The 57,671-nt window shown below is 71.2% G+C and carries 42 protein-coding genes and 4 pseudogenes (2 of these 46 only partly in view); 13 read left to right on the top strand and 33 right to left on the bottom strand.

What is annotated here, in order from left to right; translation table 11 throughout:
* Positions 1-863, top strand: the 3' portion of a protein-coding gene (locus ACZOOI_RS26435) for an aldehyde dehydrogenase family protein (protein ID WP_465278183.1). It extends 631 nt beyond the left edge of the window; 863 of the gene's 1,494 nt are visible here — the last part of the coding sequence; the start codon falls outside the window, past its left edge; it ends in the stop codon at positions 861-863.
* A 91-nt stretch (positions 864-954) separates the two neighbouring features.
* Positions 955-1,401, top strand: a complete 447-nt coding sequence (locus ACZOOI_RS26430; RefSeq protein ID WP_465278182.1) for a DUF3598 family protein — start codon at positions 955-957, stop codon at positions 1,399-1,401.
* Positions 1,402-1,496: 95 nt separating this feature from the next.
* On the opposite strand, the gene ACZOOI_RS26425 is transcribed toward ACZOOI_RS26430, so the two are convergent.
* From ACZOOI_RS26425 to ACZOOI_RS26415, 3 genes are all read right to left on the bottom strand, one after another.
* On the bottom strand, positions 1,497-2,300 hold the full coding sequence (locus ACZOOI_RS26425) for an IclR family transcriptional regulator (RefSeq protein ID WP_465278181.1): 804 nt from the start codon (positions 2,298-2,300) through the stop codon (positions 1,497-1,499).
* Between the two features lie 83 nt (positions 2,301-2,383).
* Positions 2,384-3,757 carry an MFS transporter gene (locus ACZOOI_RS26420; RefSeq protein WP_465278180.1) on the bottom strand — a complete coding sequence of 458 codons (1,374 nt, stop codon included), beginning with the start codon at positions 3,755-3,757 and terminating at the stop codon, positions 2,384-2,386.
* A gap of 53 nt (positions 3,758-3,810) precedes the next feature.
* On the bottom strand, positions 3,811-4,788 hold the full coding sequence (locus ACZOOI_RS26415) for an alpha/beta hydrolase (protein ID WP_465278179.1): 978 nt from the start codon (positions 4,786-4,788) through the stop codon (positions 3,811-3,813).
* Positions 4,789-5,125: 337 nt separating this feature from the next.
* Between ACZOOI_RS26415 and ACZOOI_RS26410 the strand changes: the two genes are divergently transcribed.
* Together ACZOOI_RS26410 and ACZOOI_RS26405 are read left to right on the top strand one after the other, a co-directional pair.
* The gene (locus ACZOOI_RS26410) at positions 5,126-6,859 is read left to right on the top strand and encodes a neocarzinostatin apoprotein domain-containing protein (protein ID WP_465278178.1); all 1,734 of its coding nucleotides are present in this window, start codon (positions 5,126-5,128) and stop codon (positions 6,857-6,859) included.
* Between the two features lie 60 nt (positions 6,860-6,919).
* Entirely contained in the window at positions 6,920-7,612 is a 693-nt protein-coding gene (locus ACZOOI_RS26405) for a hypothetical protein (protein WP_465278177.1), read from the top strand.
* Between the two features lie 97 nt (positions 7,613-7,709).
* On the opposite strand, the gene ACZOOI_RS26400 is transcribed toward ACZOOI_RS26405, so the two are convergent.
* The 10 genes from ACZOOI_RS26400 to ACZOOI_RS26355 form a co-directional block, all read right to left on the bottom strand.
* The gene (locus ACZOOI_RS26400; RefSeq protein ID WP_465278176.1) at positions 7,710-8,519 is read right to left on the bottom strand and encodes an IclR family transcriptional regulator; all 810 of its coding nucleotides are present in this window, start codon (positions 8,517-8,519) and stop codon (positions 7,710-7,712) included.
* Positions 8,520-8,662: 143 nt separating this feature from the next.
* A complete protein-coding gene (locus ACZOOI_RS26395) occupies positions 8,663-9,322 on the bottom strand; it encodes a hypothetical protein (protein WP_465278175.1) in 660 nt (219 codons plus the stop codon).
* An 81-nt stretch (positions 9,323-9,403) separates the two neighbouring features.
* The gene (locus ACZOOI_RS26390) at positions 9,404-10,147 is read right to left on the bottom strand and encodes a maleate cis-trans isomerase family protein (protein ID WP_465278174.1); all 744 of its coding nucleotides are present in this window, start codon (positions 10,145-10,147) and stop codon (positions 9,404-9,406) included.
* Positions 10,144-10,866 carry a hypothetical protein gene (locus ACZOOI_RS26385; protein WP_465278173.1) on the bottom strand — a complete coding sequence of 241 codons (723 nt, stop codon included), beginning with the start codon at positions 10,864-10,866 and terminating at the stop codon, positions 10,144-10,146. Before ACZOOI_RS26385 ends, ACZOOI_RS26390 begins: the two co-directional genes overlap by 4 nt.
* Positions 10,863-11,708 (bottom strand): SDR family oxidoreductase, encoded by an 846-nt coding sequence (locus tag ACZOOI_RS26380; RefSeq protein WP_465278172.1) that lies wholly within the window; start codon positions 11,706-11,708, stop codon positions 10,863-10,865. Before ACZOOI_RS26380 ends, ACZOOI_RS26385 begins: the two co-directional genes overlap by 4 nt.
* The gene (locus tag ACZOOI_RS26375) at positions 11,705-12,694 is read right to left on the bottom strand and encodes a hypothetical protein (protein WP_465278171.1); all 990 of its coding nucleotides are present in this window, start codon (positions 12,692-12,694) and stop codon (positions 11,705-11,707) included. Before ACZOOI_RS26375 ends, ACZOOI_RS26380 begins: the two co-directional genes overlap by 4 nt.
* Positions 12,691-13,500 (bottom strand): hypothetical protein, encoded by an 810-nt coding sequence (locus ACZOOI_RS26370; RefSeq protein WP_465278170.1) that lies wholly within the window; start codon positions 13,498-13,500, stop codon positions 12,691-12,693. The genes ACZOOI_RS26375 and ACZOOI_RS26370 overlap by 4 nt, the downstream gene beginning before the upstream one ends.
* Positions 13,497-15,233 (bottom strand): aromatic ring-hydroxylating dioxygenase subunit alpha, encoded by a 1,737-nt coding sequence (locus ACZOOI_RS26365; protein WP_465278169.1) that lies wholly within the window; start codon positions 15,231-15,233, stop codon positions 13,497-13,499. The genes ACZOOI_RS26370 and ACZOOI_RS26365 overlap by 4 nt, the downstream gene beginning before the upstream one ends.
* A 193-nt stretch (positions 15,234-15,426) precedes the next feature.
* Positions 15,427-16,239 (bottom strand): hypothetical protein, encoded by an 813-nt coding sequence (locus ACZOOI_RS26360; RefSeq protein WP_465278168.1) that lies wholly within the window; start codon positions 16,237-16,239, stop codon positions 15,427-15,429.
* Positions 16,236-18,032 carry a carbon-nitrogen hydrolase family protein gene (locus ACZOOI_RS26355; protein ID WP_465278167.1) on the bottom strand — a complete coding sequence of 599 codons (1,797 nt, stop codon included), beginning with the start codon at positions 18,030-18,032 and terminating at the stop codon, positions 16,236-16,238. The genes ACZOOI_RS26360 and ACZOOI_RS26355 overlap by 4 nt, the downstream gene beginning before the upstream one ends.
* A 123-nt stretch (positions 18,033-18,155) precedes the next feature.
* On the opposite strand from ACZOOI_RS26355, the gene ACZOOI_RS26350 reads away from it, so the two are divergent.
* Positions 18,156-18,455, top strand: a complete 300-nt coding sequence (locus ACZOOI_RS26350; protein ID WP_465278166.1) for a Dabb family protein — start codon at positions 18,156-18,158, stop codon at positions 18,453-18,455.
* Between the two features lie 20 nt (positions 18,456-18,475).
* Here the strand turns inward: ACZOOI_RS26350 and ACZOOI_RS26345 are convergent, their stop codons facing one another.
* From ACZOOI_RS26345 to ACZOOI_RS26325, 5 genes are read right to left on the bottom strand one after another with little or no spacing between them, the layout of a single operon-like run.
* Complete coding sequence (locus tag ACZOOI_RS26345) at positions 18,476-19,942, bottom strand: aldehyde dehydrogenase family protein (protein ID WP_465278165.1); 1,467 nt, start codon at positions 19,940-19,942, stop codon at positions 18,476-18,478.
* A complete protein-coding gene (locus ACZOOI_RS26340) occupies positions 19,939-21,111 on the bottom strand; it encodes an FAD-dependent oxidoreductase (RefSeq protein WP_465278164.1) in 1,173 nt (390 codons plus the stop codon). The genes ACZOOI_RS26345 and ACZOOI_RS26340 overlap by 4 nt, the downstream gene beginning before the upstream one ends.
* On the bottom strand, positions 21,108-22,652 hold the full coding sequence (locus ACZOOI_RS26335) for an aldehyde dehydrogenase family protein (protein WP_465278163.1): 1,545 nt from the start codon (positions 22,650-22,652) through the stop codon (positions 21,108-21,110). Before ACZOOI_RS26335 ends, ACZOOI_RS26340 begins: the two co-directional genes overlap by 4 nt.
* Positions 22,649-23,965, bottom strand: a complete 1,317-nt coding sequence (locus ACZOOI_RS26330) for an acyl-CoA dehydrogenase family protein (RefSeq protein WP_465278162.1) — start codon at positions 23,963-23,965, stop codon at positions 22,649-22,651. The genes ACZOOI_RS26335 and ACZOOI_RS26330 overlap by 4 nt, the downstream gene beginning before the upstream one ends.
* Before the next feature lie 47 nt (positions 23,966-24,012).
* A complete protein-coding gene (locus ACZOOI_RS26325) occupies positions 24,013-25,287 on the bottom strand; it encodes a flavin reductase (protein WP_465278161.1) in 1,275 nt (424 codons plus the stop codon).
* Between the two features lie 301 nt (positions 25,288-25,588).
* Here ACZOOI_RS26325 and ACZOOI_RS26320 point away from each other — a divergent pair, with 301 nt between their 5' ends.
* The gene (locus ACZOOI_RS26320; RefSeq protein WP_465278160.1) at positions 25,589-26,584 is read left to right on the top strand and encodes an alpha/beta hydrolase; all 996 of its coding nucleotides are present in this window, start codon (positions 25,589-25,591) and stop codon (positions 26,582-26,584) included.
* Positions 26,585-27,503: 919 nt separating this feature from the next.
* Here ACZOOI_RS26320 and ACZOOI_RS26315 read toward each other — a convergent pair.
* A complete protein-coding gene (locus ACZOOI_RS26315) occupies positions 27,504-27,716 on the bottom strand; it encodes a hypothetical protein (RefSeq protein ID WP_465278159.1) in 213 nt (70 codons plus the stop codon).
* A 64-nt stretch (positions 27,717-27,780) separates the two neighbouring features.
* Between ACZOOI_RS26315 and ACZOOI_RS26310 the strand changes: the two are divergent.
* A pseudogene (locus tag ACZOOI_RS26310) lies at positions 27,781-28,461 on the top strand (helix-turn-helix domain-containing protein); the annotation flags it as partial.
* 322 nt (positions 28,462-28,783) lie between these two features.
* Here ACZOOI_RS26310 and ACZOOI_RS26305 read toward each other — a convergent pair.
* Together ACZOOI_RS26305 and ACZOOI_RS26300 are read right to left on the bottom strand one after the other, a co-directional pair.
* On the bottom strand, positions 28,784-29,227 hold the full coding sequence (locus ACZOOI_RS26305; RefSeq protein ID WP_465278158.1) for a tyrosine-type recombinase/integrase: 444 nt from the start codon (positions 29,225-29,227) through the stop codon (positions 28,784-28,786).
* 1,009 nt (positions 29,228-30,236) lie between these two features.
* Positions 30,237-30,791 carry an alpha/beta hydrolase gene (locus ACZOOI_RS26300; protein WP_465278157.1) on the bottom strand — a complete coding sequence of 185 codons (555 nt, stop codon included), beginning with the start codon at positions 30,789-30,791 and terminating at the stop codon, positions 30,237-30,239.
* A 373-nt stretch (positions 30,792-31,164) separates the two neighbouring features.
* Here ACZOOI_RS26300 and ACZOOI_RS26295 point away from each other — a divergent pair, with 373 nt between their 5' ends.
* Genes ACZOOI_RS26295 through ACZOOI_RS26285 form a run of 3 tightly spaced genes read left to right on the top strand, consistent with a single transcriptional unit; the run spans position 31,165 to position 32,980 of the window.
* Positions 31,165-32,133: a hypothetical protein gene (locus tag ACZOOI_RS26295; protein WP_465278156.1), complete on the top strand. Its 969-nt coding sequence runs from the start codon at positions 31,165-31,167 to the stop codon at positions 32,131-32,133.
* Positions 32,130-32,417 (top strand): hypothetical protein, encoded by a 288-nt coding sequence (locus ACZOOI_RS26290; protein ID WP_465278155.1) that lies wholly within the window; start codon positions 32,130-32,132, stop codon positions 32,415-32,417. Before ACZOOI_RS26295 ends, ACZOOI_RS26290 begins: the two co-directional genes overlap by 4 nt.
* Complete coding sequence (locus ACZOOI_RS26285; RefSeq protein WP_465281292.1) at positions 32,327-32,980, top strand: helix-turn-helix domain-containing protein; 654 nt, start codon at positions 32,327-32,329, stop codon at positions 32,978-32,980. Before ACZOOI_RS26290 ends, ACZOOI_RS26285 begins: the two co-directional genes overlap by 91 nt.
* A gap of 139 nt (positions 32,981-33,119) precedes the next feature.
* On the opposite strand, the pseudogene ACZOOI_RS26280 reads toward ACZOOI_RS26285, so the two are convergent.
* A pseudogene (locus ACZOOI_RS26280) lies at positions 33,120-33,497 on the bottom strand (ATP-binding protein); the annotation flags it as partial.
* Between the two features lie 905 nt (positions 33,498-34,402).
* Here ACZOOI_RS26280 and ACZOOI_RS26275 point away from each other — a divergent pair.
* A pseudogene (locus tag ACZOOI_RS26275) lies at positions 34,403-34,758 on the top strand (MerR family DNA-binding transcriptional regulator).
* 261 nt (positions 34,759-35,019) lie between these two features.
* On the opposite strand, the pseudogene ACZOOI_RS26270 reads toward ACZOOI_RS26275, so the two are convergent.
* The 6 genes and pseudogenes from ACZOOI_RS26270 to ACZOOI_RS26245 form a co-directional block, all read right to left on the bottom strand.
* Positions 35,020-35,475, bottom strand: a pseudogene (locus tag ACZOOI_RS26270) (DUF6879 family protein); the annotation flags it as partial.
* Positions 35,468-35,704: a hypothetical protein gene (locus ACZOOI_RS26265; RefSeq protein ID WP_465281291.1), complete on the bottom strand. Its 237-nt coding sequence runs from the start codon at positions 35,702-35,704 to the stop codon at positions 35,468-35,470. The pseudogene ACZOOI_RS26270 and the gene ACZOOI_RS26265, both read right to left, overlap by 8 nt.
* Before the next feature lie 1,124 nt (positions 35,705-36,828).
* Complete coding sequence (locus ACZOOI_RS26260; protein ID WP_465278154.1) at positions 36,829-37,395, bottom strand: ABC-three component system protein; 567 nt, start codon at positions 37,393-37,395, stop codon at positions 36,829-36,831.
* A 766-nt stretch (positions 37,396-38,161) separates the two neighbouring features.
* Positions 38,162-40,273, bottom strand: a complete 2,112-nt coding sequence (locus ACZOOI_RS26255) for a serine/threonine-protein kinase (protein ID WP_465278153.1) — start codon at positions 40,271-40,273, stop codon at positions 38,162-38,164.
* A gap of 375 nt (positions 40,274-40,648) precedes the next feature.
* Positions 40,649-41,290 carry a nucleotidyl transferase AbiEii/AbiGii toxin family protein gene (locus tag ACZOOI_RS26250; protein WP_465278152.1) on the bottom strand — a complete coding sequence of 214 codons (642 nt, stop codon included), beginning with the start codon at positions 41,288-41,290 and terminating at the stop codon, positions 40,649-40,651.
* A 10-nt stretch (positions 41,291-41,300) separates the two neighbouring features.
* Entirely contained in the window at positions 41,301-41,624 is a 324-nt protein-coding gene (locus ACZOOI_RS26245; protein ID WP_465278151.1) for a hypothetical protein, read from the bottom strand.
* Positions 41,625-42,179: 555 nt separating this feature from the next.
* Between ACZOOI_RS26245 and ACZOOI_RS26240 the strand changes: the two genes are divergently transcribed.
* Together ACZOOI_RS26240 and ACZOOI_RS26235 are read left to right on the top strand one after the other, a co-directional pair.
* A complete protein-coding gene (locus ACZOOI_RS26240; RefSeq protein WP_465278150.1) occupies positions 42,180-43,361 on the top strand; it encodes a serine hydrolase domain-containing protein in 1,182 nt (393 codons plus the stop codon).
* 353 nt (positions 43,362-43,714) lie between these two features.
* Complete coding sequence (locus ACZOOI_RS26235; protein ID WP_465278149.1) at positions 43,715-44,227, top strand: hypothetical protein; 513 nt, start codon at positions 43,715-43,717, stop codon at positions 44,225-44,227.
* Positions 44,228-44,518: 291 nt separating this feature from the next.
* Here ACZOOI_RS26235 and ACZOOI_RS26230 read toward each other — a convergent pair whose 3' ends face one another.
* The 5 genes from ACZOOI_RS26230 to ACZOOI_RS26210 all read right to left on the bottom strand — a co-directional run.
* Entirely contained in the window at positions 44,519-45,373 is an 855-nt protein-coding gene (locus tag ACZOOI_RS26230; protein ID WP_465278148.1) for a DUF4097 family beta strand repeat-containing protein, read from the bottom strand.
* A gap of 72 nt (positions 45,374-45,445) precedes the next feature.
* Complete coding sequence (locus ACZOOI_RS26225) at positions 45,446-45,988, bottom strand: hypothetical protein (RefSeq protein WP_465278147.1); 543 nt, start codon at positions 45,986-45,988, stop codon at positions 45,446-45,448.
* Between the two features lie 101 nt (positions 45,989-46,089).
* Positions 46,090-49,566, bottom strand: a complete 3,477-nt coding sequence (locus ACZOOI_RS26220; protein WP_465278146.1) for a non-ribosomal peptide synthetase — start codon at positions 49,564-49,566, stop codon at positions 46,090-46,092.
* 177 nt (positions 49,567-49,743) lie between these two features.
* Positions 49,744-52,911 carry a type I polyketide synthase gene (locus ACZOOI_RS26215; protein ID WP_465278145.1) on the bottom strand — a complete coding sequence of 1,056 codons (3,168 nt, stop codon included), beginning with the start codon at positions 52,909-52,911 and terminating at the stop codon, positions 49,744-49,746.
* 2 nt (positions 52,912-52,913) lie between these two features.
* On the bottom strand, positions 52,914-57,671 hold the 3' portion of the coding sequence (locus tag ACZOOI_RS26210) for an SDR family NAD(P)-dependent oxidoreductase (RefSeq protein ID WP_465278144.1). 1,866 nt of this gene lie beyond the right edge of the window; the window shows 4,758 of its 6,624 coding nt (coding positions 1,867-6,624); the start codon falls outside the window, past its right edge; the stop codon is at positions 52,914-52,916.

The raw sequence follows: 57,671 nt of genomic DNA, 5'->3' as shown, positions 1-57,671 counted from the left end.
TCGTCGAAGGCGGCGGCGGCACCGGGGAGGCCCTCGTCGGCGAAGTCGACATCGTAGCCTTCACCGGAAGTGTGCCCACCGGGCGGCGCGTGGCGCACCAGGCCGCCGAACGGCTGATTCCCGCGTGTCTGGAACTGGGCGGCAAGGATCCCGCGATCGTCTGCGCGGACGCGGACCTGGACCACGCGTCCTCGGCAATCCTGTGGGGCGCAACCGCCAACGCGGGCCAGTCGTGCCTGTCCATCGAGCGGGTGTACGTGCAACGGGACCGGCTCGCGGAATTCACCGCCCTGTTGGTCGCGAAGGCGGAACGCGTGGGACTTGCCCACCCCGATCCGTCCGCCGGGGGGCTCGGTCCGATCATCGACAGCGCCCAGGTGCGCGTGATCGCCGACCATCTGCGCGACGCCTACGCGCGCGGCGCGGCGGCGTTGACCGGCGGCGCCCTGGAACACCTCGACGGCGGCACGTACCTGCGGCCGACCGTGCTCACCGACGTGGATCACACGATGAAGGTCATGACCGAAGAAACGTTCGGTCCGGTCCTGCCGGTGATGGCGTTCGACACGCTCGACGAGGCCGTCGCCCTCGCCGAGGACAGCCCCTACGGCCTGTCCGCCGCAGTCTTCGCGGGCCGGGCGGACAGCGCGGCGGACGTGGGTCGACGCCTGTCCGCGGGCGCGATCAGCGTGAACGACGCGGCCCTGACCGCGGTGCTGCACGAGGGCGAGAAGAACGCTTTCAAGCAGTCCGGCCTGGGCGGCTCACGCATGGGGCCCGCCTCGATCCAACGCTTCCTGCGGCGCCAGTCCCTCCTGATCCATCGCGGGGCCGTCAAGGACCCGTGGTGGCACCCGGCCTGACCCGGCCCACGGCTGCGCCGGGCCGGGACTGCCGCGACGAGCCGCCCATCCAGAAAACCGCACGAGAGACGAACACCGAAGGGACCCCGCCATGGGCATCCGCGAGGACATGACGACGCTCGCCCGCCACGAAGGCGACTGGGAAGGCATATACACCTACATCGACGAGGACGGCACGGTCACAGACCGGCACCACGCGCACCTCTCGTGCGCCTTTCCCGACGATGGCGAATACCCCTACCTGCAGACCAATCGATACAGGTGGGAGGACGGCCGGTACGAGGAGTTCCGCTTCCCGGCCACCTACAAGGACGGCCGCATCTGGTTCGACACCGAGCGGATGACCGGCTACGCGTGGGACGTCGACGACAAGATCACCGTGCTGACCTGGACCTACAAGCACGATCCGTCCGGGTACTTCTACGAGATGATCCACCTCTCGCAGGACGGCAACACCCGCTGCCGCACCTGGCACTTCATCGAGAACGGACACTGCACCCGCCGAGTGGTGATCAACGAACGGCGCCGGGGACTGTAACGACCTCGGCTTCGGGGACGCCGGCGCGGCCGCGGACGATGGCCCGCCGACCGTGACCGGCGGCCCGCCCGCGCGGGTGGGCCGACGGATCGGTCCTATGCGGTTTCGTGGCCGAATTCCGCGGAAAGCCGCTCGGCGGCCGCGACGACCAGCGGCGCGCATTCCGTCAAGCGGGCCCGGAACCTGGTCTGCGGACCGGCGACGCTCACGGAAGCGATCATCACGCCGTCGTGGTCGAGGACCGGGGCCGCCACGGCCGCCGCGCCGTCCTGGCGCTCGCCCACGGAGGTGGCGTACCCGCGTTTGAGGATCGCCTGCAGTTCCTTGCGCAGCTTGAGGGGGTCGACGATGGTTCGCTGTGTGAGCGCCTCGAGCCGGTGGTGCCTGAGATAGTCGTCGATCTCGCTGTCCCTCATGTAGGCGAGCATCACCTTCGAGGAGGCTCCCGCGTGGAGCGGGTACGGCGTCCCCAGGACCACCTCGATGCGCAGTTCCTGAGCCGGCACGACCTGGTCGACATACAGGCGGGTGTCCCCCCGTCGGATGGACAACGTGGCCGTCTCGCCACATTCGTCCGTGAGTCGACGAAGCTCCGGAGCCGCGAGAAGCCGCATGTCGGTGCGCGCCAGGTAGGCCCGACCCAGGGCCACGGCGGCCGGTCCCAGCGCGTATCTGCGCGTGGTGGGGTCCGCGCTGATCAGACGCCTGCTGCGCAGGGCGGTCAGGATGCGATGCACCGCGGCTTTGGTGAGGTCGAGTTCGGTCGCGATCTCGGTGACGCCCAGATCAGGGCGCCCGCTGCGCCCGAACAGGAGCAGCACGTCCATCGCGCGCTCGACCGAGGCGACCGACCTGCTCCCGGTGTCGTCAACGTCCGTCGCCGCGCGCGACCCGCCCATGTCCCCTCCTCATCGACGAGCCCACTGTAACGGTTGACAGTACCGGGTTTCCTGTGACGGAACACGGCGGCCTGCGAGCCGGGCTACGTGTCGAGCGGCGGGGTGCGGTCGGCCGCGACGTCGATGGGGGTTTCCTCGCGCGGGGTGACGCGGCGGCGGATCGTCAGGCCGAAGAGGCAGGCGGCCAGTCCGAAGGCTCCGACGAGGGCGAACGGCGCGGCCGGGCGCCAGTGGTCGTAGAGGTATCCACCGGCGAGAGACACGACCAGGATTCCGGCGCTGCCGCAGAACGCGAAGACTCCGTACGCAGAGCCGCGCACGTCGCGGGGTGCTTGCTGGGCGAGGAGCGGCCCGCTGGAGGTGATGCCGGCGACCTCGCCGAGACCGATGGCGATCGCGACGGGGATCATGCCGGGGCCGAGCGGATCCGGAACCAGCAGGGCGCTCAGGTACGCCGCGCCGGAGATCCCCAGTGCCAGGATCACGGCGTCCTGCCTGCCGATCCGGTCGCTGACGCGGCCGAAGAGCGGGGCGCCGATCAGCGCCGCGGTCTGCGCGATCGCCACCACGAGACCGGCTCGCGCCACGGCGTCCGCGCTGCTCATTCCGCGAACCTGCTCGGCGTGGTCGCTCACCCACAGCGCCAGGAAGCTTCCGACGATCGCCAGGTCGGCGCGGGAGACGAACGCGGCAGCATAGGCGAGGGCGACTCCCGGATCCTTGGCCGCCTTCACTCCCTCGCGGACGAGGACCGCCAGGGGAACGTGTCTGCCCACACGGCTGACCCGCAGCGGCGACAGGCGCCGGCCGAGTACCGCCGCCAGGGCGAGGATGAGGATCGCGACCACAGCGAAGGCGAGCCGGGCGGCGGCGACGGGAGTGAGGCCGGCCCGTTCGAACGCACCCGGGAGACGGACCAGCAAAAGCACCGAGCACAGTGCGCCGATCCCGTTCATGATGCCGTTCAGCCCCCCTGCCCGGCCGCGATACGAGGGGGCGGCGTAGTCCGCGAGGATGGTGCCGAGCATCCCGGTCAGCCCCGCGGCGCCCAGTGCGAAGACGATGCGAAACACCGTGAGCACCCCGACGGAGCCGGCGAAAGGCATGAGTACCAGCCCGACGGCGCACACCACGAACCCCGCCACCAGGACGGGGCGCCTGCCCCTGCGATCGGCGAGCGCGCCGTAGAGGGCCATCGTGGCGAGCAGCACCACTTCGGCGGCCACGTTCAGCCGGCCCACGACCGAGCCCCGGTCGTCCTTCGAGTACCCCAGCAGTTCGGTGAGCAGGTGGGCAGTGATCGCGGGCACGAACGTCAAGGTCGCGACCACGGCGAACGAAGCGAGGAAACAGGCGGCCATGTTGGCGCGGGTGATGCCTTCGGCGAGGACCAGGCCCGCGTATCGCGGTGAGCGTGCGTCGTCCTGGGCGACGGGGGGCGCTTGTTCCGGGGACACGCTGCCTCCGATGGGTGTGCGGGCGCCGCGGGGCGGGCCCCGCGGCGTCCGGGTCAGCCGCCGTGCCGGATACGGACGTTGGGATCGACGAGGTCGCCGACGACGTATACGTAGAACCTGGCCGCGGGGTCGCCGAGTTGGGCGCGCAACCACATGGCGCTCCACTTGGCGGCCGTATCGACGGACAGTCCCTGGGGCAGGGTGGGCGCGTTGGGATCCGGCAGCGCACCGACCGGGTTCTGCGTGTCGGTCAGGCCGTAGTGATTCGCGCCGGCGAGCACGACCAGAGCCCGGGCGCTGCCGCTCATCGCGTCATAGGTGGCCTGCCCCGCCGAGAGCGTCGCGCGTCCGTCGACGGAGCCCTGGATCAGCGCAACCGGCACTCCCGCGGTGTCGATCGGGTCCGCACCGGGCACGCCCGGGGCGGTGGAATTGGTTCCGAACAACGCGGCCGCGCGCAGCTGCGGGGGCCGCGAGTAGACGGGGCCGACGCAGAACGGAGGCTTGCACGTGCCCTCCACGGCGTACAGTCCGGCGACGCCGCCCGCGGAGTGGCCCAGGAGGACCAGACTCGCGGTGTCGACCCCGCCCGCGACGGGCGAGCCGGGGCGCAGGTCTTCCGCCGCCATCCACGTGGCGGCGTCGTTCACCTGCTTTTGCTCGGCGAAGAGCATCGGCCGGCCGAAGATGGGGCGGTTGTGGTCGGGGACGACCACGATGAAGCCGTACGAGGCGACGGTTTGGGCGTAGCGGGCGTAGTTGGCGCGTGGGACGTCGGCGCCCTGCAGCAGGAGCGCGACCGGGTAGCGGCGGCCTTCGACGCGTTGGGGGTGGTGGACCGTGGCCGGGTCGCCGGCCAGCGTCGTCTCGTATGCGCCCGTGTATGGGCTGCTGCTCGACGCGGCGGCAGGCGAACTCGCCTCCGTGGCCGTGATGGTGCCGGCGGCGGCCGGACCGGCGGCGAGTACGCCTGCGGCGACGGTAACAACAAGGCGGACGAGCGCGCGTCTCGCGCGAAGGCTCGGTGCCATGGAATCCTCCCGGCGGATGGCGGAACCCGCCGCGAGAAGCGCGGCCGATAATGTTTCCCTTATGGAGACATTGTTCCGCTGTCGGTCACGAGTATTAAGCGCCCGCCGATCGCGGTCGTCAAGGGGCGCGGCCGGGAATCGGCAGCGCCGGCTCTTGTTTCGGCCCGTACCACACAGTAAAACTGTGTTTCCCTCACGAATACGCGAGGCGCGGCAGCCCCGGTGACGTCTGCCGATCCAGCAGTGCCGGAAGGGCGGTTGGTCAATGATCCACCCCGTCGAACCTCCGCACGTCGACCCGTCCGCCTCCCCACCCGCGGGGGCGACGAGGTCGGTCGTGTCGCCGTTGGTCGCCGCGTTCGGTGCGGGTTTGACCGTCGGCGCGCTGGTCCTGTCGGGCGACGCCCTCGGAGGTGTCGTCGGCATGCCCGTCAAGGCGGTGCGCTACATGCTGTCGGCCACGGTGGTGCTCACGGGGCTGGCCGCGGCGGCGTCCCGCCGTTGGCTGCGTGCGCAGGACTCCCGTCGTCTCTGCGGCGTGGGCGGTGTCCTCGCGTGCGCTGTGCTCCTGATCGCGGCCCTCGTCCCCGATGTGGCCGTCTTCGGCGGGGCGCTGCTTGCGGTGGGCCTGCCGGCGGGTTGCGCGGTGGACGGGGCGAGGCGGTCCGCCCCGTTCGGGCGGACGATCGCGCTGTGGTACGCCGCCGTTCTGTTCGGTCTCGCGGCGTCCGGCGTGGTGTGTGCCCTGTTGCCCGACGATCCCGAGGTCGCGCTCGCGGTCTGTGCCGCCGTGGCGGGCGGGCTCCACCTCCCGCTCGTCCTCACCCGCGGGCGGATGCGGACGGGACCGGCCGGCATTGCCGACGCCTCGTCCGCCCGACCCGGGAAGGTGCTTCCCCGGACGCTTCTGGCCGGTTACGCCGGTGCGGGATTCGTGTTCGTCGGCTCGACGGTGGTCCTGTCGGACCTGCTTTTGTTCCGTTGGACGGTCCTGGGGCCCGGGGTCGCGTGGAGGTATGCGGGCGCGATGGTCGCCGCCGCGCTCGTGGTGGCCGTCGAGGCGGCGCTGTCCCGCCGTACCCCCGTGGCGCAAGGCGCTCCCGTCCTCCTGGTTGCGGCCGCGACCGGTTCGGTTCTGGTGGCCACCGCCCCGGGCAGCCTCACGGCGGTGGCGGGCCTGGGGGTCGCCGCCGGCGCGAGCGCTCTCGCGGCGGTGCGCCTCGACGCGCGAGTCCGTGCCCTCGATCCGAACCTGCGTTGCGTCGGCCCCACTTCCTGGGCGTTCCTCGGCGCGGTCGTCGCCGTCGCGTGCCGCTGGGCGCTGGGGCGTGTGCTGTCTGCGGAAGACGCCTCCGTCGTGCTGGCCGCGCCGGTCGGGCTGTTGGCGGTGGCGACCGCGTACGGCGTTCGGGCCCCTCGCGGGCGGGTGTTCGTCCCGGTGCGCACGCGCGCGACGGGTGTGGCGGTCGTGGGGGCCGCCACGGTCGTCGCCGCCCTCCTGGGTGGCGGGGGCGTCCCGGTCGCGTACGCCGGCGAAGTGCCCACCGTCGAGGTCACCGCGACCAACGCCCTGACCGCCGGTCGGAAGGTGACCGTCACCGGGCACGGATTCCGTCCCGGCCTGCGGGCGGTCGCGGTCGGGCAGTGCTCCGAGGGATACAGCGGCCCACACCAGTGCGACCTGACCGCCGGGGCCACCTTCGTCAACATCGACTCCCACGGCCGGCTCCCCAAGGTCGTGCTGACGATGGTGACTACCGTGCACGGCGTCGACTGCCTCACCCGACAGTGCGTGATCGGCGTCGGCCCCCTGCCCGGCTCGAACCCCAAGGCGCTGGTGGACGCCAACACGGTCGACGTCCGTCTGGGATTCACCGGCGGCAGCGTCCAGGGCGAGGCCCGGACAACCGTCGCCTCGGAGAAGGGCGCCACCACCGGCGCACCCACGGGCCCCGACGACACGTCGCCGCTGCTGTGGTCGCTCACCGTCGGATGCCTCCTCGTGTGCCTGGGCACCGCAGTGTGGATCGAACGCCGCCGCCCCGTCGAGAGATTGGCCGACACCGCGTGATCATCGTCCGTTCGCCGCACGACACCGCCGCCTGCGGGCGGCCGGAAGGGGACCGAGCACATGGGCTCACATGAGCACGGGTGGTGGATCCTGCTGCACGTGGTGCTGTTCGTCTTCTGGCTCGGCGGTGACCTGGGGGTGTTCTGGTCGAGCCGTTACGTCCTGCGGTCGGATCTGACGCCTGCGGCACGGCACACCGCGTTGCAGATCATGCTCGGCCTCGACCTCGGGCCACGCGTGTGCCTGGTGTTGTTCCTGCCGAGCGGGGTCACCCTCATGGCTCTGGAACCGCACGGAGCCGACGTGTTCACCTGGTGGAACGTCACCCTGGTCTGGTTGTTCGCACTCGGTTGGCTCGGACTCACCGTGCACGAACACGTGCGCCACGGCAGTCGGCCCCTCGTTGCGCGGACCGATCGCTGGATCCGTTTCGCCGTCGTGGGCGCCATGTTCGCCGTCGGGCTGTACACCGTCGCCGCGCACGAGCCCTTCGGCGTGGGCACCAATCCCCGCTGGCTCGGCGCCAAGGTCATGCTGTACGCGATCGCCATCGCCTGTGGTCTGGGCATCCGGGTCCGCCTGCGCCTTTTCGGTCCCGCGTTCGCCACCCTGATGTCCACCGGTTCGAACGCCGATGTCGAGCGTCGCCTCAAGCGGTCGATCGACGGGTGCCTGCCGTTCGTGTTCGGCATCTGGGCCTCGATCCTGGCCGCCGCGGCCCTGGGGATCCTCAAACCGGGCGCGCATCTGTAGGCCGTCGTCCCGGACCGGCCCACAGGACGATCCGCCCACCCGGCGGCGCGCGAGGCCGGGCGGCGGAACGCACCCGCCGCCCGACCTGAACGTCGGTTCACCCGCCGTCGCTGCGGTGGCCGAACTCGGACGACAATCGTCGGGCGGCGGCCACCACCGCAGGGGCGCGGTCGACGAGTCTGCCGCGGAAGCGGGTCTGCGGGCCGGCCACGCTGAGGGAGGCGATCATCACGCCGTCGTGGTCGAGCACGGGCGCGGCCACGGCCACGGCACCGTCCTGGCGTTCGCCCACCGACATCGCGTATCCGCGCCTGCGAATCACGGCGAGTTCCCTGCGGAGCTTGTCCGCCTGCGTGATGGTCTTGGCGGTGAGCGCCTCGAGGTCGCGGTGCTCGAGGTACGCGTCGATCTCGCCGGCGCTCAGGAACGCGAGCATCGCCTTGGAGGAGGCTCCGGCATGCAGCGGGTAGGGCGTGCCCAGGATCACCTCGATCCGCAACTCCTGCACCGGCACCACCTGATCGACATACAACCGGGCGTTGCCCCGGCGCACCGACAGCGTCGCGGTCTCCCCGCATTCGTCCGCCAGGGTGCGCAGTTCGGGCGCGGCGAGCAGACGCAGGTCCGTGCGCGCCAGGTAGGCGCGGCCCAGGGCCACCGCCGCGGGGCCGAGGGCGTATCGCCGCGTGGTGGGGTCGGCGCTGATCAGGCGACGGGTTCGCAGGGCCGTGAGGATGCGGTGGACGGCGGCCTTGGTCAAACCGAGTTCCGCGGCGATCTCGGTGATGCCGAGGTCGGGTCTGCCGCTGCGCCCGAACAGGAGCAGGACGTCCATCGCGCGCTCGACGGCGGCGATGGACCTGCTGCCGGCCTCCTCGACTTCCATGGTCGACGAACGCCCGTTCACGTCTTCCTCCTTCGAACCGGGTGTCGAGTGTACCCCGGGACATCCGATTGTTTCCCCCTGCGGAACGCCGTATGTGATCAGGACACGAGGCAGAGATGGGCGAAGGCCCCGCTCCGGTGCGGGAGCGGGGCCGAAGGTGCGCTTCAGGGCGCGGCGTGTGTGCGGCGCCGACGCAGCACGAGTGCCGTCGCGCCTGCGACGAGGATCACGGCGCCCGTCGCACCGAGGGCGATCGCCGTCGTGTGATCCGAGCCGTCGCCCTCGGCCACGGCCTTTTCCTTCCCGAGCGTGAGAACTGTGGTGGGGTTCTGTGGTTCGCACGGGACCTGGATGGTGCGCCCCTTGTAGGCGACGTCGAGGACGAAGCGGCCGGGGGTGACGGTGGTGTGCCCGGTGCCGGTGACGGTGGTCTTGCCGGTCATCTCTCCGATCGGCAGCGGATTGCCGGGCTGCACGGCGGGGTTCTTGCGGGGGCTGGACATGGTGACCGCACCGTTGTGGGCACCCGACAGGGCGAGAGTGCCGGTCGTCTGCATGGAGTCGGTGTCGTAGGGCGCCGGTCCGGCGAGTTGCGCTACCGGTTCGGACTTCCAGGTGAAGGTCACCTCCTGTCCGGCGGCGGGCGCGTCGGGCGTCGCGGTGAGGGAAAGGGTCACGGGTGCGGACGTGGCACCGGCGAACGGGACTTGGCATGTGTACTGGACGGTGGCCTGGGCCGCGTGCGCGGCCGGTGCCGTCGCGAGTGCGGTTCCGGCTCCGACGAGCGCGCACAGGGTCGTGAGGGTTGCGTGCCGAGGTCTCATGGCGGGCTCCCGGGGATCGGCCGGCCGGCCGGCGGCCGGGACGAATGGACGAGGGCGAAGGCGCCGACGGGAGTGTCGGGTTCAGTGCTCGCGCAGCAGGCGCCCGGCACCGTGAACGGCGTCGGTGATGCCGTTGCTGCGCAGTGCCAGCCACCAGGTGGCGGCGTTGATGGCGATGACGGGTTTGCCGAGCCATCGTTCGGCCTCGTCGGCGAGGCGGATCATCGACAGGTTGGTGCCGCATTGGACGATGGCGTCCACGTCCGGGCCGTCCACCTTCCTCAGCGCCGCACGCAGGGTGTCCTCGTCGACGTGGGCGATGGACACGGCGGTGGGGCAACGCAGGCCGTGGACGGTCGCCACGTCGAAGCCGAGTTCGGTGAAGAACTGGTAGACGTTCGCGTCGCCGACCGGCTGGTAGGGGGTGACGACGGCGATGCGTTTCGCCCCGAACAACTCGAGTGCCCGCCGGCATGCCTCGGCGCCGGTGGTGACGGGCAGGCCGGTGATGCGATGGATGTGGTCGACGAAGGCGCGGTTGCCTTCCACGCCGCCCCAGAACGTTTCGGCGGACATGCCCATCACCACGGCCTCGGGCTCGCAGGTCAGGACGCGTTCGCAGGCCGCGCCGATACCGGCGCGGATCTGCTCGAGCAGGTGGTTCATGCCCTCGTCGCCGTTCATGTCCTGGTCGCGGATGTGGATGCGGCTGAAGTGGGCGGTGACGCCGGGGACGGACATCGCGTAGAAGTCCGGTTCCACGATGGTGTTGGTGCTCGGGGCGATCACCGCGAGCTTGCGGCGCCAGCCGAGCGCGTCGGTCATGTCGTCGGCTCCGTCTCGGTTCGGGTCTTGGTGGTTGCGGGGGCTGCGGGGCCACCGGGGGGATGCCGTGGGCGGCTCAGGCGTCTGCACGCCCATGCGAACGCCGCCTGCGTGACGGTGTTGCAGGACTGCTCGATCCATTGCAGGGCCACCGACTGGTCCGGGCGGGAGGCGAGCGGGCCGAGGGCGTACATGCCCAGGAGCCAGGTCCCCAGCAGCGCCGCCGAAGGGGCGTCGTCGTCCGCCCTCGCCAGGATGATCAGCCGAACGGCGGTGAGGCTGCTCATCACGATCGTCAACAGCAGGACCGGCCAGGTGCTGCGCAGGGCGGCGGCGGCCACGCTCGCGGCCGCGCACACGGCGAGGAACGCCCACAGCGGCGGTGGGCGCGAGGTGCCCTCCCCGGGCCGCGCAAAGGACGCCGTCCCGCTCGGCCGGGCCGACAGGGCCGCGTGAGCGAGCAGGGCGAACCCGACACCCAGGCAGGGGAACAGCGCGCTCTCCAGCCATCGCAGGTCCGGCCCGTCCAGCGCGACGATCAGCTTCCAGGTCGCCTTGGCCGAGCCGCCCGCGAGAACCAGGCACACCCCGGCCGCGGCGCGCCCGGCGCCTTCGGGAGCACGGCGGGCGAGGTAGGGCACCAGAAGTGCCGCTCCGCCCGCCGTCAGCAGCACCGGGACGAAGTCCTCCAGGGCGAGCGGGAGGGGGTAGTGGGTCATGCACCACCTCCGCGGCCGTCGACGGTCGTGGGTGAAGGGGCGAAGGGGTCGCGGCGGCGGACGGGTGCCAGCGCGAATCGCGTGAACGCCTTGCGTCTGGTCAGCCAGGCGACGCGGCCGCCATAGGGCGCGCCGGCGAGCACGCGGTCGGCGAGCCAGGGGGCGACGGTTTCCACGCGGTCGGCGAGCAGGGACAAGACCTTGCGCGAGCGCTCGAGCTCCCGGTCGGTGTAGCCGTGGGTGAGGAGATCGGTGACCACCATGCCGGGCGAGAGGTGGGCCACGCGGACGTCGCCGAGGTCGGCGGCGGCCACCTCCTTCGCGAGGGCGTCGGTCAGGTAGGTGACGGCGCGTTTGGTGGCGCCGTAACCGGTCAGGCCGGGCATGAGGCGGCCGTCGGAGCCGAATCCCTCCATGTTCCACAGCCGGCCCGATCGCTGCTCGGCGAAGCCCGCCAGGGCGACGGCGGATCCGTGCGCGACGGCGAGGACGTTGACCGAGACGACCGTGTCGATGTCGGCGGCGGGCAGATCCCACAGGGGTCGTCGGGGTGTGGTCGCGCCCGCGTTGTTGATCCAGATGTCGACCGCGCCGAAGGTCCCCACCGTCCGGTCCCACAGTTCGCGGAGCCGAGACCGGTCGGTGACGTCGGCGGCGACGCCGAGGAGTCGCCCGGGTGGCGCGCACAGGGTCCGCACCGCGTTGTCGGTCGACGCTGCGCTGCGGCCGCACAACGCGACGCGGCAGCCCCGGTCGAGGAAGGCGCGGGCGAGTCCGAGGCCGATGCCGCGGGTGCCGCCGGTGACGACGACGGTGGGGCGGCCTTCGGGGCCTGGTGTCACGGGGTGTCCTGCCGGGTGAGGGTGCCGTGCAGGACACCGGTGAGTCGGTTGCCGTCGAAGAGTTCGTAGGCGACGGCGAGGACGCGGCCGGCGTTCATCCCGGGGCGGGTGTCGATGGCGAACTCGCGGCCCTTGACCTCCGTGGCGCTGTGCGTGAAGTGCCAGTGGGGAAAGCTCGCCCGGCCGAAGGCTTGGGCGTTGCCCCAGGCGTCGGGTCCTTCGATGAAGGAGCGTGTGCCGTCGCGGCGCCGTTCGACGGTGAAGCGCCGGTCCACCGCACCGGACCAGGTGGTGTGCAGCCGGGTGCGCAGCAGGTCCAGGGGTTCGACGTCGATGCTCATCTCCACGTCGCCGAGGAGCTTTTGCCGGTCCGACCAGAGTTGGCACGTGCCGGCGTAGCGGGTGGTCTCCTTGGTGGGGAGGATGAAGGACACCGGCCCGTTGTCGGTCTCCTCCTCGAGGAAGGCGGTGACGCGGGCGCGGGTCTCACTGTTGCTGTCGAAGTCGTCGGTGCGCCGGTAGACGCCGTTGAAGCAGCCGACGACGGCCCAGCCCTGGTAGAGGATCGAGGAGTAGACCTGGGTGTCGCCGTCGGCCAGGACCTGGTTCCAGGTGTTGAGGGCGACCTGCCAGCCGGGGCCGTAGTAGCGGGCGTCCACGAACGATCCGTACGGTTGGCCGCTGCCGTGGAAGTCGGGTCCGGTGTAGAGGCGGTCGGCGTCGGAGTCGACGACGCCGAAGGCGAAGGGCGCGCCGAGCCGCAGGCGGCCGGCCAGCGGGCCGCCTGCGGTGAGGCTGCCGTCCATGAGGTAGGTGGTGGTGCCGTCCTCGTAGACGGAGGAGCGTCGGGTGTCCTCGTAGCCGCACCAGGTTCCGTCGGCGTCGAACAGGGAGGGGCGGCCGTGCCATTCGCCGGTGATGCGGCGCTGCCACACGCTGGGGCCGGGGCCGTCCGCGGTCGAGGCGGCGGTGTCGGTGGTCGTCATGGGCGGGGATCCTCCGCTCGGTGGGGTGATGCGTGGTCGGGTCCGTGTTGGAGCAGGAGACGCACGAGATCGGCGTCGTGGTCGCCGATGAGCCGGGCGACCTGCTGCCAGACGGGGTCGACGTCGGGGTCGAACAGGGCGGCACGCAGCGCCCGGTCACGGGCGATCGGGTCGGTGTCGGCGAGGGTCGCCGCCACCGGCGCGGGCAGTCCGGCGTGGGCCAGGTGCAGCCAGTGGTCGAGGTAGGCGTGGACGATGGGGTCGATGGCGCGGAAGGCGTCCTCGGTGGCGCGGTGGACGAGCATCCACGGGGACATCAGGGCCCGCTGGCGCGGACCGATGGCGGCCTCGCTCAGGCCGGGTATGTCGCGGCCTCGTTCGAACCAGGGCGTCAACGGCGCGTAGGTGTGGTCCATGTAGACCAGGTGCGAGGCCAGGTCGACTCGGGGTACGAGGTCCAGGTGGAAGGCGTATCCGCCCTGTGCGGCGACGGAGTCGAGGGTGAAGTGCGGCAGGGCGGTCGCGGCCGGGCCGAACGCGAAGACCATGTGGCTGTCCAGGCCGATGGGCGGGGCGGTGAGGCCGATGTAGACGGCGTGCGCCACTCGGGTGCCCCGGAACACGCGTACGTTGCCGACCGGTTCGGGGAAGGCGGGGCTGTGGAGGATGCGCCGGGGTTGCCCCGGCGTGGTGTCGGGTGTCGTGGCTTCCGTGAGGTCGGTGGCCTCGACCAGGCGTCGCAGCACGTCCAGGCACAGGCGGGCGGTGAGTGTGGACGCGGTGGAGACGTGGCGGTCGGCGCTCATGTGCGCTCCGTGAGGTGGTCGGAGTCCGGGGTGCGTGACGCGTCGGCGTTCGGTGGCGGGTCGGTGGGGTTGGTGTCGCTGTCGGTCGCCGACTCGACGTGGGGACGTTTGCGGGCCCATGCACGGCCCAGTTCCGGGACTTGGCGACGTCCGGGTGAGGGGATGACCGTGGCCGTGGTGCGCGCGTGGTCGTCCCCGACAACGGTGTCCTCGACGCCGACGAGCCAGCCTTTGGCGGCGAGTTCGCGGCGTCTGCGTCGGTAGGCGACGGAGATCAGGTCGGATTTGAGGTGGAGTTCGGCGCCGAGATCGGCGGGCAGCAGTTCGGGGCGGACGGCGTCGACGACGGGCGCGTCCTCGCCGAAGATCCGCATGACGCGTTTGCGGGCGTTGTTGTCCGCCCACGTGCCGGTGAAGAAGTCCCGTAGGGCGATGAACTTCACCAGGGTGGTGGTCTCGTCCACGGGGATGTTGGTGTCGTAGATGATCATGTTGCCGAGCGGTAGTCGCACGTGGAGCTTGATCAGGTTGGGCAGCATCCATCCGGCGGTGACCGCGACGGGCGGTCGTTCGGCGAGATCGGCGGAGCGTTTGTACAGCCGCGACCACACTCCTTTGGCGGCGGGCGGGTGCAGGTTCACCGTGGCGAACGCGGACCATTCGTCGGGTTCTTCGAGGGTGTACTCCTCGACGTCCGGGCGTTGCGGGTTGCCGAAGGACCCGGAGTGTACGAAGGGGGTGTGGGCGATGTCGCAGCCGTTCTCGAGGATGCGTTCGTAGTTGCTGTGCCACAGGAACTCGCCGTGGACGGCGCGGAACCTTCCGCCGCCCTGGACGAGGTCGTCGAACTCGGGCCAGTGCGGGATGGGCGGGCGTTCCTCCTCGGGGAGGTCGCCGAGGAAGACCCACAGCAGTCCGTAGCGTTCGGAGGTGGGGTACGCGTCGACGCGGGCCTTGGGCGGGATGCCGCGGCCGGGCTGGTTCGCCGGGATCTTGGTGGTGGCGCCGTCCGGTCGGTACTCCCAGCCGTGGTAGGGGCAGACCACACAGTCCCCCGCGAGCCATCCGCCGGACAGGGCGGCGCCACGGTGCGCACACAGGTCGGACAGGCACACCGGCCGGCCGGCCGTGTCGCGGTAGATGACCAGGCGCTGGCCCAGGCACGTGATCTGTCGCGGTGTGCGGTCGACGCGTTCGGTGAACTCGACCGCATACCAGAAATTCTTGAACACCGGTTGCCTCCTCGGCTCGGGTGCGCTCGGAGGGCCGCTTCGGCGGCCTTCCCCGTGGGGGTGCGGGGGGGCGGGTCGGCGTCGGCCGGCCACGCGGACGTGGGTGTCCCACGCGGGATCGGTCGGCGCGTGGATCCGGGCGCGTGCCCGGGGATCGTCGCGCAGGTGTGCCAGGCAGAACGCGGCGACCAGCGCGGCGAGTTCGGCGCGGATCGTGTCGGGCTCGACGTCGGCTCGCGGGGTTTCGAGGAAGCCGCGTGCGGTGGTGTGGTCGTCGGAGTCGGTGATGGCGAAGTGTCCGGCGCCGCACAGAACCACGTTCAGGTGCTCGCGGGCGGCCTCGGGGAGGGAGTGCGCGAAGGTGGCGGCCACCGGATCGGGCAGCGTCGTCGCGTAGCGGTCCGCGCCGGAGGCGATGACCTCGTCGCGTTCGCCGGCGATCAGCAGGACCGGGGCATCGGTGTGGGCGGGCAGGATCGTGTCGGGCGGCCGGCCCGGCATCGCGGCCGGCCGCAGGTGCGCGGCCTAGGTGACGACCGCGCACACCCGGCACGAAGCGCGCGGATTGCAGCGCCAACGTCCCGCCGGCGGAGTGCCCCACCAGGGCGATGCGGTCGAGGTCCAGGCGACCGGCCGGCGGGCCGGTGGAGTGAGGCGCCGCGATCCGGCGGTGTGGGTGGTTCGTCGGCTGCGGTCATGCGCCGGGCCGGCGCAGTTCGCGATCCCCGCCCCACAGGGCGCGGACCAGGCGGTCGGTCGTGTCGCGGCCGAAGTAGCGCACCGCCATGGTGTTGGCGGGGTCGCGCTCGGCGATGTTGCGTCGGATGGCCAGGTCCCGGGCGGCGAGTCCGGGGCGCTCGTCGCGGGGCACCCGCGGTGCCTCGTCCACCCAGCCGAGCCAGCGGTCGACGTGTGCGTGGGTGAGTCGGGACACCAGGTCGATGTGTTCGGCGGTGGTGGGCATCGAGTAGCAGTAGGCGGTGGGCGACAGGCTCGTGCGGATGAATCCGGCGCGGCTGGTGAACCAGCTCAGTTGCCCGTATTCGTCGCGGACCTCGAGCCATTCGTCCTCGAGGGGTGCGTAGTAGCGGTCGAAATAGTCGCCGTCGGCGACGAGTTGGGTGCGCGGGAGGAAGTCGAGGTAGAACCAGCCCTGGGGCCAGACCAGCAGGGCGATGCCCAGGTGGGGGACGCGGATGTGGGGTCCGAGCCAGACGGTCAGGTGCAGGTTGGCGAAACCCTTGGTCGGGTTGCCGAGCCAGGAGTGGACCATCCAGTCGACGTAGGGGCCGCTGTACGCGGCGATGCTGCCGCCGGGTCCGTCGGGGTGGGTCCCGTAGGTTTCCAGGTCGAGGGTGGAGGGGTCGCGGACGAGGGTGAAGCGGGCATCGATCTTGGCCTTGAGGTCGTCCAGGAGTGCTTTCCAGACCAGGAACGTCTCGGTCACGTCCACGACGGGTGAGTCGTCCAGCATGTCCTCGACGCGGCGTACGGTCTCGGGTGTCATCGCGGTCCTTTCTCGACCTGTGGAGGTTGCGCGTGCGCCGGCCGGGTCACCAGCGCGTCCAGGAGATGCCGGGGACGGCCGTCGACGAGGTCGGTGCCGCGGGAGACGAGGCGGTTCGCGGCGAGCGCGGGCCGGATCTCGGCGGTCGTGGCGCGGCCGGCCTGGGCGGTGACCAGGGGGTGGCTGATCCGGCCGGTGAACGGGCCCTGCCAGGTGGTCCACAGGGTGAAGTCGGGTGACAGGGTGAAGATCCCGCCCGGTGGTGTCGGCAGGGCGGGGGTCTCGCGTCCGGCGGCGACGAGGTTGATGCGGTTCTCGGCGGCGCGTTCGGGCAGGCCGAGGGTGAACTCCCAGGACTGCGTGGGCGCGTGGGGTGCGGCGACGACCTCGGCGCCGCCGATCGCGGCCAGGCGGGCGGCCTCCGGGTACAGCAGGTCGTCTCCGACCAACACCGCGAGTCGGCCGAAGGGAAGGTCGACCACGGTGAGCGTGTCGCCCGGCTCGCGGGTGGTCCACGACCGGTGCCGGGCGCTGCGGTGCAGTCGGGGCTGGATGTGCACGATCCCTCGGGGCCCGACGACGTAGCCCAGGTGTGCGTCGCCTTCGGGCGAGGGAAGGCTGAGCACCGCGTGGGTGCGTCCCCCGTGCAGCGCCCGCGCGACGGCGGTGCGGGTGTCGGCCGCGAGCGCGACGGCGCGGTCGATGCGCGGGAACGGGGGTGCGTGGGTTGGGGCTTCGTCGAGCGGAGGGCCCGGGAAGGGGAAGAGTTCGGGAAGGACGACCAGGTCGATCCCGTCGGCGACGGCTTCGCGCAGCAGGGCGGCGGCGTCGGCCACCGCGTCGGGTCCGGTGCCCGCCGGGTGCACGATGCGCGCGAGCGTGCGGTCGGCGCCGACGGCGCGGGGCCGGCGGGTGGCGGTGTTGACGAGCGGGCGGTACACGTGCGGTCGACGGGAGGCGAACAGGTCGGTGCCGTCGGGACGGATCTTGTCGTCGGCGAGGGAGGTGTCGATGTCGGCGACGATCACCGCTTCGCCGGTGGCGGGCGAGCGGGCCACCACGGTGCCGTCCGGTGCCACGATCTGGCTCTCGCCGGCACCGTGGAGGCGGTCCAAGGGGATGCCGAGTCCGGCGGCGACGGCGGCGGCCACGTCGGCGGGGACCAGTGCGCCGACCTTGTTGGCGGCGATCACCCATACGCGGTTCTCCGCGGCGCGTACGGGCACGTGCAGCGACGCCTCGTCGGTGGCGAAGGAGTTGAGGCTGTTCAGGAGCAGTCGGGCTCCGCGCACGGCGAGGCAGCGGGCGGGTTCGGTGATGACGCCTTCCATGCAGGCGTACAGGCCCACGGGCCCCCAGGGGGTGGGCACGACGGGTGACGGCGTGAGTGCGGGGTCGAGGAAGTCGTTCTCCGAGCCCATGAGGATCTGCTTGTCGGCGAGCGCGAGGACGCTGCCGTCCGGTCCGTGCAGAACACCGGTTCCGCAGGTGCGGCCGTCCGGGTGGGCGTAGGTCACGCCGGTCTTCACGTAGACGCCGTGGCGTGCGGCGCGCTCGGCGAGCGCGGTGAGGAACGCGTCTCCTTCGCGGCAGGCCAGTCGCCGGGCGGCGGCTCGATCGGGATACCAGGACAGGTGGTTGCAGAACTCCGGGAGCACGACGATCCGTGCGCCCCGTCCGGCGGCCTCGTCGATGGCGCGCAAACAGGCGGTCAGGTTCTCCGCCCGGTCCGTGCCCACCGCGAACTGCGCTGCCGCAACGGTGACCGTGGATGCCGTGCCGTGCTCGTGCATGGAGCCCCCTGGCAGCGTCCCGAACCGGATCAAGCCGGTTCCTCTAGCGGAACAGTGTTTCCCAAACATACACTCGCGGTCCTCGGCGCAACAGATCGCCGAGGATTTCGAGGGGGTATCGCGATGATCGTCCACACCGTCCTGATGCGGTTCGCCGACCCGTGTGACGCCGAAGCCGCCCAAGAGCTCCTCACGGACATGGCGAAGCGCATCGAGCACATCGAGTCGATGACCGTCGGCGTGGACGGCTCGGTCGGCGAGGGCACGAACGCGCCGGCGCCGCGATTCCACCTGCGGATGACCACCGTGCACCGCTCGGCGCGGGCACTGGCGGCCTATCGGGACGATCCGGCGCATCGCGTCGTCGCGGCGTGGCTGCACCCGCGGTTGACCGACCGCGCGGTGGTCGACGAGCAGGGTTGAACCGCCCTCGGGTGGCCGGGTCACGCCTGTGTCGGCGGGTACGCGTTCGCCGGCGCGCCGGCGCCCCCGGGGCGGAACGCCGCGGCGGCGTGCACGACGCACGCCTGGGTGTACTCGGCCAGGCCCTCGTCGCCGTACTCGCGGCCGTGGCCGCTGCGTTTGACCCCGCCGAACGGCACCGACAGCGCGAGACCGGTGCGATTGTGCGTGTTGACGAAGACGAACCCCGCCTCGAGACGGCGAGCGAACGCGAACGCCCGGTCCTCGTCCGCGCTCCACACCGACGCCGCCAACCCCAGGTCGCCCGCGTTGGCCCGCGCGAGGACCTCGTCCTGCGTGTCGTAGGCCAGCACCGGAACGGTGGGACCGAACTGCTCCTCGGCCACCACCGGTGCCCCGTCCTCGACCCCCGTCAGCAGGGTGGGGGCGACGAAGTAGCCCGCGTCCGGATCCGCGTCCGGATGCGCCCGGCCCAGCGGGAGGGCCTGGGCACCGCGTCCACGCGCATCGCGGACCAGGGCCCGGACCCGATCGCGGGCGGCCGCGGTGGCCACCGGACCCAGCGTCACACCGGGCGTCAGCGGATCGCCGAGCACCAGCGTGCGCCGCGCGGCGTCGACGTACTCCTCGGTGAACTCCGCGAGCCGGGACCGGGGCACGTACAGGCGCTTGGCGGCCATACAGACTTGGCCGGACGTGGCGAAGCTCGCCATGACCAGCCGGTCGAAGTCCGCAGGGGCGAGCACGGCGTCGTCGAGCAGGACCACGGGGTCGTTGCCGCCCAGTTCCATCAGGGTCGGCGTGAGCGCGCCGGCGGCCGCCCGACCGACCGCGCGCCCGGCCTCGCCGCCACCGGTGAACGCGACCTTGGCGACCAAGGCGTGCGAGACCAGACGCGCGGTGGTGGCTGCGCCGCCGTGCAGCACGGCCACCGTGTCCGAGGGCAGGTGGCGCGCGACGAGTCCGACCCACCGGTCCACGACCGACGGTGCCAGCGGCGAGGGTTTCACCAGCACGGCGTTGCCCGCGACCAGCGCCGGGGCGACCTTGAGGGCGGCGAGCACGACGGGCGCGTTCCACGGGGTGACCGCCGCCACCACCCCGTAGGGGGCGCGGCGCACGAGCAGGCGCCCCGCGGCGTCGTCGCGGAGCGTGTCCGCGAGGACGGCCGGCGCGCGGTCGGCGTACCACCGCAACACCGCCGCCGCGAAGGCCAGTTCGCCGTTCGCGTCGGCTAGGACCTTGCCGCTCTCCCGGCTGAGCAGCACGGCGAGCGCGCCGTGCTCGACCTCGACGGCGTCCGCCGCACGCCGCAGCGCCGCGCAGCGGTCCGCGACGGGGACGTGCCGCCAGCGGCGCCAGGCGTCGTACGCCCGGTGGGCCGCTGCGTCCACCGCCGCGGCGTCGGCGGTGGTGACCCGGGAGACGATCTCCCGGTATCGCGCCGGGTTCTCCCGCACGATCTCCTCGCCCGGAACGGGTTTCACGCCGAGTCCCGCAACGACGCGATCATGGACGTGCGCAGGAGGTGGGCGCGAGCGCGTTTCGGGTCGGCGGCCAAGGCGCGCAATTCGGCGCGGTGCGCGGCGCGGCGCAGCGGATCGGTGGTGCGCAGCCGTTCCCGGTTGCGGTGCGCGCTCTCCCCCACGAACCGGGCCGCGATGGTGTGGCGATTGTCGGCCGCCTCGTCCACCACGGTCTCCGGTGCGCCCTCCAGCAGCCGGGTCAGGGCCGATGTCAGGGCGACGGCGTCGTGGATTCCGCTGTTCATGCCCAGACCTCCCAGGGGATTGTTGACGTGGGCGGCGTCGCCCGCGAAAAGGGTGCGGCCCGCGCGGAAGCGGGGCACGAGGCGTTGGTGGACCCGATACACGCTGGTCTCCACGACGTGCCAATCGCGGCCCGGGTCCGCCACGCCGCGCAGGCGTTCCCGGATCCATGCCGGATCCGGCTGCGTCCGGTCCTCGTGCGCGGTCCCGGGGAGCGGGACGAGCACCCGCCAGTGGTCCGGGGTGCGCAGCAGGACGAGCCATTCCACCGGGTCCATGACGTAGCTGACGAAGGCCAGGTCGGGCAGCGCGCGGGTGAGGTCCTCGTCGACCGAGACCACCAGGAACCGCTCCGGATAGGTGCTGCCCTCGAACGGCAGGCGCAGCGAGCGCCGGACGGCGGAGTGCGCGCCGTCGGCGGCGATCAGCCAGTCGGCGTGCTCGCGTGTGCCGTCGGCCAGGTGGATCTCCATGCCGCCGGGCACGGGGTGGGCCTCGGTGACGCGCTGTTCGAAGCGCACGTCGGTGCCGGGGAGTCGGCCCAGCGCGTCGAGCAGCAGCGGGGTGAGTTTGCTCTGCTCGCATTGCAGCCGGTAAGGGTATGGCGTGTCGTCGGCGAGCAGGCTCAAGTCGAGGTCGGCGACCACTCCCTCGGTGCGGTCGCGGTATTGGAACACCGGTGCCACCAGGCCGCGTTCGTGCAGCTCGTCGGCGATGCCCAGGTCGGACAGCATCTCCAGGGTCGGCGGGTGGAACGTGGATGCGCGCGATTGGGCGGACAGCGTCGGTCCGGCCTCCAGGACCGTGACGGGTATACCGCGTCGCGCCAGCGCGAGTGCGGCGGTGAGTCCCACGGGGCCGGCCCCGGCCACCACGATCGGCTTCACGCCCGGCCTCCGGTGGTCGGGCCGCGCCGGTGCAGGGCATGGGCTTGCTCGACGCCGACGACCTGGGCGCCGGTGAAGAACAGCAGGGTCTCGTCGGTGCCTTCGTCGCCCAGCCCCGACAGACCCCAGGCCGGACGCGGGGTGTCCGGGTGCAGGCTCAGCACGCTGGAGCCGTTGACCTTGGTCTCTCCGGTGCGGATCGCCCGCGCCGCGGACAGCGCCCATTCCTCGTCGGTGCCCCACACGTAGCCCTCGAGTCCGTGGGGTCCCGCGTCGGCCAGCGCGATGCCTTGCGCCGTCGACGCGCGGTCGGCCGGTCCCGTGCACGCGTAGGTGTGGACGGTGGCGACCGGTCCGAAGATCTCCTCCAGCGCGGCCTCGGACGGCACGCCGGTGATCAGCGTCGGCGCCAGGTGGTTGCCGTGTGTGGGCACCTTGGTCCAGGTGTGCGCGGTCCCGCCGAGGTCGGTCAGCCGCGTCACGGCGCCGCGGACGCGGTCGCGGTGCGTGCTGTGCACGAGCGGCCCGAAGTCGGTGTCCGCGTCGAGCGGGGCGCCGACCCGCAGGGCCGCGAGTTCGTCGCCGACGGCGCGCATGAGGGCGTCGTGCAGGTGGGCGGGCACGATCAGGCGGCCCAGGGCCCGGCACCACTGGCCGTTGAGCGTCGTCAACAGGTCGACGGTCGCGCGGGCGGCGGATTCGACGTCGGCGTCCGGCATGATCAAGAGCGGGTTGCAGCCGCCCAGTTCGAGTTGGGCGGGGACCAGGCGGGCCGCGCACGCCGCGGCGACGCTGCGGCCGCCGACCGATCCCCCGGTGAAGGACACCGCGGCAACGCGCACGTCCCGCGACAGCGCGGCGCCGGTGCGCGCGTCGCCGTGCAGCAGTTGGAACGTCGCGGGCGGAGCGCCGCGGTCGGCGAGCACACCGGCCAGCACCTCGGCGAGCAACTGCGTGCCGTACGGCGCGAACTCGCTCGGTTTCAACACCACGGGGCAGCCCGCGGCGAGCGCGCCGGCGCTCTTGTGCGCGGCCATCGGCGCGGGCGCGTTCCACGGCACCAGGCACAGGGCCGGCCCCCGGGGTCTGCGGTGGATTTCGACGGCGCGCCCGTCGGGCCTGGTGCGTTCGCCGTGGAGCACGCCCGCGCGCAGGCGGGCTGCGGCCAGACGGAAGGATCCCGTGACGATCATGCCCAGCGGCGCGGCCTGGGTGATCGGCACGCCGGTGGCGAACGACTCCAGTGCTGTGATCTCGGCCGACGCCGACTCCAACGCGTCGGCGACTGCGTCCAGGACGTCCGCTCGCGCCTCGTCGGGCGCCCACTCCCCGGTCGAGGCGAGTGCGGCGGCCGCGGCGAGCGCGTCCTCGATGCGCTCGGGGCTGCTGCCGCGGGCCGGACGCAGCGGGTGTCCGGTGGCCGGGTCCTCCAACACGAGGTCGAGGTCGCCGACGCAGGCGCGCCAGGCCCCGGCGACCAGGTCACGGGTGGGGGCGGGACCCCAGGCGGCGTCGGGTGTGCCGGGGCCGGGGCGGGTCACGGGGCGACCACCGCGAACAGGTCGTTCTCCAGAGCGGTGGTCACCATCTGTGCCGCCTCCAGGCGTCCGCGTTCGGCGGGGAAGGTCATCACCAGGCCCATGGCCAGATCGCGGAAGGTGCGGCCGACGACGCCGTCCAGGGTGGCGCCGGAGGTCCCGCACGCCTTGAGCGCGCCGAGCGCGACCGCGAACGCGGACTCGCAGACGGTTCCCTTGCCGAGCCGCCACTGGCGGTGTTCCTCGGCCTTCGTGCGCAGCGGGGGTTCGGACGTTTCCAGGTCGAGTTGGCGGCGCACCCACAGGTAGGCGGTCTCCAGGTGCTGCGTCATGTCGCCGATGATCACCTGGTGCATGGGGCTGGAGGCGACCGGGCGGCCGGTGTCGGCGAAGGTCTTGGTCGTGGTGCGGCGCAGCGCCTCGTCGTAGACGCTTTGGGCGGCGCCCACATATACGGCCGAGATGGCGAGTTGGTTGCCGACGAAGCTCCCGCGGCTGACGCGGAGCATGCGGCTGAACGCACCGGGGACGGTGAGGGCTTCGTCGGCGGGGACGAACGCCTCACGCAGGACGATGCCGTGGTTGGCGCAGCCGCGCATGCCCAGGCCGTTCCACGCGGGTCGGGCGGTGACGCCCGGGGTGTCGCGGGGTACCAGGAACAGGGCGAGACCGTCTGCGGTGTCGTCGCCGGCGATGCGCGCGGTGACCAAGTAGGTGTCGGCCACGCCGGTCGCGCAGCCGAAGGATTTCTCGCCGTCCAGGTGCCAGCCGCCGTCGACGGGGCGGGCGGTGGTGGCGATGGCGATGTTGGCGCCGGCGCTCTTGGCGGATTCGCTCGCGAAGTTGGCCAGCCAGGTGCCGCCGGCCATGCGCGTGAGGATCTTCTCGGCGAACGCCGCGACGAGGGGTGCCTCGTCGTCGGTGAACAGGTTTGCGGCGACGGCTTCGAGCGGGAGCAGGCCGCGGGAGGCGCTGGTGTTGTGGAAGAAGAACGCGAGGGCGGTGGAGGGGCAGGCGGTGCCCATCGCGAAGGTCGCCGCGGCCAGATCGCGCAGGGTCCCGCCCAGGCCGCCGTAGGCGCGCGGCACCACCAGGCCGAGCAGTCCCGCCTCACGCACCAGGTCGACGTGGCCCGGGGGGAAGCTGCCGTCGGCGTCGGCGCGGGCGGCCGCGTCGCGCAGGGCGGGCAGGACGTTCTCGACGCGCGTGGCGCGTTCGCGTTCGTCCGCGGACAGCCGGTCGAGCAGGCGTTCCGCGGTCAGGCTCGCGCGGGCGGGCCGTGCGGCGCGGGTGGGAGCCGCCTTCGCTTGGGGCATCGTGGATCGGTCTCCTTCGATGGGCGGTATGGGAGGGTGCGGCGCGGTCAGCAGGCCGTTCGATAGGTACGGGAGGGCAGTTCCGCTCCCCACAGGCGTTCCAGGTCGGCGGCGGCCTCCAGGACGGCGGTGCGGTCCGCGGGGCCGGGGATGCCGAGGCGGTCGGCCAGGTAGAGCAGGTCCTCCGGGGGAAGCCGGCCGTCGATGCCGCCGAGTGTGGTGTCGAACAGGTGGATGCCGCTCTTCATCGCGGTCAGGGCGTTCGCCAACCCCAGACCGTGCTGTTCGCGCAGCCCCACGCGCACGCCCGTCGATCCGGCTCGCGGGCAGACGTCCAGCGTGAGGTCGCGCACGGCTCGCGGCGACGCGGGGTGCTCGCCCTCGTCCAGGCACACCTCCCGGCAGCCCAGCCGGGCGGCCAGCGCGAGAGCGGAACACACCGACGTTCGGGCCGCGGGGGCGAAGGCGTCGTCCACGCGCAGGGCGACGTCCAGGCCGCGTGTTCGCGCGGCCTCGACGATGCGCGGCAGGTCGCGGTGCGGATCCCGGGACGCTCCCGGACCGCGCACGGGCACCTCCACGAGGGCGGCGCCGCGTCCGGCGGCGTGAGCCGCCTGCGCGGCCGTGGTGACGTGCACGGAGCTCGTCCGGGTACCGCCGGGACTCTCTCCCGGTCCGGCCGCGGATCGGGCGAACGGGTCGCGACCCAGGCGGACCCGGACGCCGGCGCCGGCCAGCGCGTCGGTCACGCGCGCGACGTCGGCTTCGGCGACCGCGCGGCCCGCGAGTGCCCGGGCCACACCCACGTCGGCCAGTTCGATCCGAGGGGGCAGTTGCTCTGCCAACTGCCCCCAGTCCCTGGAGTGGTAGAGCAGCGGCGGGACGCTTCGCGGCATCCCGCACGCCTGGACGCGGCCGACGAAGATCGTGTGATCGCCGCCGGGGTAGGCGTGCTCGACCGTGCAGTCGAGCCAGGCCACACAGTCGCCCAGGACCGGCGCCCCGGTCGCGGCGCTCGACCAGCCCGAGCCCGCGAAGCGGTCCGCCACCTCGGGCTCCATGCCGGCGAACCGGCGCCCGAGGTGGACCTGGTCACGGCCGAGGAAGCTGATCGCGAACCGCCCGCTGTCGCTGATCAACCGGTGGGTGCGCAGCCGGGTGTCCAGGCACACCGACGCCAGCGGCGGGTCCAGACTCACGCCGGTCACCGACCCGGCCGTCATCCCGTGGCGCACCCCGCCGGCGAGTGTGGTCACCAGGGCGACCCCGGTGGGCCACCGGGCGAACACCCCTTTCAGATCGGGTACTTCGACGTGCTGCACATCGTCCCCCGAAGTCGTGTCGCGCACCCCGCCCGCGACGGCCACTACGTTTCACTGATGGAAACATTGTTTCCTTTGAACGTAACGAGGCGCACGCGAACTTGTCAACGAGCAGCCCCCGTCGAGCTCGCGTAGGAATCGAATCAGGCCGCACCCTTGACGAACCGACTCGCGCCGCCCATCAATATGCGTAGAGGAAACGTCGTTCGCCCAGATGGAACATGAGTACCGGCGTCGTTTCCCGCGTTCCGCACACGCCCCGCCGCCCACCGCGGCCCGCCTCACCACCATCGGAGCACCCGTGAGCGTCAACGCACGGTTCCGCACCCGCCCCCTGGGCGCCCTCGCCCTCACCGCCGTCACCGTGGCAACCGCCGTGGCCATCGCCCCCCGGGCGTCCGCCGACACCCCCGCCGCCACCAAGGTCGGCAACAGCGTCGAGGTACGCTGCGCCGCCTTCACCTATCACCGCGACAGCGACTGGTACCTCCCCGCCGGCACCCCCCGGGGCCTGGTCTGGCTCCAGCACGGCTTCAGCCGCGCCAACGACCAACTGACCGACCTGGCGAACCGGTACGCGCAGGCCGGCTTCGTCGTGTTCGCCCCCACCCTCCCCTCCGCCGACCTCTTCGGCTGCACCGTCTCAAACCTCGGCAACAACACCGCCTTCCTCAACAACGTCACCGACCTGTTCGGCAAGTCGTCCGACCCCAACGACAAACTCGGACGCAGCTTCACCGACGCGAAGAACCGCGCCGGACGCCCCGACCTCGCCCTGCCACAAAGACTCGTCTTCGCCGGCCACTCCGCCGGCGGCGAGGCCGTCGCATACGCCGCGAACCGGCTGCGCACCACCTACCCGGCCGCGTTCGCCCGCCTCACCGGTCTGGTCCTGCTCGACCCCGTCAACTCCCTCACCGGCCTGAACATGGCCAACGCGCTCAACGGCCTGGCCCCCACCGCGCTTCCCATGCTGGCGATCTCCTCCCCGCCCTACACCGCCAACGGCAACGCGTCGGGCACCGTGGAACTGACCACCGACGTACACCGACCCTTCCTCGGCGTACGCCTGACGACCGGATCGCACTGCGACGCCGAAGGCGCCACCACCGACCGCCTGTGCACCCTCCTCAACGGCACCCCCCAGGCCCCCAACGTCACCGCGCTGCAGACGTTCGCCACCCGCTGGGCCATCGACTTCGCCGACGGCACCCACACCGCCTCCCACTACCCGGGCGGCACTCACTACGAGAGCCTGCGCAGCGCCGGATCGATCCAGACCCTCTCCGGCACCTGACCACACGCCCGCCCCAACGGCCGGCGCCGACCACATGGCGCCGGCCGACCAACGTGGCCGGCACACCCGCCGAGCGACCGCATCCGGCACCCGACCACCGGCCACTACGCCACGGCACGCAGACGCCTGATCGATCGCGACCGGTGCCCACCATCTCGACGAAGAGCCGCCCCGAGCGGTGTTCTCACCGGTCGACGTGCAACTCCCCGCCGTCCCCCCGGCACGCCGGACCGTCGGCTGTCACCGAACTCCGACGCCGCCGGCGAGGCGTCCGCTCGCGTCGGCGCCGTGCGGGTTCGATCGGTCGGCCGGGGGTGACGGTCGCCGTGACGCCCGCGCGCCTCCTGGTAGCGGGCAGAGCGGTGTCGGGACTTGCGCTTCTCTTGCCCGGGGCCGGACTTCGGCGCGTTCCAGCCGGCTGATCCTGGCGGCTGATTCGCGGATGTCTACCACCGGCGTCCCACGTGTTCATGCCGCGTCCCACGCGCGATTCGCGCGGGGCCGCCTACAGGAGCAGCGCGGCCGATACGGGCGCGTGCGGCGTGCTCACGGCACCACCGCGGGTACACGGAGGGCAACCAGAGTCGGTGTCGCGTAGGCGACGCCGCGCGGATTCCACATCCTGTCCACGTCGCGAACGCACGCGATGCGGGGGGGTATTTGTCGTTGGGCAAGGATTGCCGTCCACGAGTGCTCCGATGAGCACCGCGTCCGGGTGGGTGATGGTGGAGTGGTGCGTGGCGGTGACCAGGACACACACGGCGGGGGTCCCGGCGAGCTGGGCGGGCAAGGCGGTCGTCCGTTTCGTGCGTGGGACGCCAAGGCGGTTCTGGAGCGGCGGCGCGGTCTCGTTCTACCGCGCCTTTCGAGGCGGCCGTCAGCCGCGTGGTGCTGCTGTACGGGTGTCGGGTCGGTGGTATCAGGGGATTCCGCGGGCGGCGTGGACCCGGGCCAGGGCCGTGCTCAGGGCGTACTCGGGCCGTGTGGGGCAAAGTTCGAGGCCGCGGGTGAGGGTGGCGACGATACTCAGGACGCGTGTCGGGCGGCGGGTCATGTGGCGTTGGGTGTCAATGGGCGCCGGCGCCCGCGGAGGCAGCGCCAGGCAGGTGGCCAGGACCGTCAAGGTATCCATGGCCCACAGCCGCAGGGCCTCGCGCAGCGCCGCCGGCCGGTGGTGACCAGGAGGAAGGGGCCCGGTGTCCGCGGTCAGCCAGGAGCGGACGGCGCCGGTGACCGCGACGACGGTGTCGGGGGGCGCGGCGCTGCCCGATGAGAAGCTGGGTCAGCCGGCTGATCAGCAGAGCAGTGTCCGCCTCGGGAGCGGCGAAGTGCGGTCGGGGGCTGCTGGTCCAGGTGCCATCGAGGCCCATGACCGGGCGGTCGCAGTCCAGGTTCCCGTGGACCAGGACCCGCCGGCCCTCGTAATCGTCCGGGCGGCGTTCGTCCAGGACCACCGAGAGGTGGTCGATCGTGTCGAGGAGGGCTTGGCGGTCCTTGGCACGGGTCCGCCCGGTGCCGATGTCGTCCAGCCATGCGGGGTCCACCCCGCGCCAAAGCGAGTGGAACTCGCCCTCGACGCCGAAGCGGCTGCTCGACGCGGGCACGGGCACCGTCTTGGCGAGGCCCGGGTCGCGGGTGGCGGTCAGAGCGGTCCACAGGTGTTCCAGGAGTGCTGTCCTTGGGCACGTGCGCGGGCCTGGTCGTGGCCGGATCCCCGTCGTCGTCAGCCCGGGCGGCACGCGAACTGGCTGGGTGGTCGGCTGCGTGTGCTGCGGGAGGGAAGTGGACTCTCCGGCCGGGCGTTTGCCGAGAGGGTCGGGTGGCGGAGGGCTTCGCCGATATCGGCGATCGAGAAGGGACGGCCGACGATCACGCCGCGCCATGTGAAGTTGTGGTGTTCGGTGTGCGGAGCAGACAACGCGATACGCCGGGAGTTGCTTGCTGAACAGGCCGCGGTGGCGGGGATGTGGGTTACGTGCGCGCGGCTGAACGAGGGAGGGTTGGCGGCGACAACGTCGTCCCGGTGCGCCGCATCACGCAGGATCACCGAGGTGATCCGCCCACCCCCGCGGCCTGGTGAACAGTTGGGATATCGGGTCGGGGTCGGGCCCGGCGAACGCGGCCCTCGTGCAGTGCGAACGCAAGCGGCGTTGACAGGGGCAAAAGCCCAGGTCAGCGCCTCTTGCAGGTTTAGAGCACTTACCGGTTGGAAGAGGCCCCGAAAACCTCTTGGGGACCATTTGGGTACCAGCCTGGGTCCAAATGCACCTGAAGCGCCTCCGAAGCACGGGTCACCAATCGCAGTTCGGGATGCAAATACCGCTGCGTCGACAGCGATCCGTGCCCGGCGATCTTCCGGAGAACATGCACGGGGACCCCGGCATCGGCCATCCACATCAGTCCGGTGTGCCGCAGCCCGTGCCTGAGCAGGAACTCGTAGCCCTGCGCGGCGACAACCTCATCCCAGTGGGTGGCGTCCCGCAGGATCGCCGTCGTGATCCGCCCTCCGCGCGGCCCGGTGAACAACCGCGTCATCGGATCGGGATTGGGCCCGGCAAGCGCGATCCTGTAGAGCACGAGCGGACGGACCTGCGGGATGATCGGCTCCCAGCGTCTTCGTTTGCCCATGGTGCCCTTGTCCACGAGACTCCCGGGCGACGTGGTGGTCTGGCGGCTCGAAGGGAGGCTCGTCGTTCAACTTCTTCTCGCCGGTGTGGTGGTTCACCGTGCATCTGAATCCCAACGAGACCTCATGGCTGGCGTGGGCGAGCGGAACGATCTTCAACGCCCTGTGGTACGCGGGCGGCAAGTGGAAGTGGGTTGCTCGCATCCTCGGGCGAGTTCTGACCATCCTGGAGATCTACCTGTTCTACATCTGGGCCACGGCGGCTTACGCTTCGAGTCGCGGGAACTGCGTTGCGATTCAGGTGTCCGGGGCCAAATGGCCATGGTCGAACGGAATCAGGTTCGTCGTTCCACCGTACTTGTGGTCGGAAAGGTGCCGTGGATGACAGTGGAACCGGAAAATCGCTCCCGCAAGTTGTGGCTGATCTGGGGGCCGATATCAGCCGTCGCGTTGGCAATTGCGGTGCTCCTGGCGTCAAATGGGAGCTGGGGGCTGAGTGCGCTGATGGCTTTCACCTCGGCAAGCGTCGCTCTGGGCTGCTACCGACAGGCCAGAGCCGACCAGTAACAACGCGAGAACATTGAGGCAGCGGATCCGTCGTGTCGTTAGTGACGCCGATCGTCAGCCGACAGAGCGAGCTACAACCAATGCTTGGCCTGCTCGCCCCGCCCGCTTCTTCGCCGAGTTCGAGGCGCCGCTCCCATGTCCGGCGATCCGTGGCGTAGTTGGCGCATCCGCCCAGGAGCAAGTCCCACACGGGGCATTGTTCGGGGCGTCGGGCCGATCCCGGAGAAACAGCGACCGGCGCCGCGGGCCCGGGTCGTCGGTAGCGGACAGCGGATAGCGGATAGCGGATAGCGGAGGGTGCAGGTCGGTCGCGGTCCGGTGTCACGGGCGTACGCTCTCGGGCCCGGTCAGCGCCTGGTGGGCGCCTGGTGGGCGATGCGGGTCAAGTGGCCTGCGTAGTAGGGTTCGTACCGGGCCCACATGCCAGGACTGCCGCCCTCGAGTGTTGTTATCGGTGTGTCAGCGGTTCTCGCGTGCGGCTTGCTCGATCAGGCGCTCGACAACATCCGGGTTGTTGATCATGACGACGTGGGACGCGCTCGGCACCTCGACGACGCGCTTCGCGCCGGCACGCTGATACTCCCACCGCTCGACGGCCGCGGGGATCGCCTTGTCGTGTCCGGCGACCACGCCGTACGACGGGATAGTGCGCCAGGCCGCGGGGCCGGACTGCTCGCCGAAGGCGGAGACCACGAATGGCCGCTGCTCGGCGGCCATCAGCTGGGTCTCCTTCATCGAGACGTCGGCGGCGAAGACCTCGGGCTCCCGGCGCCTCTCGGCCCGACCGCCGCCGAACCCCCGCTCGGCCGCACGCCCGTCGGCCGACGCTTGCAGCTGACCTTCGCCCGGCGGATCGACGCACTCCCCGCCGACACCCGCGCCCACCTGCTCCTCTCGGCGCTCGACGGGACCGGCGAACTGTTCCCCGCGATCTCGGCCGGCTACCTCGAACCGGCCGAACGCGCCCGCCTGATCCGCATCCACCCGGTCACCCGCAGCATCATGTTCCGGCATCCCCTCACTCGTTCCGCCGTCGTCGAATTGTCGACCGAAGAACAACGGCGCGAAGCACACCGGCAGCCGGCGGGACGGCACCCGGCCGACTCCGAACGGCGCGCATGGCATCTCGCGCAGGCGGCGTCGGCGCCGGACGAACAGATCGCGCAGCTACTGGAGGAAGCCGCACTGAAAATCAAAGGGCGCGGCGACCCGGCCGGCGCCATCGGCCTACTCCTACGCGCCGCCGAGCTGAGCCCGGAGCCCGGAGCCCGGAGCCCGACGACCATCACCGCCGCGCCATGTTCGCGACTACCTCGGCGCCGACGTCACCGGGGACCTCACCGACCCACGGGCACTTCTCGCCGAACGCGGCGGGCAGGGCCACACGGTGGCGTCCGCCGTCGCCGCCGCCTCCTACATGGTGAACAGCGGCGGCGACGTCGACACGATCCACCGACTGCTGCTCGGCGCGCTGCGCGACACCCGCCGGCCGATCGCGGCCTGGGACGCGCCGCTCAGCGAGACCGTCTACGTCCTGCAGGCGAACTACTCCTTCGGATCTCGCGCCGAACTGATGGACGACTACTGGGCGGCCCTCGATCGGCTCGGCCTTGAACCCCCGCAGATCCTGCACCTGCTCGGCAACACCTACCTCGAACCCACCCGACAGGCAGGGCCCTTGCTCCCGCTGCTCGACGAGGCGATAGCCGGCATCGGCGGGCAGGCCGACCACGCCCACGCGGTGCAACTGGGCATCGCGGCCCTGTACGTGGACCGGATCGCCGGATGCCGCAGCGCGCTGTGGCGGGTGGTCGAGCACGGCCGCGGCGACGGCGCGGTCGCAGCGGCGATCAAGGCGTTCGCGCTCCTGGGTTTCGACGGCGTGCTGAGCGGCGACTGGGACGGCGTCCAACAGCTGACCGAAGAGGGACTCGCCCTCACGACTCGGCGTCACTACCGGCTGCTCGGCGGCTTCCTGCAGTACGCCCGGGCGATGGTCGCCGCCGCCCGCGGCGATCGCGAGACGGTCCGGCACCTCGCCGAGGACCTGGTGACCTGGGCCGCGCCGAACGGCGTCACCTTCGTGCTTCAGCTCGCCGCGCATGCGAAGGCTGTCGACGCACTGAGCAACGGGGAGTTCGAGACCGCCTACCGTCACGCGCTCAAGGTCTGCTCACCGGGCACGGTGCCCGCCCACAAACCCCCGGCGCTGTGGGTCCTGCTCGCCTCGTCGAGGCGGCCGTCCGAGCCGGACGCAAAGCAGAGGCGAGCGCGCACGTCGCCGACATCCACCGATCGGGCGTCGCCGACCTCTCGCCCCGACTCGCCATGGTCGCGGCCGGCGCGACGGGCATGACCGCCCCGGCCACATCGTTTCGCCAGCCGTTCGACACCGCGCTCGCCACTCCGGGAGCAAGCCGCTGGCCGTTCGCGCAGGCACGGATCCGCCTCGCCTACGCCGAACGCCTCCGCCGAGCACGATCCGCCTCCGAATCCCGGCACCAACTGACCAACGCCCTCGACACCTTCGAACGCCTCGGCGCCACCGCCTGGGCGGCACGCGCACGCGCCGAACTCCGCGCAAGCGGCATACCCACCACCCACCGGGCCCCCGGCCCGAGGGCCCCGCTGACCCGCTGACCCCGCAGGAACGCGAGATCGCCGCGCTCGCCGCCGCGGGTCTGACGAACAAGCAGATCGGCAAACGGCTCTACCTCTCCCCCCGCACCGTGAGCTCCCACCTGTACAACCTGTTCCCGAAGCTTGGCATCAGCTCTACGAGCAGCCCTACGGGACGCACTCGTAGAGCTGCCGCCCACGAGCACCTGAGCAGGCGTGAAGCCGGAGGCAGCCCCGGGACGCGGGCAGGCGTAGGGGAAGATCCTGGCCTTGTCGAACGGCAGCATGCGGGTGGTGCGTTCGCCGTCGACCTCGACGATCACGGGGACGTGGATGTCGGGGATGACATCGACCCAGGTGCGGTGCCGCCCGCCGATCCAGCCTATGGTGACGGGCTTGGTGGGCTCGGGGTTGGCGATCACCGAGGGCAGCGGCTTGAGACGGTCAGCCGCGGTGTGGGGAACCGGGCGCGGGCGCGTTGTCGCTGTTCGAGGATCAGCGCAGCGGTGGCCTCGGGGATCGGCAGGCGCCTACCGATTCGGTACTTGTCGGTGTTCCGGCCACGAACAGATGTCAGCGTTTGACGCGTCCTCGGATCGAGGACGGCGATGGCCGAAAGGACGGGTTCGAGGAAGCGGAAGCGGAATCCGTCTTCGGTAGGGCAGTCGTCGGTGGGATCAACCTGGGGAGGCCACCGGTTGCCCCGGCCGGCGTCTTGGCGCATCGGGAGAGAAGGGCGCTGACGGTCTTGCCGCCGGCCGCGTTTCGGGTGACCGCGGTGGTGCGGGCGAGGCGGTTGACCATGGGCCAACCGAAGCCGCCGTTCAGGTCGGGTGCCCGCATGCGCGGGGCCTGGGGGCTGTGGTCGTGCACGGCCACCTCGATGCCGTCCGGGTGCGCGGTCAGGTCCAGGATGGCGGTGCCGCCGCCGTGGCGCAGGGCGTTGGTGACCAGTTCCGAGACGACCAGGATCGCCGTGTCGGCGGCCTCGGCCCCGATCACCGGTTCGAGTCGTTCGAGGAAGATGCGGGTGCTTTCGCGTGCGCCGGCGACGGATGTCGCGCAGCGGGCGGGTTCGACGGTGACGCTCATGGTGTCCATCGGATCCCCCCGGGTTTCGGGACCGTCGACGCCCGGTCCCGGCTGTCCGGTGTGTGTGCCCCGGCTACGGCTCGCCAACCCCGGCGGTGACGGCCGCTCCGCCGCCCTCCATCGCCACCCGAGGTCGATTACCTCACTGTCGAGCACGCGAAAATCTGTGGTGGCTGGAGTAGACATTGGGTGGTGATGTGGTTATGGTTTCTCTCGTAGCCCAGAGAGACCGAAGGGCCTGGCAGAGACGAACTGCCGGCCGCAGTACACGCAGTTGCAATTCGCAGTACCCGTAGTCGCAGGTTTGTAGGACGGTGCGCTGGTGGAGTCCCGAAGCCAGGGTTGTCGCAGGACGGCAACGGGACTGACGGCCGCACCGGGCGGCCCGCAGTGATCAGGGGCCGCGATGAGCAGTACCGCAGTTCACGCAGTGGCAGTACCGGCAAGTGCAATTCGCAGTACCCGGCAGTGGAGTGGGTGAGCAGTACCTCGGTGAAGGCGTCGGCTGCGGGCGCGCGCACCGGGAGGTTCGGCGGTGGGGTTCCAAGCCAAAGCCAGATGCAGGGTCGGCAACGGGGCTGGCTGCCGAAGGGTGGCGCTGTCACAGGCCACCGAGCAGTACGCAACACCAGCAGTACGCAACAGAGCAATACCGGCAGTGCGCAGTAGATCATCACCGAGGAAAAGCGAAGGAGTGGAAGCGCCATCGGGATCGCCCGGGCGGAAGTCCGAGCCCGGGTACCGCAGAGGGCATCGATAGTGAGGTGGTCTCCGGTCGAGCAACCGCGATCCCCGCACCCCCGACGGCAGTTCGGTCGGGTCCGCGGAAACGACAGGCCGGCGCAGTATCAGGGCCGGCAGATGGTGTAGCAGTTCCTTCGGGGCCCTGGTGCCAACGGCACCAGGGCCCCTCCATGCGTTGCACAGAGAGGTGCGATGACAGCAGACAACCCCGGCGTCTCGACGACGACCACTACCCCGCCTACACCACGGGCCGCGCCGCCGAACTCCTCGGCACCACGCCGAGTTTCCTGCGCGCCATCGAACAAGCCCGCCTGATCACCCCGCTCCGCTCCGAGAGCGGCCATCGCCGCTACTCCCGCCACCAGCTGCGCATCGCCGCCCGCGCCCGGGAACTCGTCGACCACGAGTCCTCCGTCGAGCCGCCTGCCGCATCGTCACCCTCGAGAACCGACTCGAGCAGGCCCGGCGCGTCAACGCCGAACACCGCCGCACCGCCCGATCCCCGCACCCCACGGCCGCAGCCTGAGACCGCCGCGCAACCTCGCGGCTGCCGGCCGCACATGCCGCCCGGGACCCACAGCGTTCCGCGCGACTTCACCCTTCGGATCCCTTCCCCGGTCAGGCTCGCGGGGGCGGCGGTAGCAGCGCGACGACGCGGTCGCAATAGGAGGCGATGTCCTCCGCGACCGCCCACGCGTCCCGTACGTACGCCGTCCACGTCTGGATAATGGTCCGGATCGGTGAACCGGATCGCCCCGTCGGGCTCCCCGGAGTCGGTGTACAGGACGTGAAAGAGCACCTTGCCGTCCTGGATGATCAGTTCCGGAAGCAGTGCCTCGGTCTCGGCCGCGGTGACAGCCTCGGCGGACAGGATCCGCACCCGCTCCCCGTACTCGGCACCGATCCGAAGCGAATGCAGCTCCCACTGCACGTACGGGGTCAACGGCTCTTCCACGACGCGCAGACGGTGGAACACCGACCCGCGGGCCTCCTCGTCCGCCTGGATCTCGCGCAGGTGGCCACGACGGTCCTCGAGCAGTCGCAGCGCCGTCTCCCAGTCACCGAGTCGCAATGCGTCACGGGAGGCACTGCCCGTCTCCTCGAAGTGCCGCAACCGTTCGAGTTTCCACGAGGCCCCGTTGCGAATGGCCGCATCCCCGGCGCGAAAGTCCCGGCGGTACTCCTCTTTCCCCAGCCGCAGGCCACGCTCCGCGGGAAGCACGGGAGCACGAGCGTCAAGCATCGGGAATATCCGGCTTCGCCGCGCTGAGCATGTTGCCGGGAATCACGACGAGCCGTTCCCCGACTCCGAGCACCACACCTTCCGGCAGACGCGAACCGTAGGCATCGGTGAGATCCCGGCCGATGACGGCGACGTCGCCGTTGCCGAGCTGCCAGATGTCCGGACACTCCTCCCGGCCCTGGGAGTTCCCCAGCTCTTCCGCCGACTTCCCCAGGCGCTTGACGAACAGGGCGGACGGATCGGCTTTCCATCGTCACGGAACGTTGTGGCCACGATACCGCGCGCGCCTGAACGAAAGCAGTAGGCACGTTCGCGGTCTCTGAGCCTCTGCTCCACCGCGGAAGCCGAATTCGACGCCCACCAAGCGCATACACCAACCGGAACATCACCGTCCGGGTCGCACAGCCAGGGCAGCCCCCGGCGTGGCGGAGTTCCGGCCGCTGGGGCGGAGCAACGTCATGGGTGCCGGAGCAGTCTCCAGGGCGGCACAGGCAGGCAACCCGTAGAACCGGAAGCCATGAAGCCCGCCATCTTCGATCGAACGGTGCATCGAGATCACCGCGGCGAGACGCCGCGATGGCCCCTATGTTCCGCATGGCCACGACGATGCGATGCGCGGCGCTGCCAACCTGGACGGAAGCCACTGTCCTTCGGACCGTCTGCATACCGGGAGGCGATGGTGTCGCCGATCTTGGCGGCCGGAACTGCGGTGTGCTTCGAGCCTCCGCCGTCCAGCCGCGCCGAAACGCGCCGCGCGCAGAACGATGATCGCACTACCTCTGACGGGATCTTGCCGCCACAGTGCGCCGACACAGCCGGAGGCGATGGCGACAGGCAGAGCCTGGACGACGGCGACGTGCAGACGATGGGTGTCCGGCTCGCAGCGAGCATCCCCGTCGTTCGGCGTCGCCGACCCACACCCGGTCACAACGACCGTACGCACCTTGCCCCCAGCGTGGAGCAAGGTGCGAGATGCCGTCGTCGGTGCGGTCCTGCCAGTCGTGAGGTAGCCGGCGCGGGGTTTCGTATGCTTGTTACCGCAACCCCGGAGGGTCCAGAGCCAGCCGCCTTCCGGGGTGTTGTCGGCTACACCCCATCGGACTGCAACTCGGCGCGAACCGACGGGGGACGCCCAACCGACCATCACCATAAGGGGCCAAGGGTGCGATGACTCTTGCCTCGGGGACAGTTTTCAGCCCGTGAGCGAATTCAGGCACAGCTCTTGCCGCATTAGCCAAATTTGGATCACGAGTCGGCAAAGACCTCAAGAACCCGCAGGTCAGAAAGGGAAGTCCCCACGCGAGTGGGGTTGAGCCGACACTTCTCCTGGGAGGGACGGCGGCCGATGCGAAGTCACCACGCGAGTGGAGGGACCATGGTCCCGATACCGCGGCTGTCATCGCTGTGGGTCCGGGGAAGGATCTTCAGGCTGTTGCGGCCGGCATCGATGGCCAGGTACGTCTCCGGCCCTTCTCCGTACAGGCGTTGGGCATGGCGGGAGAACAGCAGAGTCGCCTCGGTGGTCTGCTGTGCGCGGTTGTTGAGGGCGGTAGCTACGGCCTGTTCGAGTTCGAGTCGTCTGGTGGTGATCCGGCGCAAGCCGGCCTGGGGTGTTGAGGCGGCTTCGTGGCGGTGCCGCAGGGCCTCGAGCGTGGCCTGTTCGCGAGTGAGTGCCTGCCGGAGGGCGGTGAGGGCGTCGAGTGCGCCGCCTTCGCTGAGAATACGCAGCAGCTCGGCTCGTTCCTCACCGAGACGTGCACGCTCGGTGCGGCGCGAGTCGAGCCGTTGGGTGAGCTCGGCGATTTCCTCGTCGAGGAAACGGTGTCGGTTGCGGACCATGGGTGGTGGAAGGTCTGGACGTCTTCGAAGCGGCGGCGGACGGACCTGCTCGTTGAGAATGAAGCCGAGTTCGTGGTGCACGGATGCGAGATGGTCGGTCTCGACATTCGCGGTCTCGATGACGTCGTCTGGGCGAGCTGCTTGATGGCACGGGCGGTCTTGTCAGCCTGGTTCTCGACGCGTTCGTACTGCGGGACGACCTGGAAGAGTCGGCAATCTGGGCCTCACCCGGCCGACCTGGGCCTGCGCCGAAGTGATCTGGCCGCGCAGGTCTGCCGTGGATCCGGTATCACGGCACCAGAAGCGGTCGTTGACGGCCTTGCTCAGTTGTCAGTTGATTGCGCGTCGCCTGACGGGCCGCGAGTCGGCGATATCCGGCGGCAAGTCGCCGGTCGAGGCCCAAGAGATGGGCGAGGTTGGCAGTGGCGTCCGCCTCGGCTTGGCGGACGAAGAGGACGGAGGCGCCGAGGTGCGGAGGTGCGGAGGTGCGGAGGTAATGAGGTACGGATGGGTTGGTTGAAGCCGTGTGCGGAGTCGCGTCGAATGAGAAAGGAGAGAGAGCATGGTGCGTCCGCTGACGCCGGGGTGCTCGCCGGGCAGTCCGAACAGTCGCGTTGAATGGGCCGGTTCCATCCCCGAGGGCGATTCCGCCCCGCGACCGTTCCGGGGGCCACGCGCCTCGGGTGTCGTGGTGGCCGTGCTCACCGGGACGGACGCGCGGGCGAGTTTCTCCAGCGTCTCGCGCTGTGCCCCGGCGGGGTCGGCATCGCCCGCTTTTTGCTCCCCCGGTCGGTCGGCCTTGGACGACCGACCGGGGCGCCCGCTTCATTGAGGTGGAATGAGGAGGCTACGACGGGCTCTTGCCGGTGGTGGTGTCCAAGGCGTATACGTTTTCGCCCGCGCTGACGTACACCAGGTCGCCGGCCACCGCCGGGGATCCGACCGGGGCGTCGGCGTGGAAGACCCAACGCATTGCGCCGGTCGCCGAGTCCAGGGCGTAGGCGTTGCGGCCGCCGCCCACGTACACCACCCCGTCGGCGATTGCGGGTGTGGCGACCATGCCTTTGGCGTCGAACGTCCACGTCTTGGTCCCGGTCGCCGCGTCGAGGGCGTACGCGTGCAAGTCGCGGCTGCCGACGTAGACCCGCCCGGCTGCCACCACCGCCCCCGACTGATCGACGCGCCCCCGCGTTGCGAAGGCCCATTTTCGCGCGCCTGTTGCCGCATCCAGGGCGTACACGCTGTCGACGCAACCGATGTACACCGTCCTATCGGCGGCCCTGGTCCAGGCGATCGCGTCGGGAAGGCGGACGTTCCACCTGCCGGCGCCGGTCGCCGCGTCCAACGCGTACACCTGTTGGCCGCCGACGCCCACGTACACCACACCGTCGGCGATCGCCGGCGCTCCGTTGGGCGATGCGTCGATGGTGGGGGCGGCCCAGTTCCGGGTGCCGGTGGCCGAGTCGATGGCGTACAGGACTCCGTGGCCGGCGATGTAGACCACGCCGTCGGCCACCGCCGTCGCCGACGAGCTGATATCGCGGTCGGCGGTGAAGCCCCATTTCCTTCCCCCCGCACCCGCTTCCAGGGCGTAGACGTCGTGGCGGCCGACGCGGACGTAGACCATCCCGTCGGCCGCCGCCGGCAACGCGCCTGCGGGATGGCCACCGAGGAATGTCCATCTCCTGTTCCCGGTGGCCGCGTCCAACGCGTACAGGTTCTGGTCGCGGCTGCCGATGAACACCGTCCCGCCGACCACCGCCGGGGACGCGGACAACGGGCTGTCGGTGTCGTGTCGCCATCGGATCCGCGGGTCGGGGGCGGGGGTGTCGTGGTCGGGCAGGGTGAGGGCGGCCGCGGTCCCGGTGCCGATCGCAGCGGCGGCGCCGACACCGAGCCACAACGCGGTGCGGCGGGTGAGGCGCCGAGGCGGTACCGCAGTGCCCGGCCCCGGCTCCGGCTCCGGCCCCGGCTCCGACGCGGTCTCCGGCGCGCGGGCTGTGGCGGTGGGCTCCTGGTGCGGGGTGGGGACGCGGGGGACGGTGGTCCCTGCCGGCGGGGCCTCGGCGGGCCCCGACGCCGTGCAGACGACCATCTCCGTCTCCGCGTCCGGCGCAAGGGCATCGGCTCCGGAAGTCGATGCGGTGGCGATGGGGAGTTCGCGGAGCCGGCGATGGACCTCGGCAGCGGACGCGGGCCGACGGTCGGGGTCCTTGGCGAGCAGGGCCAGGACCAGATCGTCCAGCGCGGCGGGAACTCTCGGGCGCATGTCGCCCGGCGGTCGGGGGGTCGCGTGCAGGTGGGCGGCCATCATCGCGACCATGTCGTCTGCTCGGAAGGGGGTCTGTCCGGTGAGGAGTTCGTGCAGGACACATCCCAGGGAGTACAGGTCCGAGCGGGCGTCCCCGGGCAGTTCGCCGAACCGCTCCGGCGGCATGTAGGCCAACGTGCCGACGACCTTGCTCGACCTGTTCGTCGAGGCCATGTACCGGGCGATGCCGAAGTCGAGGATCTTGATCCGTCCGTCCGGGCCGAGCATCAGGTTCGCCGGCTTCAGATCCCGGTGCACGATCCCGGCCGTGTGCGCGACTTCGAGCGCGGCGGTGGTCTGCGCCGCCCAGTCCACCGCCGTGGCGACATCGGGCGGACCGTCCTCGCGCAGCACGCTGTCCAGATCCCGACCGGTCAGGAACTCCATCACCAGGTACAGGGTGCCGTCGTCGGGATCCCGACCCAGGTCGAACACGGTCACCACACCCGCGTGGTTGAGCCCGCCGGCGGTCTTGGCCTCCCGGAAGAACAACTCCGCGCCGGAAGCGTCGCGTCGGTCGTGCGGCAGCAGTTTGACCGCCACCCGTCTCTCGATCACCCGGTCCCGGCCCTCCCACACCTCCCCCATACCGCCCCGGCCGACGAACGCGACCAACTCGTAGCGGCCACCCAGAACCCGCACAGCCACAGACAACTCCCCCGGACGGCGATCGAGTCAGGCCCGCCCTCGCGGAACCACACCGAAGATCCCACATTCGCCACCCACCGACCCATCCGCCCACGCCACCGGCCACCGGCCACCGGCCACCGGCCACGAGAAGGATCGTGGATCGCGACCCGCCTCGTACCGGCCCGCCCCGACGACGGCCGCCCCGCCACCGCCATCGCGGGCACCTCCTACGTACGCGCCCGACCCCCCGACCCCTCACGACCCGGCCCGACGAACCATCAAGTCCACCCGGGCAGTTGCCGCAGCCGCTTCTCGCATCGATCTCGCGCTGGGGTGGAAGTGAGGTGATCGAACGGAGATGTCCGTCCTACTCGCGCGCCGACACCCATCAGGTCACGCGTCAGTGATGCGGGCGGCCCACTTCTTCAGTCGCCCGCGCATGTGGGAGATCTGTTTCTCGTTCACCCTGTACACCGCGTATTCGCCGTCCGGCCAGCGGTCCACGGCTTGGAGGGCCAGGGCGAAGTAGCCGCGGTCGAAGCCGGGGTCGTGTTCTTCGGCGAGTTCGAGCAGGCGATTCGGGGTGTAGCGGCCGGAGTTGAGGGCCGCGTCGACGTCCAGGTAGTCGCGTGGGGCGGCTCGGCCGAACAGTGTGGTGACCTTGTTGGCGACCGCGTCGTCGGGGTGCAGGACGGGGCCGATGTCGAGTCGTACCGGCGGGTGGGATCGCCAGTCGCAGCCCATTTCCACCTTGGCCTCGCGTCCCGTCTCGTCGATCACCGCGAAGCGGGCGAAGACTTCCCCGAGGGGTTCGACGTCGACCGTGAAGCCGTCGGCCCGGTAGGCCGCGGCCACGCGGTCGACTGCTTCGGCGAACGCCGTGGGGTCGGTGATGTCGGTGAACAGGTCTACGTCGTCCGAGATGCGTTCGAGGAAGCCGTGGGCCTGGAGCGCGTAGCCGCCCGCCAGGGCGAAGCCGTAGGAGGCTGCGGCGGCGAGGCCGACGCGGGCGAGCCTGGCGTGCAGCGGATCCATGGCCGGAATGCTATGCGGCGACGGGCGCCAGGTCCGGGAACCTCGACTCCCACATCACCCGCAGGCGACGCGGCAACCACAGCCGCGGCCACACCCGCGCCAGCAGGTCCCCGTTCACGTGACGACCGAGTTCCTCGGCATGCGTCGCCTCACGCAGCACCGTCTCGTACAGCAGACGCACGTCGGCGTCGTCCGCCAGATCGTACGACTGCTTCGGGGTCCAATCCAAGGATGTAGGCAACACGACGACACCCTCGGCCGGGCCGGCCAACTGCGCGAAGGTGTCCGGCACCGTATACGGCCGGACATCCGCGTACCGCACACGAGGGTCCATCCCTCCAGTATGCCAACGGGCGCCCGATGACCCTGCGGATCTCCCGGGGTGTCCGGATGCGCACTGCAACGGGCTGTGGACCCATGTTGGTGCCGTTCGGGCAGGCCGCGGAGGGGTGTCGGGGAGTTGTCCCGGCGGCGAGACACGGGCATGGCGCGCCGACGCACTGTGCACGGCCTACCGGGTACGGCGCACGCACGCCACACCGCAAACCGCACACCGCACGCTGCGGACACGTCGCACGGCGCATGCCGCGCGCCTCACTCCTCGGCTCTTGCTCGACCTGCGCCGTGGCAACTGCCCGACGAGTACTCGCCGTCCCATCGCCTTGCGGGCGTTCTCGAAAGGGGCGCGGTCGGTGGGTGGGTGCGCGAGGGGGTGGTGCGCGACGGGGTGGGCTCGCTGGGAGATGGGCGTGCTCGTCGGCGGCTTCGTCGTGGTCTTGGTCTTGCCGCGCAAACGCCCCGTACGCGACACGGGTGACCTACGCTGCCGCCGACGGAGCGCACGAGTGCGGCGATGCGGCCGCGTACCGACGACTCTCAGGAGCGGGGAATGACGATACGGAAGAGATCGAGAGCCGGGGTTGTCGTTTTGGCGGCGGTCGCGATGGCGGCCACCGCGTTGGCGGGGCCGGCCCAGGCGTCGGGCGACGCGGCTGCCGGGGCGGGCGGTCACCGGGCGACGCAGCTCGCGATGGATGCGGCCGTGCAGGGTGGTGTTCCCGGCATCACCGCCCAGGCGCGCGATGCCGATGGGGTCTGGAAGTCGACGTCGGGCGTGGGCGATCTGCGGACGGGTGCGCCGCGTGGCACGAACGACCGGTTCCGGGTCGGCAGCATCACCAATACGTTCGTGGCCACCGTCCTTCTTCAAATGGAGGCGGAGGGAAGGCTCGGTCTCGACGACACCGTGGAGCGCCGGCTGCCCGGCGTGGTCGCGGGCAACGGCAACGACGGCCGCGCGATCACCGTGCGGCAGCTTCTCAACCACACCAGCGGGCTGTTCGACTACGTCGCCGACAAGGAGTACGGCGAGACGTACTTCTCGGGAGACGGCTACCTCCGGCACCGGTACGACACCCTGACGCCCGGGAAACGGCTGAAGGTGGCCCTCTCGCACGAGCCGCTGTTCAAGCCCGGCGCCAGGCACGCGTTCTCCTACACCAACGACCTCCTGGCCGCGTTGATCGTCGAGAAGACCGGCGGCAGGCGGTACGAGGACGAGGTGCGCGACCGCATCATCAAGCCGCTGGGGCTCAAGGCGACGTCCTTCCCCGGCAACGGCATCCGCCTGCCTCGGCCGAGCAGCCGCGGCTACGCCAAGCTCTTCGCGTCGCAGCCGGACCGGATCGACGACGTCACCGCGGCGAACGGGTCCCAGGGCTGGGGCAACAGCGACATCATCTCCAGCGCGGATGACCTGAATCGGTTCTACGGGGCCCTGATGCGCGGGAGACTGCTGCCGCCGCAGCAGCTGGCGGCGATGAAGGCGACCGTCGACAACCCCGATTTCCCGGGCTCGTCCTACGGGCTCGGCATCGAGCGGTTCACCACGAGTTGCGGCGCCACCGTGTGGTACCACGACGGAGGCATGGTGGGGTGGCTCTCCCTGGTCGTCACCACCGACGACGGCCGCCACCAACTCGCGTTCAACTTCAACAGCAGCTGGGGGGCGGAGAACCTGCTTCCCATCCTGAATGCCGAGTATTGCGCCACGCCTTCGCCTCGACGCTGAGGCAGCCGCGAAAACGCCCGCCCCGCCCCTACCGCGTCACCAAAGCGCCGGCCCGCACCCCCTGGTGCGGGCCGTGGCGGTCCGGAGGTGGTCCGGCTGCCCGCAAGCGTCAGCTCGGACTTCGAGGTCGGCGAATCCGGAGGGGGTTCCGCACTCTTGGCGTCATTCTGGCACCATGGCGTTCCGGTGGCGGCAGGAAAGCCGAATTCACCGGCCACCCGGCGGCCCGCTGAAATGCGAATAGGCGGCATCGGCTCGGTAAAACGCCGGACGTTACCCGGACAAAGGGGTCTCGGGTAATCGCCGGGTCGGGCAGGCGCCACGCGGCGCAATCAGTGTGCCATGATTATTCCATGGAACTACGGGAGTACGTCGAGGCGCTGCGCGACGAGCTGGTGACGGCCTCTGCAGCAGGAGATACCGAGACCCGCGCGATTGCCGAGCGACTCCTCGCCCCGCTGGAGTCGGCCGTCCGGCTCACGTTGCTCAAGGCCCTGTCGGCCGCGGCGGAAGAGATCACCCGGGACCTGGCACCGGGCTCGGTGGACCTGCGCCTGCGGGGGATGGAACCCAGTTTTGTGGTGACTCCGCCGCCGACCGACGCCGGTGCGCCCGAGGACGCCGCGGACGAGACCGGTGACGCGGCGAGCGAATGGTTCGCCGGAGCGCCCGGCAGCACCAGGAGCGGCGCCACGGCCCGGATCAATTTTCGGCCTCCGGAGGAGATGAAGGAGGAGATCGAGAAGGCGGCGTCCAGGCAGGGCATCTCGGTCAACACGTGGATGGTCCGAGCCTCCGCCGCGGCACTGGCCAGTGGCCGACGAGCCCATCGCGGCAAGCAGCAGTTCAACGGCTGGGTGCAATAGGCGCAGGCGCATCGGGCGCATCGGGTGTGGCGGGCGTGGTGGGTGTAGCGGGCGCGGTGGGTGTACTACGGGCACCAGCCGTCGCGAAATCTCGCCCCCGCCCCGCCCTCACCCCCGCTCGACCGCGGCCCGTGTCGGGATCGGTCGAGGAGGTACCGACGGGATGCGAATGCGGTCCGCATCCCGTCGAACCCTCGGCAACACCCCACCAACCCTCCGGGCCATCACCGACGGCCCCCGCGACACGCGACGGCCCGACCCGGCAACACCCGCCGCCCCGACCGCTGTTCGTCAAGCGCGGTGAATCGTGATGTCTCCGTAGGAGGACTGCGCCCGCACCTCGACCGAGTCCTCGACGGATTCCCCGAACGACTTCGCGAGAGGCTCCAGCGCGTTGTTCACGCGCCCGAATCCGGTGGTCAGGTCCAGTTTCGCCGGGTGGTTCGCGCCGATGCCGACTTCCAGGTCGCCGCATGCGGTCCTGAGTGCGACCACGCCGCGGGTCACTTCGCCGATGCGGATGCTGCCGTTGGAGGTTTTGGCGTCGGTGTCGAGGCCCAGGGCGTGATCGACGGTGATGTCGCCGTTGGCGGCGCGGACATGGACGTCGCCGGCCACCTTGCCGATTTCGGTGTTGCCGTTGGAGTTCTTGACCTTGGCCGAACCGTCGATCTCTCCGATCCGGATCCGCCCGATGGAGGTGCGGATTTCGGCGTCGCCGTCGACCCGGCCCACGGTGATGTGGCCCGCCGTGTGCAGGCGCAGCGAACCGACGTGGTCGAGTTTGACGTTCGCGGTCGATGTCTTGAACGTGCAGTCCCCCAGATGGCCGGAGCAGTGCAGTTCTCCCATTGCCGCTTCGCCCCGCACGTGCGAGCCGGTGGGCAGCGCGATCGACACGTCCACCGAACGACGGACCTTCCGGGAGAAGTCCATCATCAAGGGCCTCGGGGCCTTGACCACCAGGACGCCGTCGGCGTATTCGACGCTCGTCTGCTCGGCGGCCTTCACGTCCGACGCGTCGGTCTCATCGCTCGGCCGTACCTCGACGACGGTGTCGGACCGGTCTCCGGCCGTGATCTGCACCTCGCCGACATAGATGTCGAGCGTGACGGAGATCGGTTCGGGAGTCTCGAAAACAGGCATGGCCGGCCCTTCTCATTGTTTCCGACGGGCGTCCCCCCACGGTGGGACGAGCAAAATGGCAATCTGGTCGGTTCAGCGTACCCAGGCGGTGTAGCGCTGCCGGTCTCGCCTGCCGCGCCGATCGGCGGTGTCCGGGGCACGCTCGGGCCGCACCGCAGCGGCGAGCACCTGCTCCAACCACGCGTCCACCGAACGCCCTTCGTGGCCGGCGGCTTGCTCGATGGACGCCTTCAGGTGCCTGGAAACGCGCACGTCCAGACATGCTGCGGCGCCTTCCTCGGCGTCCGGCGTACCGCTGCCCGGTGCGCCCTCCGGCGCCCCCTCGGGCGGCGGTGGCGTCACGACGAAGAGCGGCTCGCCCTCACGCAGGCGAAATTCGACGGAGCCGGCAGCGAGGTCGCGGTTGATCTCGTCCGCAGCGGCTGCCAGCGCGTCGCACAACGTGCGCCGGATCACCGACTCCAGTCGCACTGTCGGCATCGGCGTCGGCATCGGCGTCCGCGTCGCAGCGTCATCCACACGGTCGGTCCGAGCGAGCGCGGCGAATTCGCGCCCGAGCCTATCCACGAACGGGCTCACATCCATGACGCCATCATGGCGCATCAAGGGCGCCACTTCAAGTCAGCGTGACCCGAGTGGCGCCATCACCGTCCGTCCGGCCCGGCGCGCACGGGCAACCGAGCAGGTCACCGGGGCCGCCGGGGCTGCCACGCCACTCAGACGACTTCCCCGTCCCTCGTCCTCCGGCGCAGCGCCGGCCGGCTCGACCTGCTGAGGTCTCCCCACATGTCCGACAGGCCGGTGATGGTGCGCGCCGCGAACAACTTGCGGATGGACACCTCGAAGTTCAGCTCCGCCCGGATCAGGCCGACCAGCCTGATCGCCCGCAGCGAGTTCCCGCCGAGGTCGAAGAAGTCCTCGTCGATGCCCACCACCCGGTCCAGTTCCAGTACGTCGGCGAACGCCTCGGCCAGCACCCGCTCGGTGCGGTTGCGCGGTGCCCGGTACGACCCGTCGTCGAACTCGGGTTCCGGCAGCGATGCCCGGTCCACCCTCCCGCCCGGCGTCACCGGCAGGCGCTCCAGCACCACAAACACCGACGGCACCAGGAACTCCGGCAGCCGACCCGCGGCGAATCGACGCAGTTCCTCTCCCGAGAGGTCGGCGCCGCCGCCCACCGGGACCACGTAGGCCACCAGCCGCTGCTGGCCGGAGGCGTCCCTCCTGACGGCCACCACCGACTGCGCGAGACCGGGATGCTCGGACAGCACCTCTTCGGCCTCGGCCGGCTCGACCCGGACACCGTGTACCTCCGCCTGGGCGTCGGCCCGGCCCACGTACTCGACCCGGCCGTCGGCACCCCACCGCGCCCGGTCCCCGGTCCGGTACATGAGCCAGCCGGCCGGACCGTACGGGCAGGGTACGAACCGCTCCGCGGTCCGCCCGGGTCGCCCGGGGTAGCCACGCGCCACGCCCGGTCCGGCCACGTACAGCTCTCCCGTCACGCCGATGGGGACCGGCGCCAGCCCCGGCCCCAGCACGTACAGGGCGGTGTCGTCCATCGGGCGGCCGATCGCGGCCGGGTGCTGCACCTGCTCGTCCGCGGCCAGGCGCCGGCATGCGGCGAGCACGGTCGTCTCCGTCGGACCGTGCCCGTTGACGATCGTCAGCTCGGGGCAGGCCTCCCGCACCCGTCGCACCGCAGCCGCGGGCACGCGCTCACCACCGGTCCACACCTCGCGCAACCCGGCCAGGCACTCGGGGCGTTCGGCCGCGATCGTGGCGAACCGGCCCGCGGGCAGCCATACCGCTGAGATCAGGTTCGCCGCCGGCACCTCGGCGAGCGCGTCGATGGCCGGATTCCCCGGCGGAGCCACCACCACTCGGCCGCCGTTGAGCAACGGCACCCACACTTCGAGGGGCAGCGCATCGCAGGTGTGCGGCGAATGCCACAGCACGGTGCCGTGGCCACCTTCCCGCCACCGGCGATCCATCACGAACCGCTGCATGTTCCGGTGCGTGACGGCGACCCCGGTGGCCGCACCGGCGGATCCGGAACCGTACATCACGGCCACCAGGTTGTCCGGATACGGCGGCGCCGAATCCTCGCGGGCACCGTTGCCGTAGTCACCGTCACCGTCACCGTCGCCATCGCCATCGGCATCGCCATCGGCGGTCTCCGCCCGGAGGTCGTCGAAGACGACCGCCAAGACATCCGCACCGGCGGAGACCACCTCGGCCGTCGCCGCCGCGTCGGTGAGCAGTACGCGCACCGAGGAATCGTTCAGCACCGACCCGATCCGTTCCGCCGGGACCGTGGGGTCGATCGGCAGGTACGCTCCGCCCGCCTTCACCACCCCCAGCAGGGCGACGATCAGGTCCGCCGATCGAGGCATCGCCACCGCCACGACCGCCTCGGGGCCGACGTGCCGACGTCGCAACGCCTCGGCCAGGCGGCTCGACCGCTCGTCCAGGTCCCGGTACGAGAGCGCCGTGTCCCCGGAGACCACCGCGACGGCGTCCGGCACCCGCTCCACCTGGCGGGCGAACAACTGCGGAAGCGTCGGTTCCGCAACCGCCACCCCCGAACCCACCGCCGAAAACGCTCTCTCCGAACCTGCCCCCTCCGAACCCACCGCCTCCGAACCCACCGCCTCCGAACCCACCGCCACCGAACTCGTCGGCACCAGACCCGTCGCCACCGGCCCCTCCGCCGCCGCACCCGCAGAACCCGCCGGCCCCGTCGCCCCCGCCCCCGTCACCGTCGCAGCAGCACCCCCACCACCCGGCGCCCTCAGCACCCGCTCCCGCTCCGCGCCGCTCACCACGTCCAGTGCCCCGACCGGCAGTTCCGGATCACCGGCCAGCAGGGCCCGGATGTGGGCGATCAACTCCTCGCCGATAAAACGCAGTTCCGCGCCGGAGTACAGGCCCGCCGGGGCGTCGAGGCGCACGTACAGCTCGCTGTCGGGGCGGCCGTCGGTGTAGACGCCGATCGACAGTTCGTCGAAGGCCCCGGTCGTTCCGCCGAGGTGGCACGCCGAGCTGTCGGCGAAGTGGAGTTGCTCCGCGAACTCGACGACGTTGATCACAGCGCCGAAACTGCCGCGACCGCTCAGGACGGTTCCGCTCGCGCGCTGGATCTCCGAGTAGTGGCAGGTGGTCTGTCCGAAGATCTCGTACGTCTCGTCCACCACCGCGTCGGCGATCTCGGCGAAGGTCGCCGCGAGCGGAATCCTCATCCGCACCGGCACCACGTTCACCGCCAGTCCGGGCGTCCTGCTCGCCGTCCCGCCGCGATTGGCCACGGCCAGCGAGAGCAGGAACTCCGGGCGGTCGCAGCGGTGCCGGAAGAAAACCGCGGCGGCCGCGGTCAGCATCGACGACATCCACACGCCCATGGACTTCGCGGTCTCGGTCCACGCGTCCGCCTCGGCGCGCGGAACGGTCAGCGTTCGGCTCACCATGCCGATGGCGTCGGCCAGTTGCCCCCAGCGGTCGGCGCTGCCCATCGGTTCGGAGAGCGCGGACCGCATCTCGTCGGTCATGGCCACGCGCGGCACCTGTGCGGGCGCGGGCGCATCCGCCAGGTACTCGCGCCAGAACTCGGTGTCCTCGGTGAACTTGGGGGAGTCGCGGTAGTGCGCGGCTTCGGTTGCGAACGACTCGGCGTCCCACGGGTGCGGCGGCTTCGGTACCTCCGCCCCACGCGCCAGCGCCGTGTACACCTCGGCGAGGCGGCGCGAGAACAGGCCGCCCGCGCCGTACCCGTCCGAGACGAGGTGGTGGTAGGCGATCACCACGAGCGAGCGGGTCGCCGCGAGTTTGACCACCCCCATCCGGAACAGCAGATCCCGCTCCAGGTCGAACGGCTGCTTCACGATGTCGGCCAGCGCCTCGCGCGCCGCCTGCTCGGGGTCCGCCTCGGCGGTGAGATCCAGGAAGAACGGCCGCCAGTCCCCCAGTTCGCGGGGTACCAGGCGCAGTCCGCTGCCGTTGTCGACGAAGGTGACGCGCAGCACCTCCGCCTCGTCCAGCACGTGCCGGAATGCGGATTCCATGACCGCCGCGTCCAGTTCACCGTCCACATCCCACATGGACAGCGCATGGTTCAGGATGTCGGGGGACATTTTCTGCGCCAGCCACAATCCTTTATGCGCCGACGACGCACCGAACGAACGCACAGGGATCATCCCCTCAGCAATCAGGCCGGAAAACCTGAGGAATTCGCAGATCACTCCACATTCACGGAAGTGGATCAGCCGGTCAAGACAACGGGTGCCGGAACGGACCGCGCGGCTGTCGAACGTGCGGTGTCCCGCCGGCGGGACGCTCCCACGAGGCGAAGAAGTGCCCGGAACACGGCCGGGTCACTGCGGATCGCGCCTGCCCATCGAGGACATGATGTGCCCGGCGATCAGCCTCGGTGACGGGTGCCGCAGCACCAGGTTCGCCCTCAGCTTGAGTCCGGTCGTCGCGGCCAGGCGCTTGCTCAGCTCCACCGACAGCAGCGAGTCGAAGCCGATGTCCTTGAACTCCCGGTCGGGGTCCACCGTCTCACCGGAGGGGTGTCCGAGCACCACGGCGACCCGCTCCAGGACGTGCTCCAGCACGAGCGCCTCCGCGTCGGCCTCGGCGAGGGCGGCGAGCCGCTCCGCCAGCGGGACTTCGTGATCATCGCCCGTGGGCAGCCCGGTCGAGAGCGGGTCCGCCGAGAGCAGCCCCGTCGAGGGCCCCTCCGGCGCCACCACCGTGGGTGCGGAATTCAGCCAGAACCGCTGCCGCCGGAACGCGTACGTCGGCAGATCCACCCGCCGGCGCACCCCGAACAGGGCGCTCCAGTCCACGGCTCCGCCACCGACGTACAGTCGGGCCAGCGAGCCGACCACGGCCTCCACCTCGCCCCGATCCCGCCGCGACGACGCCAGGACCGTCGCGTCGGGCACGTCCTCGACCATCTCCTGCACCGGGACGGTCAGTACGGGGTGCGGGCTCATCTCGATGAACCCGCGGAAGCCGTCGCCGAGCAACCGCCGGACACTGGATTCGAACAACACTTTCTCGCGCAGATTGTTGTACCAGTATTCGGCATTCAGTTCCGCGGTGTCGATCTTGTCGCCGTACAGGGTCGAGTAGAAGGGCAGCGTCGACGTTTGCGGGCGCACGTCGGACAACGATCCGATCACCTGCTCGCGGACCCTGGTCACCTGGTGCGAATGCGAGGCGTAGTCCACCGCGATTCGCCGGGCCTGAACGCCTTCGGCGGTCATCTTCTCGACGAATTCGTCCAGTGCGTCCGGCTCCCCGGACACCACGACCGAGCGGGGTCCGTTGACGACGGCGACACTCACCCGGTCGTTCCACGGGGCCAGGCGTGCCGCCACCACGTTGGCGGACTCCACGACCGAGGCCATGCCGCCGTGACCGATCAAATCCACCAGGGCCCGGCTGCGCAGCGCCACGATCTTGGCGGCGTCGCGCAGCGACAGTGCACCGCTCACGTGGGCGGCGGCAATCTCGCCCTGGCTGTGCCCCACCACCGCGGCCGGCTCCACGCCCCAGGACCGCCACAGGGCGGCCATGGACACCATCACCGAGAACAGCGCCGGCTGCACCACATCCACCCGGTCCAGGGTCGGCGCCCCAGGCGCGCCGCGCACCACTTCGAGCAGCGACCAGTCGACCCACGGGGTCAACGCGACCGCGCACTCGTCGAGGGCCCGCGCGAAGGCCGGGAAGGCGTCGTACAGTTCCCGGCCCATGCCGACCCACTGCGAGCCCTGTCCCGGGAACATGAAGACGACACCGCCGAGGTTCCCGGCGACACCACGCACCACCTGGGCGGACTCCGCGCCCTCACCCAACGACGTCAAACCGCTCAGCAATTCGTGCCGATCGCGCCCCAACACCACCGCACGATGCTCGAATCGCGACCGGCTCGACAGCAACGACCAGCCGACATCCGCCATATCGGTGACATCGGCGACATCGGCGCCCGATTCGGCAGCGGCGAAATCGCGCAGCCTGGTCGCCTGCCGCTGCACGGCCGCCGCGCTTCGGCCCGACACCACCCACGGCACCAGCCCGCCGACGACGCCCGAGTCCGGACCGCGCTCGTCCGTCCGTACCGGCGGCGGCTCCTCCTCCAGGATCACGTGCGCGTTGGTGCCGCTGACGCCGAACGACGACACCCCGGCCCGCCGTGGACCGTCCGTCCGCGGCCACTCCCGCCCCTCCACCAGCAGTTCGACCGCGCCGGAGGACCAGTCCACATGCCGTGAGGGCGTATCCACGTGCAGGGTCTTCGGCAGGAAGCCGTGCCGCATGGCCATCACCATCTTGATCACCCCGGCGACGCCGGCGGCGGCCTGGGCGTGGCCGATGTTCGACTTCATGGACCCCAGCCGAAGGGGCCTGTCCCCGACCCGGTCCTGCCCGTAGGTGGCCAGCAGGGCGCCCGCCTCGATGGGGTCCCCGAGTACGGTTCCGGTGCCGTGCGCTTCGACCGCGTCCACCTCGGCGGCCGTGACCCCCGCGTTCGCCAGCGCCTGCCGGATCACCTTCTCTTGGGCGCGGCCGTTGGGGGCAGTCAAGCCGTTGCTGGCCCCGTCCTGGTTCACCGCGCTGCCGCGGACGAGCGCCAGCACCGGGTGGCCGTTGCGGCGGGCGTCGGACAACCGCTCCAGCAGCAGCACACCCACCCCCTCGGCCCAGCCGGTCCCGTCGGCTCCGTCCGCGAAGGACTTGCACCGGCCGTCGGCCGACAGGCCGCGCTGCCGGGAGAACTCCACGAAGATCGCGGGCGTCGACATCACCGACACCCCACCGGCCAGCGCGAGCGAGCACTCCCCCGAACGCAGCGACTGCATCGCCAGATGCAGGGCCACCAGCGACGACGAGCACGCCGTGTCCACGCTCACCGCCGCCCCGGTCAACCCCAGCTCGTAGGCCACCCGGCCGGAGGCGACGCTCGGCGCGCTCCCGTGCATCAGGTAGCCCTCCAGCTCGTTCCTGCCTCCCTCCAGGAAGCGCGAGCCGTATTCGGACGAGCTCACCCCGGTGAAGACGCCGACGTCGCTCCCGCGCACGTCGGCGGGCACGATGCCCGCCCGCTCGAAGACCTCCCACGACGTCTGCAGCAACAGGCGCTGCTGCGGGTCGATCGCCAACGCCTCGCGCGGACTGATGCCGAAGAATTCCGCGTCGAAGTCGGCCACGTCCGTGAGGAATCCGGCGTGCCGCACGTACGAGCCGCCGACCGTGTCCGGATCCGGGTCGTACACGTCCCGCCATCCGCGGTCCGTCGGGAACTCGTCCACCGCGTCCCGGCCGCCGCGGACCATGTCCCACAACTCCTCGGGCGAGGTCACACCGCCCGGGTAGCGGCACGCCATGGCCACCACGGCGATCGGCTCGACGCGGCCGGCCTTCAGGGCGTCGTTCTCCTGCCGGAGGCGGTCGCGCTCCTCCAACAGCGTGCGGAGCGCCCGTTCGACCCGGTCCGCGCCCTCCGTCGTGCCGGCTGCGGGGTTGTTCATGGTCACTTGCCCCTCTCATCCAGAGCCAGGTCGACGAGTGCCGCCAGGTCCATCACCGCCAGTTCGCCCGCGTTCGCGTCCGGCATTTCACCGTCGGCGTCCGGCCCCGGCCCGTCGCCGTCCGAGCCCGCCGGGTCGGCGCACGCCAGAACCAGGTCGAGGATGCCCGCGCTTCGCAATCGCTCGATCGGGACGTTGTGCAGCACTTCCCGGATCCGCGCGTCCTCGGCGGAGCCCGGCTGCGCTGCCGGACGCAGCAGGCCGCGGACGTGTCGGCCCAGTTCGCGTGGCGTCGGGTAGCTGAAGACCAGCGTGGACGGCAGCCGCAGTCCGGTCGAGGAAGCCAGGCGGTTGCACAGTTCGACCGAGGTCAGCGAGTCGAATCCGAGGTGGGTGAACGCCTGGTCGGCGTCGACGGTGGTGCCGGCCGGGTGGCCGAGCACGATGGCGACCTGGTCGCGGACCCAGTCCAGCACGGCCGCCTCCGCCTCGTCCTCCGCGAGGGTGAGCAACCGGGCGGGCAGGCCCAGGGGTCCGTCGTCCCGGGTCGTGCTCGGCCTGTTCCGGCTGGGTTGGCGTGGACGACCGCCGGCGACGAGGCCGCGCAGCAGGAGCGGCAGTTCGTCGGGAGTCCTGTTCCGTAGTGCGGAAGTGTCCAGCCGCGCCGGGATCAGCACCGGCTTGTCGATCGCGCACGCCGCGTCGAACAGGGCCAGTGCCTGGGGTGTCGGCATCTCGGCGAGGCCCATCCGCCGGATCCGGGAGAGGTCGATCGCGTCCAAGTCCTTTGTCATCCCGCTGCGTTGCTCCCACCAGCCCCAGCACAGCGAGGTGCCGACCAGGCCGGAGGCCCTGCGCTGCGCCGCCAGACCGTCCAGGAACCCGTTCGCCGCGGCGTAGTTGGCCTGTCCTCCGGTGCCGAGTGTGCCCGCGAGGGCGGAGAAGAGGATGAACGCCGTCAGGGTGTGTTCCCTGGTCAGCTCGTGCAGGTTGACCGCGCCGCCGACCTTGGCGCGCAGCGCGCGGTCGAGGCTGTCCGTGGTCAGCGACTCGACCGTGCCGTCGGCGAGTTCACCGGCCGCGTGCACGACCGCGGTCAGCGGGTACTGCGCGGGCATGTCCGCGAGCACCTCGGCCACGGCGGCCCGGTCCGCGACATCGCACTGCACGACGCGGACGACCGCGCCCGCCCGTTCCAGGTCCGCGAGCAGCTCGCCGGCCCCGTCGGCCGCCATTCCCCGGCGGCCGGCCAACACCAGGCTGCGCACTCCGTGTTCGGCGACGAGGTGCCGCGCCACCAGCGAACCCACTCCCCCGGTACCGCCGGTGACCAGCACGGTCCCACCGCCGAAGCCGTCGCCCATCTCGAAGACGAGTTTGCCGATGTGCCGGCCCTGGCTCATCTCGCGGAACGTCCGGCGCGCGTCGCGGATGTGCCGGACCGAGATCGGGTTCGGGCGCACCCGCCCGTCGGCGAACAGCTCCATCACGGCCCGGAACATCTCGTGGATCAGGTCCGGGCCGGCCTCGTAGAGGTCGAAGTCCCGGTAGTCGACGCCGGGATGGTCGGCCGCCACCTGCCGGGGATCGCGGATGTCCGTCTTCCCCATCTCGATGAAGCTTCCGCCCTCGGGGAGCAGCGTCAGCGAGGCGTCCACGAAGGTGTGTGCGAGGGAGTTCAGCACGACGTCCACGCCGCGACCGCCCGAGGAGTCCAGGAACTTCTCGGCGAACTCCAGGTTGCGGGACGAGGCCAGGTGCTCGTCGTCCAGTCCCAGTCCGCGCAGGGTGGGCCACTTGGCCGGGCTCGCGGTGCCGTAGATCTCGGCGCCGGCATGCCTGGCCAGTTGCACGGCGGCCATTCCGACGCCGCCGGCCGCGGCGTGGATGAGGATCCGTTGCCCCTTTTCGAGCTTCTTCAGGTGGAACAGCGCGTAGTAGGCGGTGAGGTAGGCACCCGGCACGGACGCCGCTTCCGCGTAGCTCCACCCGTCGGGGATGGGCATGAGCAGGCGGTGGTCCGCCACGGCCACGCGGCCGAAGGCGCCGGAGAAGATGCCCATCACCCGATCGCCGGGCGAAAGCGCGGTCACGTCGTCCGCCACGGCCAGTACGGTTCCGGCGCCCTCGCTGCCGATGCCGGCGTCGATGGCCGTTCGGTCCACCAACCCCAGGGCGATGGTGACGTCGCGGAAGTTGAGCCCCGCGGCGTGCACGGCGATGCGGACCTGCCCGCTCGTGAGGGGCTCTTCCACCTCGGGGCAGGGCACCCAGGTCAGGTTCTCCAGGGTCCCCTTGGTCGGGATGCCCAGCCGGTGGGGGCCGGCCGCCGGTGGTTCGGTGTGGTTGTTCGCGGGCGGGGTCGGGGTGATCCGGGGGGCGAGGTATGCGCCGCGGCGCAGGGCCAGTTGCTCTTCACCGAGGGCGAGCGCGTCCGGCAGGACCGCCCAGGACGCTTCCTCGTCGTCGATGTCCACCAGCCGGAATCTGCCGGGGTGTTCCGTCTGGGCGGACCGGATCAGGCCCCACACGGACGCGCCGGGGAGGCTCTCGACGCTCTCCCCGCCGCCGGTGTCCAGGGCCAGGCGGGTGAGCACCACCAGGGTGGATCCGGCCGGCGACTCCTCGGCGAGGAACCGCTGTACCCGGTCCAGCACGCCCGTGTCGGCGCTGCGGACCGCGGTGAGCAGATCGGAGCCGGCGACGACGAAGTCGTCGGGGCACAGGACGAGGTATCGGGGTGCCTCCCCCGCGAGGACCTCGTCCATCGACGCGTGGAACACGACGCTCTCGTCGCCCACTCGGGAGAGCCGGGCGGCCAGGCCGTCCCGCGGACCGAGCACGCCCCATCGCCCGCGGTGGGTTCCCTGCCTGCCCTGGCGGACCGGTTGCCATTCCACTTCGAACAACGATTGCTCGGGCCCGCCGCGCGCCGAGCGCAGCTGCTCGGCGCTCGCCGGTCGGAACGTCAACGCCCCGACATGCGCGATCTCGTGGCCGTGCTCGTCGGCGATCGCCACCGACACGACGCCCTCGCCGGCCGGGGAGATCCGGACCCGCACGGTCGGGCCGCACGGCCCGAGAAGGTCCACCGCGGACCACGAGAAGGGCATCCAGCCCCGGCCGCCGTCCACCTCGACGACACCGCCGGCCACCACCGCGTGCAGTGCGGCGTCCAGCAGCGCCGGATGCAGTGCGAACCCGCCGGCGGCCGAACCCTCGGCGGTCGTCGGCAGCGTGGCCAGCGCGAACAGGTCGTCACCGTGCCGCCACACCTCACGCAGCCCGCGGAAGGTCGGGCCGTAGTCGAAGCCCCCGTCCGCGAAGGAGTCGTAGAGGCCGTCGACGTCGAGCTGCCGCGCCCCGATCGGTGGCCACACGGCGAGTGCCTGCGCGTCGCCGGGGCTCGCCGCGCTCCGCGGTGCGCCCGGCGACAGGCTTCCCGTCGCGTGCCGGGTCCAGCCGCCCGCCGCCGGGCCGTCCGCGCCGGGACGCGAGTACACGTCCAGGGCGCGCTGTCCGGTCTCGTCGGCCGCACCGACGACGACCCGCACCTGCACGTCGCCCGAGTCGGGCACAACCAGGGGAACCTCCAAGGAGAGTTCCTCGATCGCGGCGCAGCCGACGAAGTCGCCCACCCACAGCGCCAAGTCCAGGTAGGCGGTCGCCGGTACGACCACCGCGCCGAACACGGCGTGATCGGCAAGCCAGTCGTGGGTGCGCAGCGACCACAGGTCGGTGAACACCACCTCGCCGGTGCCGGGGTGGTCCACGACGGCGCCCAGCAACGGGTGTTGCGGAGCCGAGAGGCCGGCGGAGGCCACGTCGGCCGACTCCGTCCCGGCCAGGAAGTCCAGCCAGTACCGCTGCCGTTGGAACGCGTACGTCGGCAGGTCAACCCGCCGCCGCGGCCCGAACAGGGCTTCCCAGTCCACGGCGCCGCCCCGGACGTGCACCCGGGCCAGCGCGTCGATCAGCGCTTCGACCGCTCCGCGGCCTCGCCGCGACGAGGACAGCACCACCGCGTCGTGCACTCCCTCGGCGGCGAACGCCTCCTTGGCGATGCTCGCGAGGGTTGCTCCCGGCCCCACTTCGAGGAAGACGTTCGCCCCGGCCTCGCGGGCGCACTCCACCGCGTCGTGGAAGCGAACGGGTTCGCGCACGTGCCTAACCCAGTGCGCGACGGACGTCAACTCCGCGAGGGTGGCCTCGCGGCCCAGTCCGGTCGACACGACCGGGATCGACAGGCGGCCCGCGGGGAGTTCGCCGATCGATTCGGCGAACTCGTCCAGGATCGGGTCCATGAGCGGGGAGTGGAACGCGTGGTCGACGTCGAGCAGTTTCGCCGACCTGCCGCCCGCGACGAGCAGTTCCCGCAGTTCGTGCACCTGGTCGCGGATGCCCGAGACCACCACCGATTCCGGCCCGTTCACGGCGGCGATGCCGACCCGGTCGAACCGGTCGAGCAGGGCGTGCAGTTCGGTCTCCGAGGTGCGTACCGCCAGCATGGCGCCGCGCTCACCGACCGTCTGCATGAGGCGTCCGCGAGCGGCCACGAGCCTGGTCGCGGCCGCCAGGTCCAGGGCTCCGGACACGTGGGCGGCGGCGATCTCGCCCACGGAGTGGCCGATCAGGTGGTCCGGCGGCCCGCAGAATGTCGCCAGGAGCCGGTAGCGGGCCACCTCCAGCGTGAACAGCGCCGGCTGCGCGATGTCGGTCCGACCGGCTCCGCCCTCGACGGGCGCGTCGGCGAGGAGCAG

It is taken from the genome of Embleya sp. L77, from assembly GCF_055557415.1.
The sequence above is the reverse complement of the archived record's forward strand: the minus strand, read 5'-3'. Positions and strand labels throughout refer to the sequence as shown.

What these genes read in the sequence shown, in the direction of transcription:
- ACZOOI_RS26375 (WP_465278171.1), bottom strand. Translation starts at nt 12,694, where the DNA reads ATGACGACCACCGACACCGCCGCCTCGACCGCGGACGGCCCCGGCCCC.
- ACZOOI_RS26350 (WP_465278166.1), top strand. Translation starts at nt 18,156, where the DNA reads ATGATCGTCCACACCGTCCTGATGCGGTTCGCCGACCCGTGTGACGCC.
- ACZOOI_RS26240 (WP_465278150.1), top strand. Translation starts at nt 42,180, where the DNA reads ATGACGATACGGAAGAGATCGAGAGCCGGGGTTGTCGTTTTGGCGGCG.
- ACZOOI_RS26370 (WP_465278170.1), bottom strand. Translation starts at nt 13,500, where the DNA reads ATGAGCGCCGACCGCCACGTCTCCACCGCGTCCACACTCACCGCCCGC.
- ACZOOI_RS26290 (WP_465278155.1), top strand. Translation starts at nt 32,130, where the DNA reads ATGACCGCCCCGGCCACATCGTTTCGCCAGCCGTTCGACACCGCGCTC.
- ACZOOI_RS26330 (WP_465278162.1), bottom strand. Translation starts at nt 23,965, where the DNA reads ATGCCCCAAGCGAAGGCGGCTCCCACCCGCGCCGCACGGCCCGCCCGC.
- ACZOOI_RS26395 (WP_465278175.1), bottom strand. Translation starts at nt 9,322, where the DNA reads ATGAGACCTCGGCACGCAACCCTCACGACCCTGTGCGCGCTCGTCGGA.
- ACZOOI_RS26385 (WP_465278173.1), bottom strand. Translation starts at nt 10,866, where the DNA reads ATGACCCACTACCCCCTCCCGCTCGCCCTGGAGGACTTCGTCCCGGTG.
- ACZOOI_RS26425 (WP_465278181.1), bottom strand. Translation starts at nt 2,300, where the DNA reads ATGGGCGGGTCGCGCGCGGCGACGGACGTTGACGACACCGGGAGCAGG.
- ACZOOI_RS26235 (WP_465278149.1), top strand. Translation starts at nt 43,715, where the DNA reads ATGGAACTACGGGAGTACGTCGAGGCGCTGCGCGACGAGCTGGTGACG.
- ACZOOI_RS26300 (WP_465278157.1), bottom strand. Translation starts at nt 30,791, where the DNA reads ATGCCGGAACATGATGCTGCGGGTGACCGGGTGGATGCGGATCAGGCG.
- ACZOOI_RS26430 (WP_465278182.1), top strand. Translation starts at nt 955, where the DNA reads ATGGGCATCCGCGAGGACATGACGACGCTCGCCCGCCACGAAGGCGAC.
- ACZOOI_RS26355 (WP_465278167.1), bottom strand. Translation starts at nt 18,032, where the DNA reads ATGCACGAGCACGGCACGGCATCCACGGTCACCGTTGCGGCAGCGCAG.
- ACZOOI_RS26220 (WP_465278146.1), bottom strand. Translation starts at nt 49,566, where the DNA reads ATGATCCCTGTGCGTTCGTTCGGTGCGTCGTCGGCGCATAAAGGATTG.
- ACZOOI_RS26250 (WP_465278152.1), bottom strand. Translation starts at nt 41,290, where the DNA reads ATGGATCCGCTGCACGCCAGGCTCGCCCGCGTCGGCCTCGCCGCCGCA.
- ACZOOI_RS26315 (WP_465278159.1), bottom strand. Translation starts at nt 27,716, where the DNA reads ATGGATACCTTGACGGTCCTGGCCACCTGCCTGGCGCTGCCTCCGCGG.
- ACZOOI_RS26360 (WP_465278168.1), bottom strand. Translation starts at nt 16,239, where the DNA reads ATGACACCCGAGACCGTACGCCGCGTCGAGGACATGCTGGACGACTCA.
- ACZOOI_RS26215 (WP_465278145.1), bottom strand. Translation starts at nt 52,911, where the DNA reads ATGAACAACCCCGCAGCCGGCACGACGGAGGGCGCGGACCGGGTCGAA.
- ACZOOI_RS26230 (WP_465278148.1), bottom strand. Translation starts at nt 45,373, where the DNA reads ATGCCTGTTTTCGAGACTCCCGAACCGATCTCCGTCACGCTCGACATC.
- ACZOOI_RS26365 (WP_465278169.1), bottom strand. Translation starts at nt 15,233, where the DNA reads ATGCCGGGCCGGCCGCCCGACACGATCCTGCCCGCCCACACCGATGCC.
- ACZOOI_RS26245 (WP_465278151.1), bottom strand. Translation starts at nt 41,624, where the DNA reads ATGGACCCTCGTGTGCGGTACGCGGATGTCCGGCCGTATACGGTGCCG.
- ACZOOI_RS26390 (WP_465278174.1), bottom strand. Translation starts at nt 10,147, where the DNA reads ATGACCGACGCGCTCGGCTGGCGCCGCAAGCTCGCGGTGATCGCCCCG.
- ACZOOI_RS26405 (WP_465278177.1), top strand. Translation starts at nt 6,920, where the DNA reads ATGGGCTCACATGAGCACGGGTGGTGGATCCTGCTGCACGTGGTGCTG.
- ACZOOI_RS26415 (WP_465278179.1), bottom strand. Translation starts at nt 4,788, where the DNA reads ATGGCACCGAGCCTTCGCGCGAGACGCGCGCTCGTCCGCCTTGTTGTT.